A 55620-nucleotide genomic window follows, 5' to 3' on the forward strand; every position below is an offset into this window, starting at 1 on the left:
ACAGCCCGGCCCACAGTCCCGTGACAAGACGCTCCTTCCACTGACGTTCAGTCAGGAAGCAGATACGTTCAGCCTGCCTTGCCACTTTCGCCTTCAGGTAATCAAGCTCTTCCTGTTGTTGCGTGCACGTCCGGCTCAGCTCGCTGACGGCCAGGTCCAGGCGAACGGCAGCCAGCGAAGAGCGCCGGCCTCTGGGGAACCGGAGATCACGGATACGCAAAGAAAAGGACTCATCACTGTTCTCTGCAAACCGGAAACCCAGCCCGCGCCAGAAGTTCTCACGCCGCAGGTAATTTTCTTCATCAGCATCGTCCCGGACTGAAAGACTGATACGGCGAACACGCATATCCGCGGGCAGGGTTCTGGCCCAGCAGACAAGCTGCTGCATGATCCAGGATCCCAAACCGCGCCCCCTCAGTCTGCTGTCAATAACGAAATCCCCGCCGGTCAGATCCAGAAATGAATACTCACTGTCGTCCGGACGGATGTAGGTTCTCAGCACAGCCGCAAAAGTCTGGTCCAGGGTATTGCCTTCATACTGGCAACTGAGAAAAAGCGTGCATGAAAGCCCATCCTCATAGCGATCGCCACCTACAGTCCGGACAGCGACTATCTTGCAGGCCGGTATAAGATGTCCTTCCGTCTGTATTTCCGGCAGAGTCAGCAGCCACGCATTTTCATTTTCCCTGAACCGCATCTCTTCCAATGCGCTGGCGCCCTCCGGCCGCCCGTGAGTAATACGGTCCATTCATCCTCCTTTTCCTTAAAGACGATCCGCCCTCACGCGGTGCCCGCACTGAGCAGCAGCATGGTTCTGTCCTGAGGACTGTCAGAAACCGGAGCTGAGCATCAGGCAGCGATACAGGACGCTGAAGTAATAACAGATCCCGCCACTGCCTTCTGCTCATCAAAACCGGTAACGCCCTGAACAGTTACGCAGCAAACATATCCGTACAGATATTGTCACTGACGCTTCACTGATTCATTCATAAAAGTTCGACACAAGATTATCAGACCCCATTTATTTTCCTGAGTAACTGACACCCACATGACGGTCACGCCCGAACAAATAACCTATTTTATAATCACCCATATGACGGATAACCTGCTTATATTCCCGCACTGCAATTACCGGAAGCCGTTCTTCAACGGATCCGACTTTTTCCGATTATGGCAGTAACCGGAAGGGTAGCACGGCGGCGGGGCGGGCGGAAGCGGGGTTTTCCGGGCGGGTTTCCGCTGACGCATCCCCTATGTTGTGTCGTGTTCAGATGGGTGAGCCACAACATGTGGTGTGCTGCGCAGAAAACCGCCGCTCAGGAGGAAAGATCCGGTTCAGGCTTTTTTCGGATCTCAGCTGAAAATGCGAGAAGAAAGACTATACCTGACATATCCATATGCCTGACATCTGCATATGTAAAACATATACAAATACACCTGACAGGCATATACTACACATATGTGATAAAGCGTCATGCATGATCACCAGGAGGAAAACCATGCGAACAGTTTCGATTTTTAAAAACGGCAGCAACCGTGCCATCCGTCTGCCCCGTGACCTGGATTTTGACGGGGTGAGCGAGCTGGAGATCGTCCGGGAAGGGGACAGCATCATTCTGCGTCCCGTCCGGCCGACCTGGGGCTCATTCTCGGAGCTCGAAAAAGCCGACCCGGACTTCATGGCGGAGCGCGGGGACGTCGTCAGCGACGAAGGACGGTTTGACCTGTGAACAGGATTTATATGCTCGACACGAACATCTGCTCGTTCATCATGCGCGAGCAGCCGGAAGCGGTGCTGAAGCGCCTTGAGCAGGCGGTGCTCCGCGGCCACCGTATCGTGGTCTCAGCCATCACCTATGCCGAAATGCGCTTTGGCGCCACCGGTCCGAAGGCCTCGCCGCGCCACGCGCAGCTGGTTGAGGCGTTCTGCGCCCGCCTCGACGCCATCCTTCCGTGGGACCGTCCCGCAGTGGACGCCACCACTGATATCAAAGTGGCACTGAGGCTGGCCGGCACGCCGATCGGCCCGAACGACACGGCCATCGCCGGGCACGCCATCGCCGCCGGTGCCATTCTGGTGACGAATAATACGCGGGAGTTTGAGCGGGTGCCGGGCCTGACCCTGGAAGACTGGGTATAACAGGCGGCGCACCCGTCTTTCACCGTTCCGGCCCGGTTCCCCTGTCCGCACGGACTTTCACTGGCGGAGGGTTCCGCCCCCTGACCGTCGCTCACCCAGAGCAAGTCTGACAAGCCGCACTGCCTCGTTCTGCGCCGTGACGACACGCTTTTTCAGGTACTGCCTGACTGCGCCGACGGTCATGACTGACGCCGGCCTGCTTACATTCTCCGGCCTGTTCATGAGGCCTCACGTTCTGACTGACAGCCCGGGGCATTTCACCTCAGGGCTGCTTTCTGAGTTTACGGGACGGGGACCATCCGGCGATCAGACCGTCACTGATGTTCCGCCATCAAGTAAACATCGCCGGGAGGCTGCGGACAGATCTGCGGGCATGATGAATGGCGCATCGTCATTGCGGGGCAGGGCGGTACTGCTCATTGAGCGCCTGTGCAATGGCCAGGGTTTCTGCATCGGGTGTGCCGTCGGTGTTTTCCGGCCTGAAATGCATCTGAAACGCACGGACGGTTTTCCGGGTCTCATCATCCAGGACGCCGCTGAGCGGGATCCGGTCATAACCGTAACGCCTGAGCGCCGTCTGAAGAGTCAGGACATCGGCAGGCGCATCCGGTGCCCGTCCGGCCAGGTACTTCTGCACCCGCAGCGGTTCAGGCCACGCCCCCACGCCCTGCGCGGCCAGCGCTTTCCACGGAAACAGTTTACCGGGATCCTGTTTACGCAGCGGCGCGATGTCGCTGTGGCCGAGCACGTTATCCGGCGTGATGCCATAGCGCCGGATGATCTCTTTAGCCAGCGCAGCCAGCGCACTGATCTGCTGCGGTCTGAAGGGATACCATGTCTTGTGTCCCAGCATGTCTTCCGTGAAACCCGGATTCACTATTTCAATTCCTACCGAGGAGTCATTCAGGTTGACCCGCCCGTTCCAGTTGCTTACACCGGCGTGCCAGGCACGTCTGTTTTCACTGACCAGCCGGTAGACGACAGGTTTGTCTGTGCGGCTGTCTGTCTGATCTGAAATCAGATAGTGTGCGCTGACGCTCTCGCCGGTAAGCAGTTTCAGCGAGGTGGCCTCGTCGACTGCCGTGTAATGAAAGACCAGGAAACGTATCCGTTCGTTTTGTGCTGCTGAGGATTGGGTCTTGTCCAGCAAATAATCCTTCATGCTGACGCGTTGGGATGTTTGCGTACTGCAGCCTGTAAGCACGCTGAAACAGAGCCAGAAGGAGAGGATTAATTTAATTCCTTTACCGTAAACTGACATGCGAAGTCCTTTATCCGTTAATTCCGGGAGGCGGGGGTTCTGCGACGCAGAATACCGGATTCCGCGCGGCCCCCTTGGTAATTCTTTCTGTTTTCTAAAAACCAGATAATAAATTCATTGTTGTTTTCTGCCCCAATTTTTTTCATTACCCTCCTTTTGTAATAGCTGACTGATTTTTCGGGTATCCCGGACCATTCGGCAATCTCCTTCATGGTCATGCCGGTCATAAAGAACCAGGTCACTGCAACTTCCTTCTCGGTGAATGACAGACAGCGCTGAGCGTTATCCATAAACGTCACGGTTCCTCCATTTTTAAATTAATTAAACAATCATATGAGCCCCGTCGCCAGAGCAGGTTGACTACCAGAAAACAGACATTTATTTTTAAATTTTAATTAAGCACCTTCATAAAACTGGCATTTTTCCCGACATCATCTACGAGGGTGTATTCAACAGACGTCATTTTACTGTTTACAGCTTCTGATAATTTAAATCGCTTATGACTGAAAGGTGCAATCAACCTATTCATGCCAAGTGTTACTGACTGCCCGGCGTCAGGCGACTTTATCTTTACCGAAACAGGCGTAATGTAATACGGTGTAGGATTAGTTATTTCCAGTGATTTTCCACCGTCCGTTAAACGTAACCCTATGGATTCACCCGTAGTGTTAATATTCATGGCTTCTTTGAATGGCCGGTAAATAATCTTCAGCTGCGAGTTTAATCCGACCTCTATTTTATTTATATGGTGCGATTGCTTAGTTTGCTTGACGCCCGGTATTTCATAGAGGTTGATCCAGAAGACGGACTCACGGTCTCTTGGTAATTCACTGATTTTTTCCGTGGGCAGTATCTTCAGGTTTAAAATCGTACCCGGTGCCATCCGGGCCACCGCCGGAATGACCACAAAAGGATAGTTTTTTTCTTTGTTTATATCACCTGTAGCACCGTCATCAATCCAGCTCTGAAGAAGCACCGGCGCTTGTCCGTCATTGTTGACGATGAGCAGGCGCCTGTCGCTGTCGGTACTGCTGAACAGCACCCTGTCCTGCAAAGGAACAACCGTTGCGTGGACCCCGAGTGAAATAAGCATGAAGACTACGCTGAAAAGGTGAACCATGTGTCTCATTACCAGTACCTCACATTAATATAGGCTGTCGCGTCAACCTGACCGGGTATGACTGGTTTAGACGGGTCAATGATGCCGTAAAATGCGAAATACTGTGACGTAATATCCACCTGATTATTGCCGTTGTTTGAACGGGAGACGACCCCGTCGAGTGGAGAAAACCATCCAACTCCCTGATCCGTATTTACGTTGGTTAAAAACCCGACTTCCTTACCCGCAACAGATATGCCGATACCTACATTTGAAGCATAGCCATCCTGACCGTCATTATCCGATAATGTATAACGCGACCACATAACCCCATTCCCCGGTACGGGGTGGTTAGTACTGAATGCAACCGATATTTTATTGGGTCCCACTCCCGCAAACCTGTCAATAAGCTGAGCAATGGCTGTTCCTCCACACCTGTAAGTGACATTAAAGTTAGCGCCTCTTTCTACGCCAGCCTTCAGTTCACTGAGAGTGACCGGAGGAAGAGTTACAGGATTGGTGTAGTTGAAAACACGGCATCCCCATTGTGTCTGTGTGAAGGAATTATCCGCAGCGTAGTGCATCCCAAAGCCAATCCAGTTACTGGCGCTGAAGCCACCCCAGTGGGTATTGCTGTCGCTGCCGGGCTTGATATCTCGGGCGTCATTCCAGCCGGGGCCGACAAAAACCGTATAGCCATTGGGCTGCGTACACGTGTAGGTAATGCCGCGGGAATCATCGGCCGCAGGACCGCCGCATTTTGACCAGTCCGCAGAGGACTTGCCCCGCATTGTGGCGGGTAAGCGGTATATCTCTGCCGTGACACTGCTGAAATCGCTCGCATAAAAATAAAGCTTGTTCCCGGCTCTGTGTCCCGATATGGGAGACTGCTGCCAGTATCTTGAAAACACCTTACCGTCTTTATCGCGGATAAGCTTTATGCCAATAAAGGGAAAAAAAGTCTGGTAGACGCCTTCACTGTTGCCGTTGTATCCCCCCGTGCTTTCATCTCCGTTGGTGGCAAAGTTTTCAAAGGTTTTACCCTGATCGGCAGCGTCGCAGATATACAACAACGTATCCGGGCCCTGTCTTGTCTGAAATGCCTGGGCCTGCCCCACGCTCACATTTGTGACGCCTATCAGCCCGACTGGCATGAACTCTTCCGGGGTAAGTTTTATGGTCCCGTAGCTGAGGGGCACACCTCCCTGAGCATCGCCTCCAGGGGAGCCGTGCGGGACAGATTCACATCTTGCCAGAGCTGACGATGTAAAGAACGTCGCCATCAGCAGGGGAAAAATAGTTGCATGTTTTTTCATGTTTATGACCTTATTCGCAGGCTGCAGTGACATAATTGAGTGCCTTTGCGGACTTTATATTCACCGGCGCGTAGTGGATGCCACACTGTTCATCCGGTGCACTGCCCCAACGGGCGCTCAGCGACTCATCGTTTTCCAGGCGCAGGTACGTGTTCCCGGCCTGGCTGACCGTCGCAACACTATTGCCACTGGAATCGAAGATATCTGATCCCAGAGGAACGTAGCTGCCATCCCGTCGTTTCAGCTGCATCATGACCGGTATTCCCTCGCGTGTTCTGAAGACCACCCGGTTGACTGAGCCCGCATAGGGAGTAACTACACGATGACTGTCGATGATATCGACTTCAGCGGACTCACCTTCCGGTGCATCAAGGTTGATGTTGTTACGTCGGTACGGCATCAGTGAGGGAACGATGGCGTAACCTGAACTGTCGATTTTGATATTCTGGCCGTTCAGCACCGTGGCACCCTCAGCCCCTTTGGCTTCCACGATGGCAAAGGTATCGCTTACGGTATGGCCCAGGGTTATCCCGCCACTGTGAACTGCGACCGCGCCGCTCACGGAACCCGATGCCTGCCAGCTGCCGGGAGATTTTGAAACCGTTCCGCTCACATTGGCTTTGGGCAGAACGGTGGCCAGATTAAGACCCGTACCGCTGCCCGTACTGTCACGGCTGTAGTTGACGCCCCACTGGGTATTATTGTCCGTGCCTGCGCTGCCAGACAGTGATGTCTGGTAGCTGCGTTGATTGTTACTGCTGAGGTAGGTCGAGGACAGCGTCGTATTACGGGTATCGCGCCCGAGCGGCACGGAAAAATTAAGAGCAAACTGAGTATCTTTGTAATATTCCTTGTGTGAATTATCGTTAGCCTCACCCCATCTCTGCGCGTCAGATAACCGGGTGCGGTACTGTCTGGAAATGCTGAAATCCATGTGAATACCGTAAGGCAGGGCCGTGTTGTACCCGAGCTGATAAGAGGTGTCTTTGTTTCGTCCGTCATAGTAATTCTGTGATGAACCTGTAATATAAATGCTTCCAAGTCCGCCCAAAGGCTGGCTTATGTTGACCTGCAGACGATTTTTTTGCATGAACGTTCCCCCCTCTACCGACGACAGCGGTGTGTCAGAATTATTCAGCGCGACAATGTCCTGAAGGTCCCTGTAACCCTTTGTGGAATACCGGTAACCGGCAAAACTGATCGTGGTTCCGGTCGGCCCCAGTGTTTTACTGTACTGGGTATTAACCATCCATCCCTGCGTGGCACTGCCATTTCTCAGCCTGGCATTTGACCAGGTTGCGGAACCCCCGAAGGCTCCGAGCGATGATGAGTAAACGGCCCCACCGTTGACAGCCTGGTAACCGCGACCAATACGTAATCCACTGTTGGCCGTCGTCGTATTGGAAGCACCGTAATTAACAGATAGTTCAGAAAACTGGTTGTCGCGGGAAAAGTCGCGAATTTCCCCGGCAGAAAATGCATAGTCCAGTCGATCCGGGCGGACAGAACCCGGCAGCGTAGAATAAGGTACTGAATATTCGGTTGTACTGCCGTCACTTTCCGTTACCCTGACACTCAGGTCACCGCCGTAGAATGCAGGTGCAAGGTCATCAATGCTGAAGGCGCCCGGTGGTACAGTCGTCTCATAAATCTTGTTTTTCTTCTGAAAAACCTCGACTTTCGCGTTAGTTCGCGCCGTCCCTTTTACAATGGGGGCGTAACCAACAAGCGAGGGGGGTAACATGCGGTTGTCCGTCTTCAGGCTTAATCCCGTGAAACTGAGCCCGCTGAAAGTCTCTGATCCCGAGCTGAGCTGTCCGAGCGACAGTTCACTTCTGAGTGCGGGTAAGCCGCGTCTCACATACAACCGCGATGAATTCCACCACGAACCGTAGCGGTTACGGCTGAAATTGCCCTGCTGCCGGAACTGCCAGTTGCCTACATTAAAGCCGCTGTTGAGTCCCAGGTATGTTGAGCTCAGCACGCCTCCATAGGCGCTGTGCGACTCATACTGGTTTACTGTATAGTTTGAGAATAAAACGATGCTGCCCGCCTCAAACTCACTCGCCGGAATGTAGTCATCCGGTCGAGTTTCCAGCAGAGACTGTGGAACGGCAATATTGACCCTCAGAGAAGAGAGTTCAGGCACAACCTTTGACTGGGGCATGACTGATTCCAGAAAATATTTTTTATCCCCGTCAAGAGCCACTGCTTTTTTTTTCAGGGGCATACCGTTAATAAAGTCACCTGTAAATAACGGAGATAAGTTTCCACCTTTCATTTTAAAAAAGAGCGTTCTTTTAGAATACAGCTTATTATTCAGATAAACAGAAACCTCATACTCTCCAGGTTTATAAAAAGCATCCCCATCTGATAGAGCAGCAACGCCAGTCAGGCCACTTGCCTTCAGCATAGCGGGGCTGAATTCATATTCTTCAGCATGTGAAAAAAAAACGCAGAAAGAAAAAACAAAAGGTAAAATCTTGATATTCATGTCACTGGAATCATCAATTTATCTATCGGTGATCAGGAAGTTTACTGGTGTACCGTAATCATTAATCATTACTGCATGAAGCGGACCGCTGACAGGATTACCCTTAATATCTTTAGAAAAAGAATCACCAGGTTTAAGGGTTAGATTTTCCGCGATCATCAGTTTCCCATTACTGATACCTCTGATGGAAAGAACATTCGGGCTCTGGTTGTTGATGGATAACTTTCCGTTCTGAATATGGTACGACACTTTACCTTCATCTTTTGCGGAGAACGCATTAACTGCTTCAGGTCTGTAGATGATTTTCAGGCGACTTTTAATGATAACGTTTAAAAGGTTATCATCACTTTCACTTTTTTTTACACCGGGGATCTGAGTGAAATTAAGAAAAAAAAGCGACTCTTTATCCTCTGGAAGAGATGAAGACAACAATCTTATTTTTACTGTCTGACCTCCTTTTTCTTTAATTTTGAATACAGGTGGTATGGCTACAAAATCTGGCTCCCCGCTGTTATCAGATTCAACCTGAACAATGAAAGGGTTGTCACTGGTATTATCGAATGTAACGGTTTTCTCCGTTCTGCCTTCCATGACGATCCTCGAGGCATTCATTACAACGGCAGCCTGTGACAAACCACTGATAAAGAATAATGAAAGCAACATCGCCTTCATAAATGGCATAATTTTCATGATACGTTCCGGCCCCGCGAATACTCGCGGGGCAATTTAATTAAAGGTAATTGATGGCGTACTGGACTGATGCCTCGACATTACCGGCTGTAGCTGCACCGGTGGCAATATACTGCGCGGTAAACTGCGCTTCTGCACTGTCAGCGCCTGATTGCAGTGAAAACGCTTTTGATGTAGCCTGGCCGGACGATAAATTGATGACCTGACTGTCTGGATCCAGTAACTGAATAGCCACGTTAGTCGCAGGAGAGGTGGTGGCAATATTTTTCAGGTTGCCCGAAGCATCAACATTATTGGATACAAAGTTAATTTTGATATCCTTCCCAGCGGTTCCCGGATCAGCACATCCTGTCAGCTTCATGCTGAAAGTTGTGGGGGTTGATGTATTACCCGCCGCCGTAAGGTCACTGACTTTTGCGGCCTGAAGAAGGATAACAGGCGCTGCAGAAGTTGAGTCGTTGACGCTGATATTACATGTCTGAGCCGACACACTCCCTTTGAAACGAATACTGTTTTGCTGTGCTGCAAATACACTGCTTGCGGATAGTGCAGACAAGGCAACGATCCCAGCAACTAGAGTTTTCTTAAACACTTACTTCTCCTTAAAGATCATAAAAAAACTGTTTACAATAAACAGTCAGCTTATTTACCCGGATTACTTTTAATACTTAAGCATCACGTTCATACAGGCAAAAAAATTTCAAGCAGCATGTTAGAGATGTAGAGATAAAAAAGCATCTTTGGAAATCTCTGAAAATGTTTTATTTTATATTTTTTTATTCTATTAATTTATTTTGATAAAAATCAATAAGTTATTTAAATCTCTCTTCTTTCTATCAAACGCAAAACGAGAAGAATGTAACATCGAAAAAAATTTGAGTAAGATCATTTAAATTGATTCATACAGTTTTAAGCTTTATGCTTTATGCTCATTTTTTAACAGTAACATCTGAAATCAATTAATCCTTACACTTATCATGGTTTTATAACCAACCTTCGCACCACTGGAGAATATCTTGAGCAGAAAAATCACTATTAACGAGTTTCTGATTTTCGAACCGGATAAAAAAATAATAACCGGCAGGGGAAGGCCTGTGATTATCAGTGCATCGGCTTCAATGTGCCTGGAGCTGCTGATTGAGAACGCGGGTCAGCTGGTCACACATCAAAAATTTTATAACTTTGTATGGCGTCGTTTCGGAACAGAGCCTGCCTCAACGGCCCTCTATCAGAATTTATCAGCCCTTAGGCGTGCACTGAATAAAGCCGGTCTTCAGGAAGATATTATCCGGACTATGCCCCGCAAAGGGTTTATTCTGTCACCGCAAACAACGATATCCAGAGACATTATTTCTGCTCCGGTTTCCGTTACCGTGCAGGCAGAGGGCATTCACGCTGTCAGGCCCGATGAGAACAGCAACCTTCTGAATAATGAAAATCTCTTAAAGAAGACAATTTCTGAAGAAAAGCAGAATGTAATACACTCCGCAAAGAAGCGACTCACACAGCCTTTTTTTTCCAGAAGCAGTCCATTCTGGTCAGCCTTATCCTTTAGAGAACTTATGACGACAATGTCATTCACGCTCTTTTTTTTTATTATTGTTTGTTTTTTCTCCTTCAGGGCAGGGATGGATGATGAAAATGCATTATTCAGTTACAGTACAGATTACAAAGGCTGTAAAATTTACAGTAAGTCGGACGCGTTACTGAGCACTGAAAATGTTTTAAAAAAAATAGATCAGCTTAAAATAGATTGCAGAACTGCACCTTATGTTTATCTTACCGCTTATAAAAATTCTGACAGACTGTCATATTTTAGCTGCCAGCATCTCCTTGACACCAGTGTGCGAGCAAACTGCAGTTCCTTCTACTACGTGAAAAATTTTAACGATGAATAAGATAATTTATCCCGTTTCGCTGTGTTTTTTGTTCTATCTTTTTTGTCCTGTAAAACGTCAGGGGGGGGACGTCATCTCGTGTAAAGCCAGCGTCTCTTATTTCTGGAATGAAGAGCGGCTTGACCTGCTCATCTCGCAAGATCTCGATGGCGGAAAAGGGTTTCTCTCAGTGTCAGGTATTTTTTATAAAAATGATAAAACAAAATCTTACCTGAACAAGACAATCTCATTTTCATACGGACAGAATAAAGAGTTTTATCATTTTCGGTCTGAGATGATCATGAACTCGCCACAAATGACGATGAGCCTCAGCGAGCAGAAGATGTGGTTACCTGAATTTTTTATCAACCGTGACAGGACAATGTTGCTGAAGATAAAACCCTATGGTAAGAAAGACTGGTTATTTTATTCTGCAACCAGTCCGCTTTTTGTTTGCGAAAGCATTCGCTGACTGCCTTCACATCCTCGATCCCATCTGTGCGGCACGATTCTGGAACTGGCAGCGTCATGAAAATCCTGGTTCAGGGTGTCTGAACTGTTACTCAAGAGATCATCACCCTGTTCCGGCCTTCATGCTTAGCCCTGTAAAGAAGTTGATCGGCTACAGACAGGGATTTTTCCATATCTGTGTCATTTGTGGCCGGCCATGGAGAACCGGATGCGGGCTATGGATTGACGAATTCGCTCAACGACAGACGCAACTTCAGTCAGGGTTGTTATTGACAGAACCTTTCCTGTGCTGGCGTTTTATGTTTTCCTTCGCTTAACCATCTGAACGAGAACTCCGCCATGAAAATCTACTGGACCTATAAAAGTATCCCCGAACTCAAAGACTTATCTATGCGGGAGCGTGGAAGGCGTTGGCGGAGCGCGTATAAATCAGCTTTCCGGCACTGGCAGACCTGGTGTGGTCTCGTTTTCTGCGGAGTCCTCGCTGGCGCGGGAGCGTACTTTGGCGGCATAGTCGGCACCGTAATATTAGCTGGGCTGGGCGGATTTATTTACAGTCAGATCGTGACACTCGTTGTCCTGAAACATTATCGTCACCGGCTGAAGGACTAAGCCAACTAATCTTTCAAGACTTTAAGGCTGCCAGACTCAGCAAGTTACACATGGCGGGTCTTCGTTCATGCGTCTCAGTATATGCCTCGTGGTAGCAAATCATAGTCATCCAACTGCGCCGCACTGGTCCCCCACAGCGATGGGGGCAAAAGGTCTGCGGCACGCCAATAAGGCTGGTACTGCTCAGTCGCAATGATTTGTAACCTTCTGGTTGGCCCAGACAGGTAAACAATACTGAAAAAGGCGTAAAAAAACCGCCTTGTCTGGCGGTTTTTCATAGATTTCAACCGTTAAAACGGAACGCTACTGCAAATTTTTGTTTATTCAGGAAGCATCATCAGTGGTGTCATCATGCGGACACGGGCTGCCGTCATCATCACATGCGGGGTTGATGCGCAGCCCTTTAGACAGTGCCAGCGTTTCCTGAGTGTTTTTATTCCCGGATGCCATTTTTTCAATCACTGAAGGACCAGACACAGCACCGGCACCTGAGGACATCAGGGTTTCATGAGCTGTTGCTGCCGAGGCCGTTCCCTGAAATCCGGTAAAGGCCACGAGGGCCAGAGCTGACGCTTTTAGTGCCAATGCTAACGATTTAAATTTCATGGTGTTTCCTTTAGAACGGGTTGGTTTAAAGGGCATCATCATTTTCCAAAAGCACTGCTTTAACTGTAAATGCAGCGCTCTGAGATTAAAGCGCCGGAATCTTTATTAAAAGATGGCCTTAATAAATCAGATTTTTCTTATCATATCGCTGGATGCCATCTTCATTGAGTCTGGCGCGCTGGCGTCATTATGACCTGCTCCCCGCTAATTAACTTTGCTTGAAGTCTGGAATGTCCGCTTCTGGCACAAAGCGGACGATTGCATCAGATAACGCCAGCTAAGCGTAAAAAGATAACGGATCAGTTAGCTCATACTTCGCGGAGGTATAACTCAATTCGCACCGAAATTAATTAACGGAGAGCCGTGTCAGCCGTTCATGTTATATATGAAATTATCAGGAACAGAAATCAGACATTCCTGTCAGGCGGGCATGACCGGCCAATGATTTCAGCAAGGAAATCCATCACCACGACAGCAGCGTGATCACGTTTCAGCTCAGGATAGGCGACCAGCCAGATGTTCCTAACGGGGGAAGGCAGATGCTCCTGCAGCCTGACCAGTTCGCCGTCGTTGTCACCCATAAAGCAGGGTAAAGTAACGATGCCCAGTCCTTTACGGGCAGCCTGCTGCTGCGCCATCAGATCGCTTGCCCGGAAGATAACACGCCGTCCGTTTAGCAGCGATTCCAGCCACTGCTGCTGCGTGATATGTGCAAGCGTGCTGTCATATGCAATAAACACCCACTCTTCCTCAGGAATGTCTTGCCAGAACGGGGAAGCATAAAGACCAAAGCGCATGGTACCTATACGCCTTGTCATAAGGTCTGGATCGTCAGGCCTTTCAAGACGAACCGCAATGTCAGCCTCACTTTTGTTCAGAAGAACATGGTGCGAAACGCCGGATAATGACAGGGTGATGCCCGGATGTTTACGTGTGAAGCCTGCTACAGCAGGCGCAATAAGGTGTGCTGCAACGGCAGGTGACGCGCTGATATTGACAGGCGCGGCCGGTTCGGCAACCAGTGACCTCGCCTGGATTCGGATACGATCTGTAATGCGGTACATTTCGTCAGCACCGGAGGCAATAATCCGGCCGTGCCCGGTCAGCGTGGTACGGCGTGGCTGGCGCTCTGTGAGCCTGAGACCCAGCGAATTTTCGAGCGCAGTAATCCGGCGGCTCACAGTGGCGTGGTCAACGCCCAGCTCCCTGGCGGCGGCAGACAGAGAGCCATGCCGGGCAAGGGCGAAAAAATAGTGTAAATCCTGCCAGTCCATACCTCACCTCTTATGCATTTCTACACATGCATGGTGCTTTTATACCTGTATTCTTCCCTTAATAAACGCATTTATAGTTTTCTCACTTAATCAGTGAGGAAAAAAGAATGTCGTTAGCAATGATTATCAGCCAGCCGGGTGGACCTGAGGTTCTTAAAGCAGTGGAAACACAATCGGTCAGCCCCGGTCCCGATGAAGTCCGCATCAGACACGAGATAATCGGCGTGAACTTTGTCGACATCTATTTTCGTTCAGGACTTTACCCGCAGCCATATCCCCGGGCTGTGCCCGGTTATGAAGGGGCCGGCGTGGTAACAGCAACCGGCAGTAACGTCAGCACCTTCGCTCCGGGAGACCGCGTTGCCTATACGGGCAGTCCGATGGGCGCTTATGCTGAATTCCGCAATATACCCGCCAGCCGCCTCATACTGATTCCGGAGGGTGTGGATACCCGTACAGCCGGCAGTTCGATGCTTCGGGGTCTGACCGCACATATGTTGCTCAACAAAGTAAGGGACGTCAGGGCTGGCGACTGGATCCTGGTTCACTCTGCTGCCGGTGGGCTGGGTCAGATAGTGACCCGCTGGGCAGCGATGAAAGGTGCCAGAGTTATCGGTACAACGGGCTCGCCTGAAAAAGTGGCAACGGCCCGCCGAGCTGGCGCGAGTGAGGTTTTGCTTCACACGGACGCTGAATGGCCAGAGAAAGTCCGCGACATTACGGAAGGATATGGCGTGCATCTGGCCATCGACGGGATCGGCGGAACGATGCTGTCCAGAACACTCAGCGTCGTCCGCCCCTTTGGCACCGCCGCCAGTCTTGGACAGCCTGCCGGCCCCATACCGCCGGTTCGGGTTGAAGAGCTGGGATTTACCCGCTCGATTGCGCTGATGCGACCCAGGTCACTCGCCTATGCCGATGATGCTGCACTTTACAGGAAGGGAGCAGATGACCTTATGTCAGCACTGGCTGCGGGGCTTGAAAACCCCATTGGCGCTGAATTTCCCCTTACCGACGCAGCAGAAGCACACCGGATTCTGGAGGCAGGCCATACAACAGGAAGCGTCATTCTCACAGTTCAGACCTGAGATGCTGACGGGAATGAAAAGAGCGGCAGAGGCGCCTTTAAGGGGATGACGAAGCAGTGACACTAAGGCCGGGCTATTTCATGAAGGAAAGCCATCACATTGTCGTCTCTTTAAGGTTCCGCTATAAAGTCGTTCGGAAAGGGAGGCAACAAAAAGCAGTTGATCTTCAGGTAAATTTCGTGGACTGTTTTTGGCGCGGGGCTGACTCACGAAGCGATCAATGTCCGCTATGAGCGAGGAGCGGCCGTTTGGGGTGTTCACAGCAGGTGGAAATTTTACTTACACAGCCGTGTTGGGGTTAACGGGAACCGATCAAGACATAAAATTGCCCGTTCGTTCCTTACACTAACTGAACAGGTAATCGGTAAGCAGGCCGAAAGCGGTGTCGATTTTAGAGAGAAAAGGCATTGGCTAATTTTTCAGCAAGCAGATACCAGAAGCTGACCGGCATTTTTCCAGCTGATTCTGAATACCGGGGCATGATCTGATGAAGGCATATCGGATAATGTTCTCTCCACAATGGTGCCCCCGAGGCGCTGATAAAAAGCTGTTGCCTGGGTGTTATCTTCAAACACCCATAAATAGAGCGGTGACTCATCATCCCTGCTCTTGACCCATTCGGCTGCGCGACAGAGAAGTTGTTTTCCTACACCGTGACCACGTAGTGAAGAGCTTACATGCAGGCTGTCTATATAACAGCCCCACTGCGCGTCATAGTGGAGCTTAATACATATGAAGCCTTCAACCTTTCCATCATATTCAGCTACAAACACTGTTTCGCTTTCATTGCTCTGATTCAGTGCTGAGCGCCAGTGTGAAAGTCGATCTTTCTGCGCCTGATTTTCAAGGAAATCCGCAGACATCACTTTCGTGTAGGTATCTCTCCATCCGGCGGTGTGTAGATGTGCTATTGCATCGGCATCACTGTGCTGAGCCTGTCTTAAGTGAATCACTGTTACCTCTCACAAACGCAATGGCGTTTCATGTTAGCAAAATCACATTCAGTCGAAAATCAGCTTACCAGGTTCAAACCATACATCACATCTTGCGCAAGGATGAAAATGAATCTGGAAAACTCATGGTGACAGAATGCTTACCTCATACGTAAATGTCCGCTTCTGGCACAGGGCTGCTGTTGCAGCCCTGACAAACTTAGACTTCAATCGATTCAGAAATCTCTAACGCATCATCGACTTCAATACCCAGATAACGGACCGTGCTTTCCAGTTTCTTATGACCTAACAGGAGTTGAATCACACGAAGATTCTTAGTTTTCTTGTAGATCAGGTAAGGTTTTGTTCTTCTCATGGAATGTGTACTGTAAAGAGAATCTTCGAGACCAATTTTTGCTACCCACCCATGAAAAATTCGGTTGTATTGCCGGGGTGATATGTGTTGGTTAATACCGACCCGAGATCGGAACAGGTAGTCTTTACTGCGTAAATTGCCAAGCTTTATCAATGCAGAAACAGCCTCTCTTGTCCCTTTGGTTATCTCAAATTGGACAGGGCTGCCGGTTTTCTGTTGTAGCACCGTAGCTCTGCTTGAAACAGAGCTACCATATGCAACATCAGATACTTTGAGTTTTACCAGATCACAGCCTCGAAGCTTACTATCCAGGGCCATATTGAACAGAGCCAAATCGCGCGTTTTACCTTCCAGTTCAAGCCTGATTCGGATCCCCCAGATATGAGATATCTGAAGTGGTCTTTTTTGGCCGATGATACGGTCTTTGTTCCACGGTGATGTGTTCATACTCAAATCTCCTGAAATGTGGGTGATCTGAGTATGGCTGTCCCTCATGAGCGAGAAACGGTCATTCAGGCTATCCGATCAACGGCCAGAGTTTAGAGCCCATTGCCAAAAATGAGACTTCTCTCTGCAGGTGATCCATTTACGGAAACGCAGGACTTGCACCAATAAAATGAGAGTTGGATCTGAGCTGCCTGTATTATTCTTTCTGAAGTTTCCTTCTTGAGAAGGCTTCTGTTGGAGTGCACAACCCCGTGCTTGCCCTTCGCAATGAGTGGATTGCTTCCTTGATGTACTCATCTGACCTCCACCTTGCCTCATGAACCTTTTCTGAAAATTGCCGATAAAACATTCACCGCAATCAAATCATGCGGCTCTGTACACATTACTTATCTTTCCTTTAAGGGAAGTATATTTCGTCAGCACCATGCATGAATGCTGACGCCTACACCAGGAATAAATATGAACAACATTAGAATCGGAGTGCGTCTCGGTATCACCTTCGGGTTTATGGCGCTCCTTGTTATGTTTATGGTGCTCATCGGCATCGTAAAAATTAATGCTCTCGGTAATGCCAATGATGACATATCAGGAAGTCTTTACACCAAAGCCTCCACTTCTCTGTCGATCCGTTACTACACATCAGATATGAGCCGGCTTGCGCGTAATGCGATTCTCCTTAAAGACGTTGCAAAAAGGGAAAAAGCCATCAGCGATTATCGCGGCGAAAGACATGAAGTTGACAGTCTTCTCAGTCTTATTGGTAAGCAGGTGAATACGCCCCAGGGAAGCGAAATTTTCACCCGCCTCAAGGCCCGTGCAGAACTTTTTCTGCCTTTCATTGATGAGGTGGTGGCACTTGCCCAACAGGGAAAAAGCGATGATGCCACCCAACTCCTGTTTGGCCCCCGTTACCAGACTCAGGGAGACTTTATGGCGTCGCTGAAAGAGATGCAGACCTTCCAGGAGGCCCGAATGAGCTCTGCCGCTGCGCAGGCTCGCGCCGACCGTTCGGGTGCGCTGATGATGTTAGTTGTTGCCGGCGTGGTTGCGCTGTTGCTGGCCGCGGTATCTGCCTGGGTTATCACCCGGAGTATCACGCGGCCACTTAATGTGGCCGTTGAGGCCGCCCGCTTGGTGGCGCGCGGCGACCTTACTGGTACCGTCACTGCAGATCGTAAAGACGAAACAGGCATACTGCTGTCTGCCATCAGTGACATGCAGGCTTCGCTGATTAACACGGTCAGCCTCGTGAGAAGCAATGCAGAAAGCGTGGCATCCGCCAGTACCCAGATTGCCCAGGGCAACACAGACCTGTCGCAGCGTACCGAGGAGCAGGCCAGTGCCCTTGAACAAACATCAGCGACCATGACGCAGCTCGGCGTGACGGTAAAAAACAACGCAGACAATGCCCGTCAGGCCGGCCAGCTTGCTGTAAGCGTTCGGGACGTGGCAAATAAAGGCAACGAGGCCACCACGGCCATTACCGGCACAATGAAATCTATCAGCGAAAGCTCCGGCCGTATCGCTGAAATCACCGCCGTCATTGACGGCATAGCTTTTCAGACCAACATTCTGGCGCTGAACGCCGCAGTGGAAGCGGCCCGTGCCGGCGAGCACGGCCGGGGATTTGCGGTGGTGGCAAGCGAGGTCAGGTCACTGGCACAGAGAAGCGCTTCGGCTGCGGGTGAGATTCGGCAGCTGATTGCAGCCAATGCTGATACTGTGGGACAGGGTAATGCACTGGTGATTCACGCGTCTGAAACGATGTCAGGAATTCTCTCCGCCGTAGGAAAGCTCACAGACACTGTTGAAGAAATCAACTCCGCCAGTGCCGAGCAGGCTCGTGGGATTGAGCAGGTAGGCATTGCCGTTACGGAGATGGACACGACGACACAGCAGAATGCTGCACTGGTTGAAGAGTCGGCCTCCGCTGCTTCAAGCCTCAGGGAGCAGGCGGAACGGCTTCTACAGGCTGTGTCTGTGTTCAGTCTGAGTGGCCCTTCTGCGCTTTCCGTTGCTCATGTGCCCGCCACGGTTGTAAAGCCGGGTTTTAAAACCGCAGCTGTAAAAACCCGCGCGGAAGACGAAGACGGAAGCTGGACGCATTTCTGATCGGTGTACAACGCCTGCTGCTGACGTGATGCAGTTAAGACTGAATGCTTTCGATAAAATGGTTAAATTTCTCCGGCTCGCCGGAGAAATATCAGAGGCATAAAGATGTTAACCGGACAAAATTACACGTCATTAATGCATTCAGATCCCAGCTAAGTCCGCTTCTGGCACAAAGCGGACAGGCTGACTGAGATGAAGGTCCGCTCTGAGCGAAAAGCGGACCAAGCGAGTTTCGCTTATGAGTTGAATAACAGCGTTAGAGAAATTAAAAGTATGTACTTCATATAAAAGCCTTTAACTCATCAGCCTTTATGTTCGCCAGCATTGATGCTTTCAAATGTGGGGATGAAGCGAGATACCTGGATATCAGATTGAACCCTGCGGTATAACCCAGCCACCTTGGTAAATCTCCTGTTCCGAAAAACCAGGTATTATGGTCGTAATCAGTGTGATTCCAGATTTCAAACATGAGTGGATGGTAGGGCTTAACAATATCGGACTTGAGGCTTTCCCAGGGCTCAGCTTCACCACCCAAAAGCTCAAGAGAAAAATGGCCGGCAAGTCCTTCAGAGACCAGTGCTTCCCCCAGCGTTGAGCCGTATCCCGGTCCTGCCCACCTTGCCGCATGGTGAAGTTCATGAGCGAACATACGTTCAATAGAATGCGCAACGTTTTTGCAAAATGCAGGGTTTTCAGGATCGACGGTTATATAGATAACACCAGATTCAGGACAAAAACCGGCATGCCCTTTTTCGGGGATAACAGACTTCCCAGCCTTAACTATGACATCAACTGAAGGGGTCGCCATCAGCCTTGTGACTTTTACATAGGTATCGGTCAGGGTAGTTCGCAGCCATTCACAGTGAACAGTGAGTTTTTCCTGAGCATTCAGAATATGGATGGTTATTTGAGGCATGTCAGTCTTACCCAGAATCATTAGTAATGTGCGTATATTAACAGACATACAGGGCATGTAATGTTGCTGCTCAGCAGTGGCCGACCAATGATCACTAATGTCAGCATCTGGCACAGAGCTGCCGGTCACGCAATGCCATGACTACCCCCTCAGTATCAGTGGCGATTTTTGTTGGCGATGGTCAAGTAAAATGCAGACGGGTAGTCAAGTGAATGCAAATACCCAATCAGCTCCGGCTGCTGAGAAAGAACCGCCCCATGAGAAGGAGCGCTGTTACATGGATGAGGACGTAAACAAGACCCGTAACCGAGGCCGGATTTTAGAATTTTTCTGATACCACCTGTGCAGGTTTTACCTGACGCTGTGAATAACCTGAGCATGAAAAATAAACAGAACAAAAGGAAGTGTTATGCCATCTGTAAGCTGTTATATGCTTCTTAACCGGCGTGAGTTCACTTCACTGAACTGCCCGGGCGTGGGGAATTTTCCGGCATTCTCGGGTCAGAAAGAGGGCAGAAATAACCCGGACAAAACGAACGTGCCCGACATCGGCCCGATCGTGAGGGGGCGTTACTTTATCGTGGAAAGACCGTCCGGCGGCACGCTGGGGCCCCTGCGCGAGCGCTTTCTGAAGGAAGTTTACGGTACTGACCGCTCGACATGGTTTGGCCTGTATCGTGATGACGGCAAAATTGATGATTACACCTTCATACAGGGTGTGAAACGGGGTAATTTCAGGCTTCACCCCATAGGCCCGCTGGGGCTGAGTGAGGGCTGTATCACGCTGGTCCATCCCATCCAGTTCAGCTACCTGCGTGATATGCTGCTGAAATACGGCCCCACACTCAATATTCCCGGCAGCCAGTTGAAAGCTTACGGAACGGTACAGGTATTCTGATGAAGCGGATAATTTTCCTCACTATTGTATTTATCTTCTGTTGCGTCGCGCTTTTTAAGGCCGTCGCCGTTCTGGTGCCTTTTTCAGTGTTCAGCTGGCTGGCTGGCCAGTTCCACATTTACGGTGATGAAGCTGTGACTGACTTTATGGTCATGGCCAACATTGTCATCTCTGTCATTCTGTCTCTGCTCCTGGTGTTTACTCTGCCCAAAAGCAGCAGAAAACTTCGCTGACAGGCATCCCCGGACGTGTTTCGAATGTCAGCGTGCCGGAAAAGCCGGCATGTCTGACTTCTCTGCAGCGTTCCAGTACCACCAGTTGCCTGGTCCGTATTCCCTGTCGTAGTGGGCGATCTTCTCCTGCTTTCGCAGCAGATACTCAGGCGTGTTCATGCCGAAGACCTCCATCGGCAGCGCATCCACGGCGGGAACGTCCTTCAGCACAAAGTCAGGGAATACGTCTTCCTCGCCGTCGTAGCACAGCGGCTTGATGAAGGCGCGTTTTTCCTGCCACAGCCTGTCTTCGACCGTTCCCTCATACCCGGAATCCAGCGGAATAAAGCGGGGGCTGACCGTCATCAGCGCCACGTCGATGACGGTGCTGCAACTGGACGGCCGGTTGCGCCCGTCTGTGAGCCTGAATGTCGTTTCGGGCGGTTCCGTTTCCGCGATGACCACGACCTTCATGCCCCGGCGCCAGTCGCCCAGCTCGCGGCCAAAGCTCCGTTCAAGGCGCAGGCGCACGTCCTCCGGCAGCACCAGGTCAGGGAAACCGAAAAACAGCCCCAGCGACAGCGTGGTCTGCAGCCGTGCTTCAGCAGCCGCATTCCAGCTGGCCAGAACGGACACCACGATGAGCCGCCGTTTGTTCTTTTCGGCCGCTCTCAGGTGTTCCCAGTTTGAAATGACCTGTGGCGTGCCCTTCATGGCCATGAGCAGCAGCGACTCCTCAAGTGGCACGCGGCCGACGCGAATGCGGCCCGCCGTCTGCTGCAGGTGCCAGCTCACCCAGCCGGGCGTGCGTTTCTTTTTATCGAAAGCGGGATGCCAGACGTTGATGCCGGACTGTTCCCACAGCAGGTGAAGCAGCCCCAGCAGGCGCATCGAGGGCCGGCGCTTACGCTTCACCGGTTCATCACCGGACACGTCTTCAGCCGGTTTTGACTCTGACGGTGCCTTTTACTGCAGACCGGTGGGCAGTCTGACCACGATGGTGCCGTCCGCAGCGGCGCGGACCGCATCCCCCTGATAAATCTCCGCCTGCCGTTCGTCTGACCATACCGAATAGAAACGGCAGTCCGGCTTGTGTTCGTTACCTGTAAAGGCATATGAAGAGAGCCAGCATCGTTCAGTCTCCTGAGAGTAATGCACTTTCAGGCGCCGTCTGACGGGGTCAGTCTCTGCCGGCAGGCAGCTGCAGGTCACCACCGTGGTCTTTTTGTTGTCGCGGGCGTGCTTCAGCCAGCGCTGCCAGACAGGCGTTTCGTTCTGCTGGAAAGCTTCTGACGCCTCGTTCTGGCCACGCTGGCCAGTGAAGTAAACCGGATACACTTTTTTCTTAGTCATACACAGCCCACCTTACCGGCAATATTAATTATTTTTTTAACGGCTGCACTTTACGGGTGATGATTCCGCCCAGAGCCGGTTAAATTCATCCTGATACTGCTTACTCACTGGCAAACTGTCTCTGACAACCAGCGCATTTTCGGCATTACGCTTTTCCGCCGACGAGGTGTAATTAAAAGATCCTGTCTGGACACCATTATTTCCTGTCACAATAAATTTGTTATGCATAATACTGTACTGCGCATCTGTTCTGACCTGGATACCTGAACAGGCCAGATCATTAGTCAGTGACCAGCGGTCGTGGCTTTTCTTTTCGTCAGCCACTAATCTTACAGGTACGCCGCGATGCGAGAGCTGCACAAGCGCCTCAGCGACCGGCTTGCTGGTGAACTCATATGCAGCCACGTCCGCTGAACCCTCGGCCGAGCGTATGAAGTTTATGATGAGTGTCTGAGCACTTCCTTCGGGCGAAAAACCCGTCTGCAGGTCAGAGTCGGAATATGTGAAAAAAGGAACTGTAAATAAAAAAAGACAGTAAACCCTCAGGTTTCTCATTCTTTATAACCCCTGTTTCATTGCAGTTTAATAACTCATTAAACCCGATCAATAAATAATCAAAAATTTTTCAGTATTAACGTTTTTTAATAACTCATAACAACTGTCCCCTTAAGAAATCAGTTTACCCTCCGATAATTTTTTTATAAAGGACGGAGGAAAAATAATGAATCAGTTTCATGAAATTAATTTACTGACATCACGTGGTGATATTAATGGTGCGCTGTCGCTGATAAATGGCTGGAGCGAAAGTGTGGCGCGCAAGATCATGAAAAAGGCCGGGTATCCGGTGCCTTCAGAAAAAGGGCGTTCTTTCTGGTTGTGGGTCCAGCAGGCGCTGATGCAGGCCGCCCGAGAAAAACGCTGTGGCTACCAGCACCGGTTCTCATATACCTTCAGCCGAATCCGGACAGAGGCAGAAAATCATTATGATGATTATGCGAGGATGATGGCTGAACTGAGCAGAAAAAGTGAACCTGAATCTCCCTCAGAAAGTCAGATTCCCGCGAAGGGAAGTGTAGTGTCCGTCGATACAGCTTCGGAAACAGGCATCCGGGTCTCTGGCCCTGCAGAAGGTGTGTTAAACTCTGACCGGAACGCTCAGCCAGCGGCGACTGCTTCCGTTAATGTACTCCAGCTCGAGAAGGCCACTGGTTGCATCGTAACGCACAAGACTGAAAATCGAAGAATCAACAGTATGCGGTTTCATATTGCGGCGAATCCCCTCCTGTTAGTTCCGGGATCAGCCAAGCGCTTAAAGAACTTCAAAACACAGGCCTGTTCTCGTTTGTCTACGTTAGAAATCATTTTAAACTTTGCAGTTATTCCCCTCAGCAAAAATTTTTTGGTTTACGGCCCATCCCATGCTGTGAGAAACCACTTATTTAAGGCAAGGTATGACAAAAACAGACTGGTTAATGAGATTCAGACGCTGTCGTTCGATGGACACGCTGGAGACCGTTTACGAACACCTGAAGTACGAAGGCGATCCAAAAGAAGAATATGCGATGACGTCAGCATACGATCACCGTAAAGCTGAACTGACAGTGGGTAAGCTGTTTGACCGTGTACCGGTTCATGTCTGGAAATTAGTAAACTGATAATACTAAACGGTTATGGGCAGGCCTTTACTGGTAACGGAAATCGCATTCGCAAATTTTTTGCGTGTGCGATTTCCGTTGAACAAGCCGAAGGCGCGTTAGTAGAGATGATCGTTTATCCACATGTGCACAGGCTCGATCCAATAAATATTCCAGTAAGATCCTTATAGCTCCAAACAGATCCCATTATCTCTCAGGCCTTGTCGTGACTGCCTTCAAGCCAGTTACAGATGTGTGCTGGTGGGATAAACATGTGTGCTGGTGGGATAAACATGTGTGCTGGTGGGCTGGTAATGTGTGCTGGTGGGATGTAATGTGTGTGCTGGTGGGATAAAGGTGATCTTTAATCACAGTAAGATTCTGTGACGACTAAGTGAGATAATTATATGAAAGATGAGTCATTTATAGGTGATGCACTTTACAGTGACATGGTCAGTAAAGACAAACAACTCACAGTTAATTCCAATAATACCGTTCAGCCTGTAGCACTTATGCGCCTCGGCGTTTTTGTACCCAAACCCACAAAATCCCAGGGCGAAAATAATGTTGTGGATGCATCCGAGTTATTCTCACAGTTAGAGATAGCCCGGGCTGAAGGCTATGATCACATCAACATTTCTGGGCCAAGACTCAATATGGACAGTGATTTCAAGGTCTGGATTGGGGTTATTTATGCCTTCAGCAAGTATGGTCTGGTATCAAACAAAATCGAACTGAAGTTTACTGAGTTTGCCAAAGGGTGTGGATTTTCTGCTAAACGAATTGACGCCCGTCTCCGGCTCACCATCCACGAGTCTTTGGGGAAATTACGCAATAAATCAATCTCTTTCAAGCGGGGGAGTGATGCGAGAGGGAGTTATCAAACTGGCCTGCTGAAGACCGGTTATTTTGATGCTGAAAGGGATATTGTTCAGCTGGAAGCGGATGAAAAACTGTGGGAGCTGTTTCAGTTAGACTACAGAGTCCTTCTACAACACCACGCTATCAAAGCGCTTCCAAAGAAGGAAGCCGCCCAAGCGATTTACACTTTCATTGAAAGTCTTCCTGCCAACCCGATTCCTGTCAGCTTCTCACGCCTGCGTGAGCGCCTTTCACTCAGTAGTTCTGTCAGTGAACAAAACCGTACGATCAAAAAGGCGCTTGAGCAGTTACAGAACATCGGTTATCTGGAATTTTCGCTTGTTCGTAAAGCCCGCGAAAACTTTGTTATCATACATAAACGTAACCCCAAGCTGAAACCTTCTGACATTTAAGTGTGTGCTGTTGGGACAAGTGCGTCTTCGTCAAAGTTGTGTCCGGTTCTGGAGCGACGTCACTACCGAGGAACCCGCCAGCACACATACTCAGCGTCTATTGTGAAGACGCACCCGTCACCACACATGTTCAATCATTCAGCTGGGAGATCCCCCGCCAACACACATTCGTGCGCCTTGAACACAGAATTGTTACCCGCCATCACACACATTGGGCCGGTTGCTTCATCGTTATCTTTTACCTGGATAACTTGCAGTTATCTGCGGCCCGCCAGCACACATATACTCCTGTCTATAACTCATGAGGGATACCCGCCAGCACACATAATTGCATCTCAGGACGTTACTTAAACCCGCCAGCACACACATTTGTATGTTCTAAACCCGTCAGCACACACCGAGCATTGGTTTACTTCATCTATGCCCGTCAGCGCACATACTTTCAGGTTCATATCCGTTGAATCCGCAGCAGCGTATTTCAGCGCAGAGAGAGGAACCATCCCGCCAGCACACATATCCAGGTGTTTGGTTGAGAAATTGTTTGTCCGGCCGTAGATTTGTCGCGCTGGCCTGGTCACGTCTGGCTGTATCGATGCCCGATGAAGAAAGGATTCTGGTCATTCTGCTTGCTCATGTACACGGAATGGTTTCCCCGCCAGTACACACATGTGTTCATTACTTATACATCGCCCCTCCGGCGCACATGTTTCCGGAAGAGTATTCAGTATCCCGTCAGCACACATCTTTATCTCAGAGATTAAAGAAAGCAGTCAATAGGCATCAGAAGACAACTCTGGTTTTGAAGCAGATTTACGGCCGTATGGTATTTCCTGAACAAATTCATCAGACCTGAGCCGTGTGGTGACTGACAATTTTATCTGAAACAGGCATTTGGCGTTTATTACAGGTGGTGTAATGAACGTGACTTCAATCCTGTGAATCCTGGGCTGATAAGTGAGCAGCATACCGCTCACCTGAGCGTTGAAGGGAAGATATATGGGAATTTCAATCTGAAATATAACTATAATTATCAATTAAATCAGTGAGATAGTTGATTATTAACTGAGGGTAGGTGCTTGTCAGTTTGCATTTGACTGATGAAGGCTGTTTTAAAATTCTGCATTACATGGATAACTTTTGAATGACAGACTAAAGAAAACTGTCAGTTAGCATATTCTGTGTTTGTACAACTTTTTTATGATTTAACGAAATAAGTTGATCTGACCTTTTTCAGATGTACAATCAGTTTCAAAATTGACAACGGAACGGTTAAATGAAAAGTCATTACGGTGGCGTGGATGAGACAGCCCGCAGAGCGAGCGCGATGCTGCGCAGCATGAGCGACGATATTTCAGTCAGAAGAAATGAGTTTGGTCTTGATCAGTACTATCAGACGTTCACGCGCAATTCCGTGGCTAACCTTCCCAAACTAAGCCGCCGTGCCGTTGAGCAAGCTATTGAAGAAATGGAATCGAAGGGACATGTTTTTGGTAAAAAAGATGCCGGTAACACCCGGCATTACGCCCTGACCATCCAGGATGTTGTCGATATCTATGCTCACCGTAAAGTGCCTAAATATCGTGATGTGCACGCGGGGGATGGGCCTTTTGTTATTTTTGTTGTGAACCTGAAAGGCGGGGTATCGAAAACCGTCAGTACGGTGACTCTGGCACATGGCCTGCGGGTTCATCAGGATCTTCTTCAGCACGATCTTCGTATACTGGTTGTTGATCTCGATCCCCAGGCCTCGAGTACCATGTTTCTCAGCCAGGAAAACAGCATTGGTTCCATAATGGAAACAGCTGCACAGGCCATGCTTAATGATCTGGATGCTGGCCAGCTCAGAGAGGACATCATTAAACCCACCATTATCCCCGGTGTTGATGTTATTCCTGCTTCTATTGACGATGGTTTTATTGCAAGTCAGTGGAATGATCTTGTCAGAGAGCATTTACCTGACAGGCTTCCCTCTGAAGTGTTGCGCCGGACGATTATTGATCGTGTCGGTTCTGATTACGATTTCATCTTTATTGATACTGGTCCTCATCTCGATGCCTTTATGTTGAATGCTCTCGCCGCGAGTGACCTGCTGCTGACGCCCACACCGCCCGCACAGGTCGATTTCCACTCCACCCTTAAGTACCTCACGCGGCTGCCTGAAATGATTGAGCAGCTTGAGGAAGAGGGCATCACGCCGCGGATAAAGGGAAATATTGGCTTTATGTCGAAAATGACCTCGAAGCGGGATCATGAAATGACACACGGCCTCGCCCGTGATGTTTTTACCTCTTACATTCTTGACGCGACATTGCCCAGGCTTGACGGATTTGAACGCTGCGGAGAAAGCTTCGACACCATTGTGAGTGCCGATCCCTGTTCCTATCCGGGAAGCGCTGAGGCGCTCAAGAAAGCGAAGCGTGAGGCGGAGCGTTTCACTCAGGCCGTATTTAAAAGGATTGAATTCATCAGAGGTGTGAAATGAAAAAGGAAATGGTCAAGCTGGGCCGGCAGCTGGGTAATTCCAGTTTTTCAAAAATGATGAACGAGTCAGACAGCGAGCGGGTGTTTACTCTCAAGTCCGGTGCTCAGGCCCGGTTTGTCCTGACCAAGATACTGCATGATGACATCGAAACGCAGACGTTCGTTGATGCCACGGTAAACGGCCGTGACCAGGCATTTCTGACGCGCGATTCGGTCAGTGATATTTCCCGGACCATCCGGCTCCAGCAGTTCTTTCCTGCCATCGGACGTGAGGTTAATGGTCGGACTGAGATACTGGATGGTTCACGACGTCGTGCCGCTTGCATTTACAACGGAACCGCATTTGAGGTTCTGGTGACGCGTGATGCCTTGTCTCTCTCTGATGCCAGACAACTGGCCGTGGACATCCAGACAGCAAAAGAGCATACGCTGCGTGAACTCGGAAAACGCCTCAGACTCATGTATCCGGAAGACATGAATCAGTCAGAGATAGCCGCTGCAGAAGGGCTGTCTGCCGCCAAGGTAACCCGGGCTTTTCAGGCTGCCGCGGTGCCAGATGAAATCATCGCGGTTTTCCCCTCTGTTAGCGAGCTTTCAATTAGTGACTACCGGGCCCTGCTGGAGGTGACGGATAAAGCACGGGCAAGACAGATCACCACTGACGCCTTAGTCGGTTGCGTCCGCAGCCGGATTGAAGAGGATGCATCTCATGATATGGCCGAGCCCGCTTATAAGAACCGGATAATCAGCTATTTTCGTGCTGAAAGCGAAGGACCCCGCAAAGCTGCGGGCAGCAAAAAAATCGTGACAGAGAAGCTGGCGGAGTTTATTGATAAAAAGCAGTTCGCCCGAAAAAAAACCGATGCTGACAAACGTCTTGTCACTTACGAATTCTCCCGTCTTTCTGCGGCCTGTCAGGCTGAGCTTGATGCCGCCGTCCGGAGCGTCATTGATCGCATGATGACTAAGTCTGTAAATGACCAGTGATCAGACCCTGCTGACGATGCCTCTGTGAGAAAGTATCAGGAATTAAGAATAAGGTTTTACCCAGAGCGAATTTTAATTAAATTATTGATTTTATTAAAAAAATTAAAATTATTTCAGCCTGAAATTCCCACCGCTTTTAATTAAATAATGCCGACGTTAAGTCGGCTTTCTGTCAGTGACCAGAGCGCCGGGATTATCATCAGGCATAAGTAAATCAGGATGTGGATACTATTCCAGCTCGCCTGAGTTTCTGAAGAAGCGGGTATTATCACTGATTTAAGGCATACAGGCTGGAGAATACCTCGCGTCAGCACAAAACCCTTTTTCATGAAGAGCAGCTGTCCGTCATTAATAAGGGTCTCGAAACCTGCCAGTTCGGCATCCGTTCGGGCCCGCATTCGCGTCCCGAAGCCAGTCCTGATATTACGGAAGACGGCATTTGTGTTCACAATCGCGGTAAAGGCAGGCGGTGCTTCATGAAAATGGAGTTTGCCCTGCGTTGGCCTGAACAGTACTGAGAGCCTGATGTCCTTTTGTTAGAAGAACCGGAGGATCACCTCAGTCATGTGAACCTGAAAAAGCTCATAAACACGCTGGCACCCGAACGGCAGAGGCAGGTTTTGTGTCCAGACACAGCAGCTATATCTCATCGCGCCCCGATCTTCGGAGTGCAATTCTACCGGGAGAGAGCCGGCCAGTGGCTCTGCGGGAGCTCCCCCGAAGATATGGCACGTTTTTTATCAAGGCCCGGATATTAATATGCCTGAATTCGGGCTGGCGCGGCGGGTCATTCTGGTTGACGGGGAAGCCGGATTCATTCTGACCGACGCGTTTTACCACAATCATACGGGCAGAGCGTCAGAAGAGGCCGGGGGGCACATCGTCGCTATCGGCGGTACACGTTTCCGCTGCTACCTTGAGCTGGCGCGTATTCCGGGCAACCGCGTTGCTGCGCCGAGAGACAATGATGGCGACAGTCAACGGAACAGTGTTGAGCGCTTTGCCGACATGACCTGTCCGGAGAGGAAGGTGTACGGGGATGAAGATGCTTCGCGCTCCACCTTTGGGATCTGTGTGTACAGCGATAATACTGAACGGTGCGAACGGTTTTTCGACGGCACCCGTCGTCGGATTAGCGTCCAGGAATACATGCTCGCCGGTAAAGCCCGGGACGCTTTACGGCTGCTGGAGAAGGAAGCACGGATGACTGTGCCTGCATATATACCAGAAGCGGTTGCGTGGATAAACGCGTAGCCTTCGCGGTTGAGGGGTTGGGTAAAACCACGCTCCTCAGATACAGTCTGCGTGAAGACAGTCGGGCCCTGCTCCTGACGCACACACGAAATAACGCATTGCACCTGCGTGCCAGAGTCATTCAGCGTTTTGGTTTCATCCCGGGCGGGACACGTGTGATGACGTGGTTCGGGTTTCTTCATGGTTTCTGCTGCCGGTCCCTGTTGCAGCATCAGATGCAAATTCGAAGTCTGAGCTTTGCCGCTCCTTTACTCAGGCCGCGTTCGCACCGGCTAGATTTTCAGGAGACTGCCGGACGAGTCTGTCACCGGCATCTGTCCCTGCAGCTGATGCGCAGGAAAATGATGGCTGACATCTGCGCACGCCCTGAACGGAATGTTGACGTGCTGTTGATCGATGAAGTACAGGGCTTCGCCGGTCACGATGTTAATTTTTTACCTGAATTATGCAGCGCCGGTATTTCTGTATTGCTGGCCGGGGATGACTGTCAGCAGACATTCGACACCAGCCGGGACGGGAATACCAACGTCACATTGGACGATAACATCACCTGCCAGGAAACCTGTTTTACAGAGGCGGGTATGTTGCCAGACAGGAAAACCCTCATCAAAACGTGGCGCTGTTCACAGACAGTAGGTGAGTTTATCTCATCAGATCTGCATATACCTGTCGTAGCACACATATTCCTTCACAGCCGGATTGAAACCGTGAATGATCATGAGCAGGTGACGGCGCTATGCGCCGATGACGGCATTATCAAACTTTTCTACCGGGAGCATCATCGCTACGGCTGCTACTCACTGAACTGGGGTGTCAGCAAAGGACTCGATCATTTCAATGACATCTGTATCGTGATGGGTTCCACGCACTGGAAGCTGCTGACTGATAATCATTTGAAAACCATGAAACCGGTAACTCGCAATAAACTCTATGTTGCCTGCTCACGCGCCCGGGGCAATATCCGGTTTGTGCCGGAAAAGCTTCTGCGGTCATTCAGGTAGCAGGAATCGCCCGCTACGGATCATAACCGCATTAACAGCCGACCGGCCTCATCGGCATCCATGGTGAACCGCACGCCGAGCTGGCGCGTCACGTCCAGCGCAAAGACCCGCGTATACCATTCGGTCGACTTCGCATCCTTATGTCCCATAAGGGTCTGAATGACCTTCTGCGGTACCTGATGCTGAACAAGGTGCATCGCAAACGAATCCCGGAACGTCTTGGGCGTGACCGGCCGGATGGTGAACGTGACGCCGTCACGCTTTGCGGCCTCCACCGCCTGACTTATCCAGCTGCGGGCGGTGTCTTCGCTCCGGATATCCCAGAGCCGTGCGCCGGCGGCGGGCTGCGCGGTCGCAAACCATTCCCTGAGCCGCCGGACGAAGGCCGGATCGGTGAGCGGCACGGCCCGCGGCGGGTTATCGCGTATCTCCGCCTGCGTCTCCTGCTCAGCCTGCTGTTCTTCTTTTGTCGGGCGCCCGCGGCGACGGGACCGGCTGCCGGCAGATTCCTCCAGCCTGCGCTGCTTGAGCGTGCGGAGCACCACAAACGGTGAAACGAGTGGCGCACCGCTCAGCGGATCGTCAAGCACAAAATCCCCTTTAGTCAGCGGCAGTATTTCATTGAGCCGGCCACCGGTGTTCCACAGCGTATCAATAAACAGGCGTTTGCGGAGATCGGTCACCTTTGACAGCAGCACGGCCACCTCGGGGGCGAGCAGGTAGCGCGGCATGTCGGTGCCGTAGGCGGCCGCCAGGTTTCGCAGCGCGACCGCACTTTCATAGTCAAAATAGCGTGCGGCACCTGAACTGTTCACATTGTGACCACTGGCGTCGCTGTGTGAAATCTGCGTCATTTCGCGGGGCAAAGTACCCAAACTTTTACTCTCCGTTGTCTGCGGGTGTGGAACGTATTTTCGCGCATCTGTAAAGGGTTTTCGATGAGAATAAATCGATCCGCGGCGGATCCTCTGTGGATCGGTTTTCCGGCTTTTCTCCCGTATACGGAGAATAACCTGGTCAGCCGGAAATAAAAAGCCGGCACTCCGCGCCGTTTCGCGCACCGTCAGCGAGGCTAACCCTCTGCCGGTAAAGGAGAAACTGAAAAAGGCGGGCAGGGCGGGGGCGTCCAGGCACTCTAGTATGAATACCTGGACCTGTACTACATTCTGAAAAAGTTACTAAGTGGCCATCAAGGAGATGCTTGTTGCTCTGCACATGGCACCTGAATCATTAATCTAAAGATCACATTAAATGAGATTAATTACCAAGTAAGCACTTAACCATTTCAGAGTGTCATTACCATACAAAAAACTATTTTTCTGTAATTTCACAGCTAACGTTCGGGGCTGGAATATAGGTTGTTTGTTTGTCCGCGCTAATGAAACCACGCATGAAACTCAAAATAGTTCTGCCATCAGATGTATGACCGATATAAATATTTCGGGCAACCTGATAATCTGAAGTATCGTTCCTTGGAAAAACCCCCCAGATGACTTTTTTTCCTTCACTGCATATTATCTTAAAATCGTTTCTATCTGAGTTTTGCACAAGTAGCCACCCATCATCACTGGCTTTGGCAACTGCAGAATAACAGACGCCTGTTATTAACATTGCTGAAAATAATGCTCTTAAAAACATAAGACCTCCTTTTTTGAAAGTTCATTTATTCATCGGCAATGTGGTGAGTTTTTTTAGTCAAAAAATGCCATCTGAGTCGCTTAAACGTGTCATAGAGATTGAAGGTGTATTAGGTCACATATACTCAGCAACGCTGAGTCCGAGGTCAGATCGTGGTGGCCGGGCGCGACGTTAACCTGAATACAGCTTTCGAAAGCGACTATTACAACAAAGAAGAAACCAAAAGCGCCCTTCTTCAACAGACAGCACGGCACCAATCAGAGAAAAGCGCATTCATTTAGCGGATAAATCTGTACACAATTGTTCCACACGAACTATACTATCAGTTGCCCACTTCAAATCGTGGCACTCCGTGTCTTTCAGCCGAGCAACTCAGTGAGGCTTTTTTAAAATTTAAGGGGACACAAATTTGTCCCTGTAAAGTATGTTACGAGGTCCCTCTATGTCACAAATCATGTCCCAGAAACTTGCCCGAGACAGTCTCGGGAATGCAGGTACGTTCGAAGGTGGCGTATACGTTACCAAAAATGGTGTGGCTGAACTTTTCATCCAGACCGCATCTGAAAGACATGCTGAATTAAAGGAGCTGGAGCAGGAAAGAAACATCAACGCGCTATTTAAGCTTGCCATGCAGGCGAAAAAAGAAATTACTGACGGTAAGGGCATGACTCCGGAAGAAGTGCTGGGGAGATTACGTGCGGCCAGAAACTGAATGCGAGGTGTTGAGTGTCTCAGAAGTATCAGGTCTTAATTTCGCCTCTGGCAGAGCAGTGCCTTAAAGACATTGAGTCGTATAAAAGTGGGACAGTAGGGGCGCAACAGGCGGCCACCATCATCGATAACCTGCTGATGGCATCCGTAGCAAAAATTGTTCAGGACCCGGAAAGATACCGCTACAACGTTTACCTTGCTGACAGAGGGCTGTTGTTGCGGGAGAGACTGGATGTGGATGGTGAGTACCGCGTACTTTATGATTTTGACGGCAGCGCAATTCATATACTGCTTGTCATCAGTATGAAGCAGGATTTTGGCAAGATGCTTTACCGGTATAATATTCTAAAGTGATACTTAATGCTCGGATATCCGGTATATTTATTATGCTAAGTCATTGGTTTATAAGCATGTTAACTTCTGAGGAACACAGAATTTAGCACTCGCACAGCGAGTTCTGTGCTTGCCAGGCAGTGTGCAGGCCGGACTACGATCCTCGAACCGCATGATATCATGAGTCTCATCCTTTGAAATCAGCGAACGCTGTGGTGAGACTTTAGCGCGGACATTTCAATTTAGCTACTACAAGTTATGTCAAAGCTTACTAGAATTGTCTAATCACTGACTCGTTAGAAATATCCATATGTTGAAAAGGCCGCTGCGAAAATATCTCCCTCAGCGGCCTCTTTAGCATAATGTCATTGTGCAAACCAATTTATATTGAGACGAAAAACTCCTCTTCGTTTCTTTTCTTATAATTGTCATCCCAGATGAGTTTTAATCTGTATTTACTTTTACTTTCAAAACTCATGCAGGCAATGATTTCGATTCCATGTTGTGGGTGCAACACTTCATATGGGAATTTATCTGCTACATCACGCATGACAAGATATTCATCACCATCATTGTCTGGAAATCGAATTTCTATGCTTCTGGCCTCAATTTTCCCTCTATTGAATATCTTAAGCCTGTAGTTATTTTTTGATATCTTAACAAGACGAGCACCAAGCTCAGCCTTCATTTCATTTATTGCCGAATTTGTTTCTTTCTGAAGAAGCAGCTTACGTAGTCTATCTTGCTCATCCTTTATAACCCTCTGTTCAGAATCGCTTTTTTTTGACTTTAGCTCGGAGCGCACTTGGCAGGCAATTGTTACCAGAAGGGCTAATGATGCAATGATATCGCTTGTTGTCATCATTTGATCCTTATGCTTTTATTCCCTTTAAATGCCTTTTTAAGCATGTCGTTAAACTGCCTTTGTATATCTTTAGTTAATTCTTTTTTTATTTCATCCACATGCGCTTCGATTGCAGCACCATTTTCTTGAGTTAATTCGTCTTTAGTCAATTCCTTTCCGCAACCTATGCATTTTACAATTTCAGACTCATCAGAGTATTCCATTTCTGTATTACCGCAGACAGGGCATAACAAGGCGATATTTCTGTTGTATTTTTCAGGGTTTAGTTTCATTACGTTTTCCTTATATAAAATGTATTGATTGCCAATATTATGAATTTCTTCTGTGCCACCAATAAAGCGGCTCATATCCCACAATAAGAATCCCGAAGAACATCAGATATATTCCCCAACCGGTTCCATACCACGAAACCATATCATCGAAAACCAATCCGCCAACGTCACGAACTCCAGCAGCTTCTTTAAGGATGTTTTCTTTGTATATAATATCATTGAAATTATTTTCCTTTCCCAAAAATTTTCTCAGGACGTGACTCCAATGGCCGCATCACATTGCACATATCGCCGATGTGCCGTGGGGTCTGGTTTTTTCTGATTTGCATCAAGTTCAGCTTTTACCAAAGATGGCCTCAGAGCGCCCTTGGAGCTTTATCATAGCCTCAAGTAGGTCATCTTCATTCAGTGAACGTTGGGATTTATTGATGCTGGGAGCATGCCGTCTTCGGTAAGGCTCATTGCCAGCAAGTATCGATTGTGATCAATTATTGTCCCGTTTATTCTGCACCTGGCGTGCAACGTCCAATACATGGCCCAGGCTTTTGTTATCAACAATCGTGACAGGATCGACTTCAGATAATCGGTCTTAAGTGGAGTAGGGCAGTAGCACGCCATTCAACCCACGCCGTACGTCGGTAAGACCGGCTGCGCCAGACTAGCGATAACGCGCAAACAGACGCCGCCAGTGCCGGTCTGTTATGCCAAGTCGTTGTGATGCAAGCGAGGTTGTAAGCCGGCCATCAATGACGTCCTGAAGGATCTTGAGGCGGTAAAGATCTTTATCTATCATGGTCACCAACATTCGAATGTCCTTGTCGCAGCATAAGATTCATTTCTTATGCCGCAAAAGGTGACATTTCTAAATGGCTAAAAAGTGACATTATCAAATTGGACTCTCAATATAGGTACGCATAACGTAAATTATGTTAAATTAGGTGTCTGGTGTAGCGTGACGGCCGGAACTACCGCGCGTTTTCGCATTTTGCGCGCGGCATCACTGCTGGGGCCGCTCGTTCTCACGATACTCTCTTAGTTCTGTCCACGATATTGATGAGCAGGAATAAAAACGACCATCTGTTTTGAGTGTTCGAACTTCAGCAGTATTGCTGTACTTAGTCAGGTTTTCAATGACAGCTTCGGCCGCGGTGACTGTCTTAAAAAGGGTTGCTATGGTTGGATTTTTCGACCATTTATTTGTATCTGTATTGTAAGACAATGGCTGCGTCATACCCCGCATAATAATAAAACCTAAAAAGGTTTTCTTGGTATGCTCATGTCTGTTATTAGCCTGAAAATTTCTAGCGACTTCGGCTTTCCTGGCCGATTCAGCAATCTTTGCCGCATGTCTTTTTCTTGGATCGCCGGATTTGTTTTTCATGGCTGTGCGGCCTGTATATTCACATTGCGGTAGCTACGATAGTTCACTTAAAGGCTGGAATAAGACATCCTGTTACGAACTTACTTTGGTCCGTTTCCATCCTTTCCTGCCTCACTTCTCCCTGAAGTCCATCTCTGACACTGCCCTTATCCATTTAGCATAGGAATAAGGGCGCTGGCACAGAGCGGTTATAAGCCCGGAGAAACGCTCATTCCTTTCTTGATTGTCAGCCCTGACAATATGTCAAAGAACTGCTGGAAAGTGCCGGAAAGTAAGTACAGATGCTGGGAATCCTCATCACCTGCGATGTCAAAATCCTGTTTTGCATCATCGACGTGCAGGCATGACCGGTCCCAGTAATAAACCCCGGATTGCTCACCTTCCGTAATCAGCACATAACCGTTATCACCCGGATCAATACCGATAATGACAGCATTCTCGACGAAAGAAAGCTCATCAAGGAGCTCATCATTCATAACGGAAATATCATAATTTTCGTTGCTGACATCGTGACCGAATAAAGCATCAAATGATACGTAACCGTTATCAACCTTATCAAAAGGTAAGTCACAGTAGTCGGGTGACTCGACTCTCAGTCCGTTATAATTCGCCAGAAAATCCCTGTAATCATCAGGGAAAGTAACCGCAAAGTTTTTGGCAAGCAGATCGATATCTGACTGACCAAGCCCTGCACCCGTTAAAATAGACACCCGCGCCTCCTAAGCTCTGTTAACAGTTAGCTTTGATATGAGACACACCACCCCTGTGTGTGAACCGGCGGTGTATTTTCTTTGGAACTTCCTGCATTGTGACGCCATTTTCATGATGATGCCAGGTATTCACGTCATAGTTCGCCATGCCTTTGCTTGCCTGAGCATCCGCTTTGCCAAAGTCACCCCCCGGAGACTTACTGTGATCGCCCTTCAAATCCGGAACGTCCACGCTCTGTCTTTCGTAAGGGGTAAAGTCCGGGTAACCGTCAGGGTAACGGACGACGTTCCCTTCCCAGTCCTGATAAACCCACGCTCTGCCGTCTGTTTCCTGCCAAATCGTGCCACCTTTATCCAGCCATTTAGACATATCTGGTGAGTTCAGCGGTTTTCCGGTAAGACCCAGGGGGTCAATCCAGCCCTGCGGATTCGGGGCATACTGATAAAGGTTCCATCCTCCCTTCAGCCCTATCGGATCCTGTACAGTAAACCGGCCGGTCTGCGGGTCGTAGTAGCGGAACAGGTTGTAGTGCAGGCCTGTTTCCTTGTCAGAGTACTGACCCGCGTAGCGCAGTGGCTGGTGTGGAAGCGTTGCGCTTTTCACCTGACGCAAAAACCCTTCCGTCTGGTAATTAACCTCACCTAAGCTGCCGTAATGTCCGCTCCACCGCAAATCTCCGCGTTCGTCAGTCACCTCCAGTGGAGCACCGTTAATGTCGGTGCTGAACCAGTATATCTGGCCATAACCCTCGTACTGATGGTGGTCTACACGGGCCAGCGGACTCCAGGTTTCAACCGGATCGTAAATGTAGGTGCTGCACTGGCCGCTTTCGTCAATCTCCTGAAGCAGACGGTATCCCTGCCACAGGAAACGGAGAGTCGTTGTTCCGTGGCTGGTCGTAACCGTTTTGCGGGTTCGCCTGCCCAGCGCATCATAGTGATAGTTCGCCTCAAAGCGGTCTTCGGGCCCCAGTCCCCGCGCAGATATCAGACGGTTTTCTGCATCATAAACGTAATGCTGCTCATAAAGACCTGAGCGGCGGCTGACCAGGTTGCCCCAGTAATCGTATTTCATGAACAGATTCTGCCAGTGCTCCAGGCGGTTGCTGGTCACCGGCAGGACGCTTTCATCTTCCGTGAGATTGTCTGCGGCGTCGTACATGAAGTGTGTACTGCTGTGACCCTGACGCGACTCGTAGTGCTTCTGCAGACGGCCCTCGGCATCATGGCCGTAGTGAACCTCCCCTCTCAGCGTGTCGCTGACCCCGGCAAGGTCGCCACGTGCGGTATAACGGTACTGTCGCGTCAGGACAGCCTTCTCAGGCAGGGTAATGTCCGTTATCAGTTCGCTGCGCTGCAGCGTCCGCCTGCCAAGGCTGTCGTACTGCCGGATCTGTTCACGGACTCCCTGCGTCCGCGCCGTTTCACGGTGCAGCCGGTCGCGTGTAAACTCCGAAACCAGTTGCTGGCCGAAACGGACGGCACTCACATGGCCAGAGCCGTAATGCAGCCAGGTGAGGCGCTGCCCGCCGGGAAGCGTCAGTGCCGTCAGATTATTCAGGTCATCCCATTCGAAGCCGATCGTACCGTTAACGCCTGATTCACTCAGTACGCGCCCGGCAGCATTGTGCGTGAACGCAATTTCATCCCTTTCAATGCCCAACGCGGTACCTTCTTCGGTAGGAATGCGCATTACGCGGCTGAGCTGGCCATTCACGTCACGTAAATAACGGTACTCCGCATGACGGTGAGCGCGCCCGGTCAGCAGGCCGCCGGCGTCATAGCTGTAACTCTGCAGTCGCCGCGCGATGCCTCCGTCTGCAGCCGGTCTTCCGTTTTCCTCGACCGCGGCAAGAAACCCCCGCGCATCCCACTCCATCCGGAAGACGGTTTCGTCAGGCCGTGTTTCAGTAAGCGGGCGCCCCACGGCGTCGTAGGTGAACCGGTATTCCCCACCGTTGCCGTTATCCAGTCTCAGCAGGTCACCGCGGGGACTCCATTGCCAGCGGCGGGTACGGCCGATCCTGTCAGTCAGGCTGACCGGAAGACCCAGCGCGTTGTACTGCCAGCGCGTCTCGCTTTCAAGCGGGTCCCGCCAGGCTGACAGCTGCCCGCGTTCGTTCCAGCGCAGCGACTCCTGAGTGCCGTCGGGGTGGATGACCGCAGTCAGCTGCCCGCACGCATTCCATTCACGGCGCGTGATGTGGCCTTCTGCATCTTCACTGCTGATGAGCTGCCCGAAACGGTCATAGCTGAAGCGGGTGATGCTTCCGGAGCAGTCCGTCCGCTCTGTCAGAAGCCCCTGGCGGTTCCATTTCAGACGGACCACGCCGCCGGCTGCATCGGTAATGGCCGAGGGCAGCGTTTCCTCATCGTCCGGATACGCATACGTCGTGGTGCTTCCGGCGACATCCGTTTCGGATAACAGCCGGTTTTTCAGGTCATAAATGCCCTGAGACGACGTCTGATCCGGATAAACAATCCGGGCTATTCTGTCTGTCAGGCGATACCAGTGGTATCCGGTCCGCCGGCCGGCCGGATCGGTCTGCTCTTCAAGCCGGCCATACCTGTCCCATTTACTGCGGCGGATAGCGCCTCCGGGCAGAATGACGTCACAGAGCTCGCCATCACGGTAAACGAAAGCCGTCTGGCGCCCGTCATAGTCCGTAAAGGATGCAACGTTATCATCGTCATCAATCAGCCAGCAGGCTTCTGCGCCGTCGTCCCGGACCGCGCGGCGCCTGCCGTTTTCAAAATCGTACTCCAGTGTCAGCTGCTCGCCACCGCTGTGGCGAAACGCCACCACCCTCGGCAGGCCGTCAATTTCCCGCCAGCGATACTCGCTGAGAAGGCCGTTGCGGTCTTCATGGGCAATCATGAGACCGTCCTGCCAGCGGAAGCGGCGGCGCACGTTGCCGCCCCGCCCTGTTACCGCGCTTAACTGACTTTCTTCGTCGTAAGCGTAACTGACCAGGCAGATCTCATCATCCAGCCAGGCGCCGGCCAGACGGCTGCCGTCATAGCGGCAAACAATACGCTGCCCCGCGCAGTCGGTCAGGGAATGAAGCGTATGGTTATCGTTCCATTCAAAAAGAATATCGTTGCCACAGGGTTCACTTATCCGCTCTAACAGCGACGGTTCGTTTTCGTTCAGCGCGGCGTAGCACCAGCGTTCACCGCTGAGGCCGTACACTGACCAGGTGTCATCGTCGTGGTGTTCCAGCCAGCGTTTTTCTTCCCCGCAGAACGTCCGGAAGCCTTTCGGTATCAGGGGAAAGGAAACACAGTCTCCGGTGGGCGCGCGCCAGACCAGCCCGTCTTCATAACGCTGAAGACTGGACTCCCAGAACAGACTCCAGCCGCGACCCAGTACACTGTCTGAGGGATTACCGCTGCGCCAGTAGCGCTGCCAGCGAACGGGTAAACGGGACGGCAGTGTAAAGTCGAGCTCGTCCTCACCATTCAGGAATTTCTGCCCACTGATGATGTCTACCGGCCGGGCGATAATTCCGGCCGCTTCGGTAACAACAAGTGCCTGTTCTGCCCGGCAAAGCGCCTTCTCAAACTTCAGAAGACGCGGGAGCTTGCTGAAAAGTTTTGCGAGGGCCCCGGCTTTGCCGGCAATGCCGCCTGCGCCACCCACGAACCCGGCGAAAAACAGGGTGAGGTCAGAGGCTTTATACAGCCATTCCGGCACTTCAGGCTGGATCGGGAGTGTCTGTTCCGCTTCTCCACCGATAATCACGTTATCCGAGCCCGTCATGACACTGGCATCACAGGTGGTGTGGGCGCCGGTTCGCGCTGCAGGCAGGCCGTTGATATAGACACGGGATGAGCCCTCAGCCATTTGCTGTGAGCCGTCGTCAGAACACATCACCATGCTGTCTGTAGCCAAGGCGGCAGGTCTGCCATTAATAAAGACGTTGGCCGAGCCGGTCGTGATGGTGCCTTTCTTTGTCATGCTGGCCGCACCGTCTTCAGCAAACTTATCGCGGGCGGCGGTGGCAAGTTCCCCGGTAAGGTACCCGACTGCGAGGCTGGCGCCAATCAGCAGGACCCCCACGCCAAGGGTTGCGGCGCCCAGACCTGCAATAAAAAGCGCACCGGCTGCAATCCCTCCTGCAGCAGCAATCAGCCCCCCGACAATGGTTCCGGCAATCATGCCGGCCAGAGCACCTGAGTGGCCAATGTCATCACCGACGCGGGCAGCCTCAAACATAACAATATTCCTTATCGTTAATTATGAAAACGGAAACTCCTGAGCAGTTCGCTGAAGAGGTGGTTGTCGCCGTCCTTCAGCTCCTCCAACGAGGACATCGTGAAGACCAGGATGTAGGAATCCCGGGTATTGAAGACGGCCTGCTGCTGCCAGACAGACTTACCCTCCCGCCTGTAACTGGCGTTCACCTGTTCACCCTGCAAAAGGTCCTCTCCGAGCATCACGGTGCGGCGACCGCTCTGATTCCACCCTGAAAGGTGTTTTTGCATCAATGCGAGCTGACGGTCGACGTAAGCAGGAAGGGTTTCACCGGTGTCCATGGTGTCGCGCGAAATATTAAAGGCGGGCGTGCCGGCTGACGGCCCCGTGAATACATTGACGGTGCGGTCCTGATATCCGTCAGGCAGGCTGACAACGCCTTCCGCAAACAGACTGAGCGAAGATTTTTCTGACATTAAGAGGGTCCCACCACATTTTCAGAAGCGGAAAGTTTCTCACATGACACAGTCAGTGACTACCGCATCAACTCTTAAAGGCAGCAGGTCCCTTATTGCGAATGTTCATTGCACTTTCCTCTATTCTGCCTGCGGGAGCATACAGGCCCATTGCTTTGACAACCTTTTCGCGCTCGTCATCTGAGATGCACGGCCCCAGTGTGATTACGAGTTCGCTAAAGATATTTTCGCGCAGGGGCAAATCAATAAACTCCACCTCTGACACAGGGTTGGACTGGCATTGAGCGTCGCAGGCTTCGTATAAATCACTGAATGCATTCCCGTATTCCTCAGGGCTGACTTCCCCACTGAGCTTGGGGCCTTTACAAGCCATGAGTACGAATCTGAACTCATGCTGATCGCACCAGAACTCTGACTTTATCCGCCCGAGACGGCCTGGCTTCTTGAGCAGGGTTTCTTTACCCGATGTTCTGTAGAGAGCCTCCGCGCAGGCTGAAGGATCTTTGACATATTCAACATCCCCGGCGAAGTCTGAACGCATTTCTGCAGAATAAGGCATTAAAACGTAGCCATTACCCAGCATGGTAGCCAGCGAAAACGGTGCTTCAATGTTCGTTAATCGGATGCCATGGGATCTACCCTCGGGAAAAGTGCCGTCGAGAAGATTAAATGAAAAAGGAGATGATGGGAGACTGATCCGGATGCCACGGTCCAGATCTCCGTAACGATACCACTGGCCGGACTGTTCTTTGTCCGCATGCGTCCATGAACTTATAAAGTAGTGCTGTGGAGTAAGATGCGCAGTCTCGAATGGCATTTCGCTGGCGTCATCAAGCAGGTCTGCACGAGTAAAACGTATTTTGCCGCTAGCGAGAATAAGCGGCAGTGTAGCTGCTCTGGTATAATGATGAATGAACATGTCAACTCTCATCGCGTGTATGTATGTTAAATATTTAAGCCTGTAACTGAAAAGGCCGCTAAACCAGAGAAGCTATAATTCCGATCACAAGGGCAGCGATTAAAAGCACCACGGCCAGAGCCATCAGCATCATAATGTAATACCGGATTTTTACGAGTAACCAGCCAGCGAAAACTGCCGGTATGGTGGTAACAAAAAAACGTATCGCCTGATGCCAGTGCGGATTAACCAGGTAGGTATGTACGAGCCATCCTGTGATGACTGCACCTGCAAGGAAAAAACCACACACCCATTTCCATTCCATTTCAGTATCGTATTCGACCTGAGAAAGATACCTGTTCCCTATCCTGTAGCGTGCCATTTATACGTCCAGTGATTATTTAAAAATCCGACAGGTTCTGCCAGTCCCCAACCCTTCCTTGTATCTAACCATATGTGGTGATTAGCTACCACCACCGAAGTTAAGTGAGCCGGTCCCTTCCTTGAAAACGGATTAAATACCGATCCTGCGGCCCTCCGCTTTATTACACGGCGTAAGCCGGGAGGCCTTTGAACAGGCCTCATCGTAAGGATCGAATTTGTCTAGGGTCGTGAGTACAGTCCAAAATGCTCATGATGGCTCAAGGCTTGGGCTACTATGAACAAAGAATGAATCGCCATAGGTGTTAGTAGCAATGCCGTGTGACATTAAACTGAGAGCTAGTCACTGAGTTTGTAGTTACTAAATTAGTAGCTATCATCCCATTCAGGAAAGGCGTTGAAGTAGTTATCATCTGAACGTTCATAATTATTAACTAGTTCATTCAAGTGAGTGCGTTCTTTCACTGGCCTGAATTTAATCATTTCACGCAATGTAATTAATGCAGGTTTTATATTTGTATATTTCAATGTAAACTCCTCCAATAAAATAGAGAATTCACAGCATTGGGCATAAAGGCATAGGGCACCACGCCACCAATCATTTTTTAAATAATGAATAATTTCTATTGACCGATTCTGTATTAATTCTAATGAAGCTAGGTGTTCCTGATACCTCAGGTGACCAAAAGAAAATGTTTCAGATATTGGATCGAAAATAAGTATGTTACAAGGGTCGATTAACTCAGTAACTGCTAAAGAGCAAGTTGATTCCTCAAAATTAAAACTAGGGTCTCGTACTAAGAAAGAAACGAGCTCCTGCTTGGTTGCTGCTCTTAAAGTCCTTGAATGCATTGCGAAAGCAATTTTATGGGACGCTTTGATTAAAATACTTTGAGATAATTTTGTACGTTTAATATCTTTAAAAGTATCATAAGAGCCGCACAATAATTCTAATCTTTTTGTGAAGATTTCACTTTCACTCGAAGGGATATCTATTCCTTTTTCAGCTAAATCACAAAGTAACGTGGCTAATAATGGTGTTCTGACTATGTCAGATATTTTTCTTGCCTTAATGGTTTCAATTATAACATCACTTAACTCTTGATTTTTATCTTTAAACCATGCTTGAATGAACCTGTATAACTGAACTTCACTAAAAGGCATGAGTGTAATACCTAAAAAGTTTATTTCAGACAAATAGCTAACACAATCCCTACTCGATATTAGTAACTGAATGTCATCAAATTTACTTTTAAAAAAATTAATTGCCTCAATTATACCAGGGAATTTTACATAAGCCTCATCCAAACCATCAAAAATAATTTTCATCCTTTTTTTACTGCGCAAATGAATTTCAAGTTTTTCTATATTTTCTCGAATAGGCTCAAGTGATTTTGAGATCAAAATCATATTCATTAGAATATCATAGTTTTTTGATTTTGATTCAATATTCATATCAACTTTAGTTAAAAAACGATTTAAGGGTAAGTATATAACCCCTCTATTCCCTTCCTGTTCAAGTTTTCTGGCATACATTTGAAGTGTTGTTGTTTTTCCAGCTCCAGCGCTACCATAAACAGCTATGTCATGCTGACAATTGAAAAGTCTGAATGGGGATGTCGAAAGACCATCTATAGTGCCCACACTATCCATAAGTATCTCTTTAGATAATACTTTCTCACTATCCTCCAATTTATTTACAAGTATATCAAGAACATTTAATGTGGTTTGCGTGTCATCAAGAAATCGAAATATATCGACATTATTATCACCCGAATTTATAGCTTGTATATCAAGTTTATATTTATTGCATCTCTCACTTAGCCATGAATTGATCAGCACACTATTGAATGCATACTCAATTTTCGGTTCTTCTTTATATTCATTTTCCAAATTATGAATTTCTACACTTTGCAACTGTGAGGTTTTAGCCTTCTTAAAACACTCAAATATTTTTGGCAAAAGACTTCTCGCATTATCTTTTGCAAGCTTCTGAAGCTTAGTTGCATTTACATAATTAGTAAACTCATCGATGACATTTTGTTGAAAGTTTGTTTCTAAACATCTTTTCAAGTAAGACACACTATCAATCATTGTATTAAGGTTAGCGTTCTCTATGTTATGTTTAGTTATATTATAAATACTTGATTCTAGTTCTGAAATCACCTCTTTTATAAAAAAGATATTGCCAGCTAACAGTTGATTTGCTTGATCTATACTAACCTTAATGCCCATATTCTCTTTTGATGAAAAAACACTCAATTCATTATTGTACTTACTTAATATTGAATTGGCATCTTCAATTAAAGGTTCGATCTTAGTTAAAGACTTTAAGGGAGTATATACTGTTCTTTCAAACCATTCCCATTTACTTTTAGTGACATGAAATTTATCTAATTTTATACTAAATCTACTATTTAATAATACGTTACTATCTATTGTTCCCATAAAAAATGCTAGATCACTATAGCAATCAAGTTCGTGTATTGAATTTTTTTGATTCAGAGCATACATCAGTTCTATATTGCATAACTGACTAGCATCTTGTGTGCTGAATATATCGTCTACAGTAAGTAGTTTCTCAAGCAACGTTGGTTTATGTTTTTTCAACAACTTAATAACTAACGGACCATCCAATACTTCAATTTTTTTTCCATCTATTTTTAGCATCCCATGAATTTCATCAATTAAACGAATGCTTATTTGATATGGGCTTGCTAAATATACTTGATCAGGGATTACTTCCTCTCCATTATGCAACTTAATAGGATTTGTGAAGCATTGTCTTAGTTGGAAAATAAGATCTCCAAGAATTACTTTCTCTGATGTGTTAGATTCTTCACCAATTTTTTTAGATTGGATGGCGTAACTCAATGTTTTATTCACCGGCACTTCAACAAATGCTATCAAGTCTTTACCTGATTCATAAGGCCCGCCATAAAAGTCAACACGGTAAAAACCCATAGATTCAAACAGCGGTTTAATAAGATATTTCGAAAAATCGTCTTCCTTCATTTTTTGCATAGCTTTTAGGTAAAGCTGCTGGCTAGTATCTTCCATATTCATTACTCTGAATTTTTCAATGTTAACAATTTTTATCATACTAATCATAAAGTATGCTAATGATCTATCTATTTATGTTAGATTCATTGAAATTTCTTTAGAATTTATACGGATTAAAATTTCCGTTTGAAAAGTAGATTTCTGCAGTACACTCCAACGGTATCATTTAACCCGATTTTTTTAGCAGCTTGCCGTTCGGTTTCTGGCAGTACGGAGCCCTAGATTGCACTGATGCCGTTGATTATCCTGAGCTGATAATGTCGCCGGCGTTCATTCTGTTCAACGAGAATTCCCTAAAGGCACTGACCAAAAGTGAAAATTTGTCAGTACCTCCTCTGGCTTTCCTGCTGTTACTTCGATTACTCCAGTAGTAGGTAGAACATGGGCTCTTTCCTTAATATCGTTGCCGTCATTCTCGGCGCCCATTCCTGGAGTCCTGCAGCCTCGCCATCACGTGATGACCGTGACCATGTTGGTGCGCGGCACTGGACGTGACCTGCTCCCCGTTGATTAATACACCGTGATGTTAGTAATGTCTTCATAAGCCACATGAGGACATCCCCATGAAGAAGCGATTTTCCGACGAACAGATCATCAGTATTCTCCGCGAGGCAGAAGACGGGGTTTCGGCCCGGGAACTCTGTCGCAAGCATGCCATTTCAGATGCCACCTTTTACTCCTGGCGCAAGAAGTTCGGCGGCATGGAAGTTCCCGAAGTGAAGCGGCTCAAGTCGCTTGAAGAGGAGAACGCCCGCCTCAAGAAGCTCCTTGCCGAAGCCATGCTGGATAAGGAGGCACTTCAGGTGGCTCTGGGGCGAAAGTACTGACGACAGACCAGAAGCGGGAAGCCGTGGAGGTCATGTGTGAGGCAATGGGTCTGTCGCAACGCCGTGCCTGCAGTCTGGCTGGTCTGTCACTTTCAACCTGCCGTTATTCGGCCCAGCGTCCTGCTGCTGACGCGCAACTGTCTCTACGGATCACAGAGCTGGCACTTGAACGCCGGCGATTTGGTTACCGGCGGATCTGGCAGTTATTGCGCCGGGAGGGCCTTCACGTCAACCATAAGCGGGTTTACCGCATCTATCACCTTAACGGTCTGTGTGTAAAACGCAGGTGCCGCCGTAAGGGTCTGGCGACTGAACGGCTTCCGCTTCTCCGCCCGGATGCGCCGAACATGACATGGTCAATGGATTTTGTCATGGATGCACTTGCCAGCGGCCGCCGGATTAAGTGCCTGACCTGTGTGGATGATTTCACGAAAGAGTGTCTGACGATCACAGCCGCTTTCGGGATTTCAGGTGTTCAGGTCACGCGGATTCTGGACAGCATTGCGCTGTTTCGTGGATATCCTGCGACAATAAGAACCGATCATGGTCCGGAATTTACCTGCCGCGCGCTGGATCAATGGGCCTTTGAACATAGTGTTGAGCTGCGCTTAATCCAGCCAGGCAAGCCAACTCAAAACGGATTTATTGAGAGTTTTAACGGTCGCTTTCGGGATGAATGCCTGAATGAGCACTGGTTCAGCGATGTTCTTCATGCCCGGAAAATCATTAATGACTGGCGGCAGGACTATAACGAGTCCAGACCTCATTCATCGCTGAATTATCAGACGCCATCTGAATTTGCAGCAGGCTGGCGAAACGGGAAACATGAAGAAAAACCCACCGACATTACTAACTGAAGGTTGTATCTAATACTGGGGGCTGGTCAGACGTTCTAACGCCAAATCCTATCTTTCGACGCTGAAAAACGTAGTGATACTTTGTAAATATCCCGTTTAACCGGATCATTGAACTCTCAATATTGGTATCGGCATCAATTAAACTCGCAGCATAAAGCGGACGTTTATACTTGAATTAACTCCTGCAGTGAGAGCCGTATTCAGAATGCCGCTTCAGCGGCATGAAGGCGCCAGATGACGTAAAAGATGGCGCAGAGGCTGAACGGCGCCGTACGGCCGGCGTAGCCGGTTACAGACGTATAAATCGTGCCATACCCTACCTTTCCCTGAACAGCCCTGCGGGCTTTCAGTAGTGAAGAAACTCAGGTAACCCCTTTTAACCCCGGTGAGCGGGCTTCACGGCGTCTTCGACGTGAAGGGCGTGATTTCCGGGGCCTTGGCGTCGGCAGCTTGCTGCTGACGCTTAGGGGGGTGTTCATCAGAACTTTCAGCGATTGATGCGGAACTTAACACGGTAGCTGTTTTGTATCTAACCATATGTGGTGATTAGCTACCACCACTGAAGTAGAGTGAGCCGGTCTTCGCCCTTAAGGTCAGATATTAGACGATCGCTGAACCTTCTTTTGCAGCACATGGCCCTCCGCTTCACCTTTCACGCCAGCACATCAGGTTGAACGGTTACCGGGAGCACGACTCCGTATGTACAAGGCGAACAGGCATGACGGTCTATGTGAGAGGAGTGAAACCATGTTTCCAGTCGGTATTGATGTCAGTAAAGATACTCTCGATCTCTGCATGCTTTACGACGGCATGAAAGGTCGAGTCAAAACACGAAATATCCGCAACGGCCGCAGCGCGGTTGTGCACATACTTCGCTGGCTCAGGCTTCAGCACTGCGGTCCGGAGGATGTTCATGTGGTGATGGAGGCCACCGGCGTGTATCACGAACGGCTGGCCACGTCCCTGTACGACGCCGGTTTCTGTGTGTCTCTGGCCAACCCTCACCGCAGTCGGGAGTTTGCCCGTGGCATGGGGATAATGACCAAAACGGACAAGGTGGATGCGTATATGCTTGCCTGTTACGCACTGCTGAAAAAACCGCACCGGTGGGAGCCGCCCGCAGCTGATATCAGATTTCTCAGCGCACTTCTGCGCCGGCGGGATGTCCTGCTCGCTGACGCCGTGCGTGAGGAAAACCGGCTCGAAAAATATCAGTCCACAGACACGCCTGAAGACGTCGTCAATTCATGCATCAGGATGGCGCAGCTGCTCCGTGAAGAAGTGAGAAGTATTGAACGGCAGGTTAAAGCGCACATTCAGGCCAGCTCAGACCTGAAAAGGGATTATGCGCTGCTGACGTCGATTAAATCTGTGGGGCCTCAGCTGGGTATGCATATGCTGGTTGTGCTCCGCAGCCATAACTTTGAATCAGCAGACCAGGCGGCGGCTTTTCTGGGCGTGGTGCCTGTCGAGAAACGTTCGGGAACTTCGGTTCGGGGACGGCCCCGCATGTCTAAAATCGGCCCGCCTCAGCTGAGGGCAAAGCTTTACATGTCGGCTCTGTGCGGGAAAATTCATAACAAACGTATGCGTAATATCTATGAGGAGATGTGCTTGCGGGGCAAACCTAAAATGGTGGTCATCGGTGCACTGATGCGAAAACTGGTTCACTGGTGTTATGGCGTCCTGAAGACGGGAACGGCTTTTGTGACGGAGGCGCGCGTGCTGCGTTGAATACCTGACTCAGGTTTAGTTGACACTTTACCGACTGAAGCGCTCACGAGGGTATCCGGGCGTAGTCCGCTATGAGCGAAAAGCGGACGTTAAAGATTCATATAGTAATGTCTTTATACGGAGAACATACTTTTATGAGAATTTCGCAAAGCAGGTTCAACGTTCTGAAGTGGCTACCGCATAACTTAAATAAGCAGCAATGCTTCAGAAATGCACAGTGTAGGGGGCTCTCGCGTATGCTGAGGGCCGTCAAAACAGCCATCAGCAGCCATAATTCTGCTAGTTGCCGCCAATGATAATTGTCAGCGACAACCAGCACATCTGAACGTTTTAATAATTGATAGAATGCATGATGCTAATCAGACTAATACCGTTTTGTAGCGTTCAGTCTGTGCTTCAATTTCTTCGTCGGTGATCGTCGCACTTCCGCCTGTAATGAAAGGCTTGATATAGTGCATCCCCAGATATCCGGAGATGGTTTCAAAGGACAGCAGGTATTCGCTTACCGTATGACCGGCTGCGCCATCAGGCTGATAGGCAGACTCAGCACCACCGAGCGAAACGGCCAGCATAAGTTGCTTGTCACGCAGTGCCTGTGTTTCGCCACCATGTGACCAGCCGTAGGTCAGTACGTCATCAAGCCACTGTTTGAGAAGCGGCGGCGTGCTGTACCACTGCATCGGGAACTGCAGCACAATACGGTCGGTATTTTCCAGAACAGCCTGTTCAGCAGCCACGTCAATTTTGCCATCCGGATACAGGTTATACAGATAACGCACTTCGACATCGGGCAGTGATGCTGCACTTTTTGCCAGCGCCGAGTTAACACGGGACAGATGAATGTTGGGATGGATAACAAATACAGTTGTTTTCATTTTTTTATCTCTTGTCTTTAAAAGAATGTGTCGTCAATTTCAAGCCGGGATAAAGCGTCATTGATGTCATGTAATTCAGCGTCACTGAGCTGAATATTTGCAGCATGAAAATTCTCTTCCAGCCGGTGTAATTTCGTTGTACCCGGAATCGGCACGATATAAGGCTTCTGAGCCAGTTCCCACGCGAGGACAACCTGTGCCGACGTTGCGTTGTTTCTTCCGGCAATGTCGGCGATGAGATTAAGAAGCGCCTGATTATTTTCCATTACCTCGGGTTTAAAGCGCCCCATCATGCCCCGGTAATCGCCTTCCCCGTAGGTTGTATCAGCTTTCACCTGACCACTCAGGAAACCATTACCCAGCGGGCTGTAAGCCATAAAGCCGATATCGAGTTCGTCGCAGACTGTAAACAGATCCTGCTCAGGCTTACGCCACATCATCGAATACTGATCTTCAACGGCGGTGACCGGGCACACTGCATGGGCCCGCCGGATATAAGACGCGGGCGCATTGGATAATCCCCAGTACTTTATTTTCCCTTCGGCGATTAACTCTTTCATCAATCCTGCGACCACTTCCGGCTCAACCGCAGGATCAACGCGATGCTGGTAAAACAAGTCAATATAATCGGTTTTAAGACGGTCAAGAGAACCTTCCAGCTGCTTTCGGACAGACGCCGGGCTACTGTCCAGAACCGGTACCAGCTGACCATCGATATTTTCCATTCCGGTCACGCCAAACTTGGTCGCAATGATGACACTCTCCCTGTGTTTACTAAGAGCAGTACCCAGCAGTTCTTCGTTTTCAAATCCGTAAATAGGGGCCGTGTCGAAAAGGTTGCATCCCAGCTCAACAGCCTTGTCTATCAGCTTTATCCTTTCCTTGATTTCAACTGAATGACCATAGCCATGATCCATGCCCATGCACCCCAGCCCCATCTCTGAGACATGAAGCCCCTGGCTACCTAACCTTCTCAATTTCATGATTATTTCACCCTTATTTAAGACGCTGATGATTTTGAGTGGTTAAGTATACGGCTGGATTTATTGCCGAAAAATTGCTAATTTCGAAAGCCAGAATTGCTGAAAACACAATAATCATGAATAAACTTGATGCTCTGCGATTTTTTGTTGCCGCTGCGGAAACGATGAATTTTCGCGAAGCTGCGGTCAGGCTGGCCATTTCTCCCTCCGTGGTAACGCGAACCATTGCTGAGCTGGAAAATCAGCTCGGCGAACCACTGTTCAAGCGGAATACCCGATCGATTGTGCTGACCAGCTTTGGCGAACTTTTCCTGCCAAAGGCTGTGCGCCTTCTTGAAGACTCACAAGCGCTGTTTCAGACGGCCAGAGATGACAATGAGATGAAGGGGATTGTGAGGATCACACTGTTCCGTTTTCCCGGACACGAACAGGTGCTGTTTGAGCTTTTGACTGCGCTTCGACCCTATCCTGAGCTGTTTATAGACTGGCGGCTGGACATGATGAAGCTGAATTCGATACAGAACCGCATTGATATGGGGATCCGCATCGAACGCGAGCCAAATCCGAACTTTATTATCAGGCCCATCACGCTCGTTCATCACGCGCTGATGACATCGCCTGAACTCATTGAGAAGCTGGGGGCGCCGGAAAACTTCGAAGATCTGCGCCAGCGCTATCCTTTCAGTGGGTTGCTGAATCCTGAAACCGGCAAAGTATTCGAATATATGCTCGATGGCGTCGATACGTTTGTACCGCGCCATCTTGAGTTTTTTACCACCGACTCCCAGTCTGAGATTCAGGCTGCTTTAGCCGGGAAAGCCGTGATCCAGTCAAGTAATCTGGCCTGCAGGGAATACCTCGAAGACGGCAGGCTGGTGAATGTCCTGCCGGAACTGAAACTGGAAACCTGGCAGCTTTATCTTTACCGGCCCTATCAGACCCTTGTACCGCAGCGCATCAGGACCGTTTTTCGCATTCTGGAAGATATTTTACTCCGGCACTTCAGCTGAGTGCGTGCCCGGATGCGGCTGGCACCTTCAGACGGCGGCACCACTTACCCAGAGAGTTGAATGTCCGGGTACAACCCTTTCCCCGATAAGTCGCTGCTCCGGGATGCGCGCATCCGCCAGACACAGACTTTCGTCTACACCGGCCTAGAGGTATCAGTTAACGATTTCATCTATCCAGTCTGCAAATGCGCGAACGGCGGGTGACAGAAAACGCTGATGGGGGTAAAGCAATGTGACAGGAACAGACGACGGCTGCCATTCGGCCAGGACTTCAACCAGCGTTCCTTTCTGCAGGTGTTCTGCGACCACGTTCTCAGCAAGCTGCGCCAGTCCGAACCCTTCAAGGCACATTTTTATATAGAGTCCCGTCTCGTTGACGGCGGCCTGCCCGCTAACGGAGACAGACAGCGTTTCCGTTCCCTGCACAAAACATAGTTCGTCCGTGCGCCGGCTTTGGCCGGAAAAATAGTGAATGGCCCGGTGATGAGATAACTCTTCAGGTGACTGCGGAATACCATACGCCCTGAGATAGCCGGGAGAGGCACAGGTGATCCAGCGAAACTGCCCGAGCGGGCGGGCAACCAGCGTTGAGCTAAGCAACTCTCCGGTTCTGATTACACAATCCACCCCCTCCTGAACCAGATCGACCTGACGATCGCTGACACCAATCATCAGGTAAATATCAGGATACCGGCTGTAGAACGTTTTCAGATTGGGCATAACGATGAAATGAGCTATACCGCCAGGCATATCAACGCGTAAACGGCCCCGGGGGCGCCTGTTCGAATCAGCCAGACTGGCTTCAGTATGTTCAATTAAGGCCAGAATTTCCCGGCACTGCGCCAGATACTGCAGACCTTCGGGAGTCAGACTGACCCGTCTCGTGGTCCGGTTTAGCAGACGCACCTGCAGATATTTCTCCAGATTTTTGATGGTGCTGGTAACCGTCGAGGCAGGCAGGGAGAGTGTTTCCGCTGCCCGCACAAAGCTTCCGGCCTCAGCCACCCTTAAAAAAATCTGCATAGCCTGAATGCGATCCATCTGGCTGCTCTCCTGGATATCCTATGAGGGTGATAAGTATCATTATTCGTTAATTATGAATTATGAAAACGCGTTAGTCATCTTTTTCACCTTAATCGGAGGGCGTATCGTTTTCCTGTTCACACATAAAGAGACGATGACAATGACAGATTACAACAGAGATATTGTTAATAATCAGCACGAAAACCCGCCGGTAACGCTGATTCGCGGGGCCACCATACTGAGTATGGACGACAATGTAGGAAACCTTGAGCGTGGCGATATTCTTGTCACTGGATCAACGATTACCGCCGTGGGACAGAACCTTGATGCGCCGGGTACTCACGTCATTGATGCCACAAATATGATCGCCATGCCGGGGATGGTCGACTCTCACCGTCACGCCTGGGAAGGTCAGCTGCGACGTATCAACCCCAACGCCACCTGTCTGGACGACTACAGCAACGCCACGCACTTTTCGTTCGCTAAATATTACCGTCCGGAAGATATCTATGTGGGTAACCTGCTGACGGCGCTGGGCGCGATTGACGCGGGCATCACCACAATGATTGATAACTCGCACAACAGCCGGACCGCAGCACATTCCGATGCCGCCGTTGAGGCCCTGCTTGATGCCGGTATTCGCGCGATCCATGCTTCCGGCGCACCGGTGGCCGGTGAATGGGATAAGGCGCACTGGCCTGGCAACTGGCAGCGCCTGCAGGAAAAATATTTCACGGACAATCCTGAGAGTCTTGTGACGCTGGGCGTCATGGCTCAGCTGGAGCCAGAATTATGGGCCGAAGCGCGCAGGCTGGGGTTGCCGATCGTGACCGAATTCTTTGGTGCTGAGATGGCCTCCGAGCTTGAATCGCTGCATCGGCAGGGTCTGCTTGGCCCGGATAATATATTCAACCACTGCACGGCACTGCCTGATGAAGGCTGGGAAATCCTGCGAGAAGCCGGTGTCCGGGTGAACGTATGCCCGCGCTCAGATTCGCATTACGGCATCGAAAGCGGGATGTTCGCTATTGAAGCCGCGCAACGTCATGGTATCCATCCTGGCCTGAGTGTTGACAATGAAACGTCTTACAGCACCGACATGTTTATGGAAATGCGCGTGGCGTTCTATCTGCAGCGTGTGATGGGTATGCACAAGCAGCACTGTTGTGATTCAGCGCATTCGCTGACGACGCTTCCGGCTGCGCAGCTGCTTAAATCGGCCACCGTCGATGGTGCTTACTGTGCAGGAATGCAGGACAAAGTGGGCAGCCTGACGCCAGGCAAGCAGGCTGATCTGGTGCTGATTAACGCGGCTGATATCAACCTCTATCCCAACGGAAATGCGTTTGGTACCGTGGTACATGCAACCGAGCGCAGTAACATCGACACCGTGATGATCGGCGGGCGCATCGTCAAGCAGAACGGCAAAGTGCTGGGTGTGGACAGTGAGCGCCTCCGCGCAGCCATTGATGAATCACGCGAGCACCTTTTTGCGGCGGCAGGGTATGAGCCAGACATCTTTGCGGAAAAATTCCTGCCGCTGGTTCAGGCTAACTGACAGAGACGAACAGCATGAGCGCGATTTATTACGTGATAGCTTTTGCAGCAGGTCTGGGGATTACCCTGCAGACGACCCTGAACAGTCAGCTTGCAAAAGGACTCGGAGGCGACTCTGTCACCGCCGCGTTGTTTTCCTTTACGGCCGGGGCGTTCAGCCTCGGGATTTACTCGCTGCTGCGTGGAGGGTTATTCACCTCCCTTTCAGCCATTCCTTCTCAGCCTGTCTGGAGTCTGGCGGGCGGACTGATCGGTGCCTGCGCGCTGTTCAGCTACGTGGTACTTGCACCGAAAATCGGTTTTTCAGCTCTGCTCGGACTGGCAATTGTCGGGCAGTTGCTCTCATCTCAGATGATCGACCATTTTGGTCTGCTGGGCGCGATCAAGCGTCCGGTTTCTTTAATTAAGTTGGCTGGAATGCTTGTAATGCTGGCCGGTCTCGCCGTCATGCTTTTCGGCGATCGACTTTCCGCACGTTTTCTGCAGTAACGGCTTTCCCCCGTTTGCTACCACGCAGGCGGGGATAAGTCTGGTCTGGCGCAAAGTACGACCTTTATTTATCGAGAGGATTCACATGTTTTCAATCGCAGCTGATATAAGGAATACGCTGGGGGAGTGTCCCCTGTGGTGTGAAAGGACCCGCAGGCTTTACTGGACTGACATTGAAGCCTGTGAACTGCTCGCATTAGAAGAAGGTAACGACGCTGTCATGCGCTGGTCGCTGCCTGAACGCCTTGGTTCCTTTGCTCTGACTGACCGAAGTCATATTCTGCTGATGGGGCTTGCATCCAGGCTGGCTTTGTATGATCTCAACACCGGTTTTCTTACCACGCTGGCCGCCTCACCGGGAGGCACGGGTACCCGCATTGGGGATGGCAGATGTGACCGTAGCGGTAATTTTGTCTTTGGAACAATGGATGACGGTTTTCCCGTGAACGTTATCGGTAAGTTTCACCGGCTTAATGCGGCAACGCTGACAGTTGAGACGCTTGCACTGCCCGATGTCGCCATTCCAAACAGCAT

At 49.7% G+C, this 55620-nt stretch carries 51 protein-coding genes and 2 pseudogenes (1 of these 53 cut by a window edge); 22 read left to right on the plus strand and 31 right to left on the minus strand.

Translation table 11 applies throughout. The features are described 5' to 3' along the window. On the minus strand, positions 1-748 hold the 5' portion of the coding sequence (locus NXS97_RS00355; protein WP_259231512.1) for a GNAT family N-acetyltransferase. 113 nt of this gene lie to the left of the window's left edge; the window shows 748 of its 861 coding nt (coding positions 1-748); its start codon is at positions 746-748; its stop codon lies off the left edge, out of view. A 751-nt stretch (positions 749-1499) separates the two neighbouring features. Between NXS97_RS00355 and vapB the strand changes: the two genes are divergently transcribed. After that, positions 1500-1730 (plus strand): type II toxin-antitoxin system VapB family antitoxin, encoded by a 231-nt coding sequence (vapB, locus tag NXS97_RS00360; protein WP_259231513.1) that lies wholly within the window; start codon positions 1500-1502, stop codon positions 1728-1730. After that, positions 1727-2140 carry a type II toxin-antitoxin system VapC family toxin gene (locus NXS97_RS00365; protein WP_259231514.1) on the plus strand — a complete coding sequence of 138 codons (414 nt, stop codon included), beginning with the start codon at positions 1727-1729 and terminating at the stop codon, positions 2138-2140. The genes vapB and NXS97_RS00365 overlap by 4 nt, the downstream gene beginning before the upstream one ends. Positions 2141-2531: 391 nt before the next feature. On the opposite strand, the gene NXS97_RS00370 is transcribed toward NXS97_RS00365, so the two are convergent. The 7 genes from NXS97_RS00370 to NXS97_RS00400 all read right to left on the minus strand — a co-directional run bounded on the left by NXS97_RS00370 (position 2532) and on the right by NXS97_RS00400 (position 9592). Further along, positions 2532-3401, minus strand: a complete 870-nt coding sequence (locus NXS97_RS00370) for an N-acetylmuramoyl-L-alanine amidase (RefSeq protein WP_310504045.1) — start codon at positions 3399-3401, stop codon at positions 2532-2534. A 17-nt stretch (positions 3402-3418) separates the two neighbouring features. Continuing rightward, positions 3419-3691: a helix-turn-helix transcriptional regulator gene (locus tag NXS97_RS00375; protein WP_259231516.1), complete on the minus strand. Its 273-nt coding sequence runs from the start codon at positions 3689-3691 to the stop codon at positions 3419-3421. 101 nt (positions 3692-3792) lie between these two features. After that, positions 3793-4530: a molecular chaperone gene (locus NXS97_RS00380; protein WP_259231517.1), complete on the minus strand. Its 738-nt coding sequence runs from the start codon at positions 4528-4530 to the stop codon at positions 3793-3795. Further along, on the minus strand, positions 4530-5816 hold the full coding sequence (locus NXS97_RS00385) for a fimbrial protein (protein ID WP_259231519.1): 1287 nt from the start codon (positions 5814-5816) through the stop codon (positions 4530-4532). Before NXS97_RS00385 ends, NXS97_RS00380 begins: the two co-directional genes overlap by 1 nt. A gap of 10 nt (positions 5817-5826) precedes the next feature. After that, positions 5827-8310, minus strand: coding sequence for a fimbria/pilus outer membrane usher protein (locus NXS97_RS00390; RefSeq protein WP_259231521.1), 2484 nt, complete (start codon positions 8308-8310; stop codon positions 5827-5829). Positions 8311-8328: 18 nt separating this feature from the next. Next, entirely contained in the window at positions 8329-9000 is a 672-nt protein-coding gene (locus NXS97_RS00395) for a molecular chaperone (protein ID WP_259231523.1), read from the minus strand. A 40-nt stretch (positions 9001-9040) separates the two neighbouring features. Beyond that, the gene (locus NXS97_RS00400; RefSeq protein ID WP_259231524.1) at positions 9041-9592 is read right to left on the minus strand and encodes a fimbrial protein; all 552 of its coding nucleotides are present in this window, start codon (positions 9590-9592) and stop codon (positions 9041-9043) included. A 424-nt stretch (positions 9593-10016) separates the two neighbouring features. Between NXS97_RS00400 and NXS97_RS00405 the strand changes: the two genes are divergently transcribed. After that, positions 10017-10898 (plus strand): winged helix-turn-helix domain-containing protein, encoded by an 882-nt coding sequence (locus NXS97_RS00405; protein WP_259231525.1) that lies wholly within the window; start codon positions 10017-10019, stop codon positions 10896-10898. Then, entirely contained in the window at positions 10891-11349 is a 459-nt protein-coding gene (locus tag NXS97_RS00410) for a hypothetical protein (protein WP_259231526.1), read from the plus strand. The genes NXS97_RS00405 and NXS97_RS00410 overlap by 8 nt, the downstream gene beginning before the upstream one ends. A gap of 935 nt (positions 11350-12284) precedes the next feature. Here the strand turns inward: NXS97_RS00410 and NXS97_RS00415 are convergent. Next, positions 12285-12608, minus strand: a complete 324-nt coding sequence (locus NXS97_RS00415) for a hypothetical protein (protein WP_259231528.1) — start codon at positions 12606-12608, stop codon at positions 12285-12287. A 365-nt stretch (positions 12609-12973) separates the two neighbouring features. Next, complete coding sequence (locus NXS97_RS00420; RefSeq protein ID WP_259231529.1) at positions 12974-13840, minus strand: LysR family transcriptional regulator; 867 nt, start codon at positions 13838-13840, stop codon at positions 12974-12976. A gap of 107 nt (positions 13841-13947) precedes the next feature. Between NXS97_RS00420 and NXS97_RS00425 the strand changes: the two genes are divergently transcribed. After that, positions 13948-14928, plus strand: coding sequence for a quinone oxidoreductase (locus tag NXS97_RS00425; RefSeq protein WP_259231530.1), 981 nt, complete (start codon positions 13948-13950; stop codon positions 14926-14928). A 419-nt stretch (positions 14929-15347) separates the two neighbouring features. Here the strand turns inward: NXS97_RS00425 and NXS97_RS00430 are convergent, their stop codons facing one another. Next, the gene (locus tag NXS97_RS00430; protein WP_013025476.1) at positions 15348-15881 is read right to left on the minus strand and encodes a GNAT family N-acetyltransferase; all 534 of its coding nucleotides are present in this window, start codon (positions 15879-15881) and stop codon (positions 15348-15350) included. 199 nt (positions 15882-16080) lie between these two features. After that, positions 16081-16683, minus strand: a complete 603-nt coding sequence (locus NXS97_RS00435; protein ID WP_015701127.1) for a site-specific integrase — start codon at positions 16681-16683, stop codon at positions 16081-16083. Positions 16684-17142: 459 nt separating this feature from the next. On the opposite strand from NXS97_RS00435, the gene NXS97_RS00440 reads away from it, so the two are divergent. Then, entirely contained in the window at positions 17143-18795 is a 1653-nt protein-coding gene (locus NXS97_RS00440) for a methyl-accepting chemotaxis protein (protein ID WP_259231531.1), read from the plus strand. Between the two features lie 280 nt (positions 18796-19075). Here the strand turns inward: NXS97_RS00440 and NXS97_RS00445 are convergent, their stop codons facing one another. Continuing rightward, positions 19076-19825 (minus strand): DUF2268 domain-containing protein, encoded by a 750-nt coding sequence (locus NXS97_RS00445; protein ID WP_259231532.1) that lies wholly within the window; start codon positions 19823-19825, stop codon positions 19076-19078. Positions 19826-20120: 295 nt separating this feature from the next. On the opposite strand from NXS97_RS00445, the gene NXS97_RS00450 reads away from it, so the two are divergent. Both NXS97_RS00450 and NXS97_RS00455 read left to right on the plus strand, forming a co-directional pair. Further along, positions 20121-20609 (plus strand): DUF2778 domain-containing protein, encoded by a 489-nt coding sequence (locus tag NXS97_RS00450; RefSeq protein ID WP_259231533.1) that lies wholly within the window; start codon positions 20121-20123, stop codon positions 20607-20609. Further along, positions 20609-20842, plus strand: a complete 234-nt coding sequence (locus NXS97_RS00455) for a hypothetical protein (RefSeq protein ID WP_259231535.1) — start codon at positions 20609-20611, stop codon at positions 20840-20842. Before NXS97_RS00450 ends, NXS97_RS00455 begins: the two co-directional genes overlap by 1 nt. A 27-nt stretch (positions 20843-20869) precedes the next feature. On the opposite strand, the pseudogene NXS97_RS00460 reads toward NXS97_RS00455, so the two are convergent. The 3 genes and pseudogenes from NXS97_RS00460 to NXS97_RS00465 form a co-directional block, all read right to left on the minus strand. Further along, positions 20870-21757: pseudogene (locus NXS97_RS00460) on the minus strand (DUF1173 family protein); the annotation flags it as partial. A 30-nt stretch (positions 21758-21787) separates the two neighbouring features. Continuing rightward, positions 21788-22174 carry a hypothetical protein gene (locus NXS97_RS23265; RefSeq protein ID WP_405035967.1) on the minus strand — a complete coding sequence of 129 codons (387 nt, stop codon included), beginning with the start codon at positions 22172-22174 and terminating at the stop codon, positions 21788-21790. A 36-nt stretch (positions 22175-22210) separates the two neighbouring features. Next, the gene (locus tag NXS97_RS00465; protein ID WP_259231538.1) at positions 22211-22729 is read right to left on the minus strand and encodes a phospholipase D family protein; all 519 of its coding nucleotides are present in this window, start codon (positions 22727-22729) and stop codon (positions 22211-22213) included. Positions 22730-23625: 896 nt separating this feature from the next. Here NXS97_RS00465 and NXS97_RS00470 point away from each other — a divergent pair. From NXS97_RS00470 to NXS97_RS00495, 6 genes are all read left to right on the plus strand, one after another. Then, the gene (locus NXS97_RS00470; RefSeq protein WP_259231539.1) at positions 23626-23829 is read left to right on the plus strand and encodes an Hha/YmoA family nucleoid-associated regulatory protein; all 204 of its coding nucleotides are present in this window, start codon (positions 23626-23628) and stop codon (positions 23827-23829) included. Between the two features lie 386 nt (positions 23830-24215). Then, positions 24216-25082 carry a RepB family plasmid replication initiator protein gene (locus tag NXS97_RS00475; protein WP_259231540.1) on the plus strand — a complete coding sequence of 289 codons (867 nt, stop codon included), beginning with the start codon at positions 24216-24218 and terminating at the stop codon, positions 25080-25082. Between the two features lie 1273 nt (positions 25083-26355). Then, positions 26356-27564, plus strand: a complete 1209-nt coding sequence (locus NXS97_RS00480) for an AAA family ATPase (protein ID WP_259231541.1) — start codon at positions 26356-26358, stop codon at positions 27562-27564. Beyond that, positions 27561-28550, plus strand: coding sequence for a ParB/RepB/Spo0J family partition protein (locus tag NXS97_RS00485; protein ID WP_259231542.1), 990 nt, complete (start codon positions 27561-27563; stop codon positions 28548-28550). Before NXS97_RS00480 ends, NXS97_RS00485 begins: the two co-directional genes overlap by 4 nt. A gap of 759 nt (positions 28551-29309) precedes the next feature. Further along, a complete protein-coding gene (locus tag NXS97_RS00490; RefSeq protein WP_259231544.1) occupies positions 29310-29804 on the plus strand; it encodes a TOPRIM nucleotidyl transferase/hydrolase domain-containing protein in 495 nt (164 codons plus the stop codon). A gap of 344 nt (positions 29805-30148) precedes the next feature. Further along, entirely contained in the window at positions 30149-30805 is a 657-nt protein-coding gene (locus tag NXS97_RS00495) for a DNA helicase UvrD (protein ID WP_259231546.1), read from the plus strand. A 20-nt stretch (positions 30806-30825) separates the two neighbouring features. On the opposite strand, the gene NXS97_RS00500 is transcribed toward NXS97_RS00495, so the two are convergent. Next, positions 30826-31680, minus strand: coding sequence for a site-specific integrase (locus NXS97_RS00500; RefSeq protein ID WP_259231547.1), 855 nt, complete (start codon positions 31678-31680; stop codon positions 30826-30828). A 436-nt stretch (positions 31681-32116) separates the two neighbouring features. Next, positions 32117-32443, minus strand: coding sequence for a hypothetical protein (locus tag NXS97_RS00505; RefSeq protein ID WP_259231548.1), 327 nt, complete (start codon positions 32441-32443; stop codon positions 32117-32119). Positions 32444-32885: 442 nt separating this feature from the next. Here NXS97_RS00505 and NXS97_RS00510 point away from each other — a divergent pair, with 442 nt between their 5' ends. Continuing rightward, positions 32886-33155, plus strand: coding sequence for a hypothetical protein (locus NXS97_RS00510; RefSeq protein WP_259231549.1), 270 nt, complete (start codon positions 32886-32888; stop codon positions 33153-33155). Positions 33156-33169: 14 nt separating this feature from the next. After that, positions 33170-33508 (plus strand): type II toxin-antitoxin system RelE/ParE family toxin, encoded by a 339-nt coding sequence (locus tag NXS97_RS00515; RefSeq protein ID WP_259231550.1) that lies wholly within the window; start codon positions 33170-33172, stop codon positions 33506-33508. Positions 33509-33869: 361 nt separating this feature from the next. Here the strand turns inward: NXS97_RS00515 and NXS97_RS00520 are convergent, their stop codons facing one another. The 10 genes and pseudogenes from NXS97_RS00520 to NXS97_RS00565 all read right to left on the minus strand — a co-directional run bounded on the left by NXS97_RS00520 (position 33870) and on the right by NXS97_RS00565 (position 45728). Next, entirely contained in the window at positions 33870-34352 is a 483-nt protein-coding gene (locus tag NXS97_RS00520) for a hypothetical protein (RefSeq protein ID WP_259231552.1), read from the minus strand. Then, a complete protein-coding gene (locus tag NXS97_RS00525; RefSeq protein WP_259231553.1) occupies positions 34349-34699 on the minus strand; it encodes a hypothetical protein in 351 nt (116 codons plus the stop codon). Before NXS97_RS00525 ends, NXS97_RS00520 begins: the two co-directional genes overlap by 4 nt. A gap of 259 nt (positions 34700-34958) precedes the next feature. Beyond that, positions 34959-35246: pseudogene (locus tag NXS97_RS00530) on the minus strand (ISNCY family transposase); the annotation flags it as partial. 375 nt (positions 35247-35621) lie between these two features. Beyond that, on the minus strand, positions 35622-36005 hold the full coding sequence (locus NXS97_RS00535) for a hypothetical protein (protein ID WP_259231554.1): 384 nt from the start codon (positions 36003-36005) through the stop codon (positions 35622-35624). Between the two features lie 188 nt (positions 36006-36193). Next, positions 36194-36715, minus strand: coding sequence for an SMI1/KNR4 family protein (locus NXS97_RS00540; RefSeq protein ID WP_259231555.1), 522 nt, complete (start codon positions 36713-36715; stop codon positions 36194-36196). A 19-nt stretch (positions 36716-36734) separates the two neighbouring features. Next, the gene (locus NXS97_RS00545; RefSeq protein ID WP_259231557.1) at positions 36735-40934 is read right to left on the minus strand and encodes an RHS repeat-associated core domain-containing protein; all 4200 of its coding nucleotides are present in this window, start codon (positions 40932-40934) and stop codon (positions 36735-36737) included. 17 nt (positions 40935-40951) lie between these two features. After that, on the minus strand, positions 40952-41389 hold the full coding sequence (locus NXS97_RS00550) for a DUF1795 domain-containing protein (RefSeq protein WP_259231559.1): 438 nt from the start codon (positions 41387-41389) through the stop codon (positions 40952-40954). 67 nt (positions 41390-41456) lie between these two features. Continuing rightward, complete coding sequence (locus tag NXS97_RS00555; protein ID WP_259231560.1) at positions 41457-42308, minus strand: hypothetical protein; 852 nt, start codon at positions 42306-42308, stop codon at positions 41457-41459. A 58-nt stretch (positions 42309-42366) separates the two neighbouring features. Further along, entirely contained in the window at positions 42367-42669 is a 303-nt protein-coding gene (locus tag NXS97_RS00560; protein ID WP_259231562.1) for a hypothetical protein, read from the minus strand. Positions 42670-43034: 365 nt separating this feature from the next. Next, positions 43035-45728 (minus strand): NACHT domain-containing NTPase, encoded by a 2694-nt coding sequence (locus NXS97_RS00565; protein ID WP_259231563.1) that lies wholly within the window; start codon positions 45726-45728, stop codon positions 43035-43037. Between the two features lie 566 nt (positions 45729-46294). Between NXS97_RS00565 and NXS97_RS00570 the strand changes: the two genes are divergently transcribed. Both NXS97_RS00570 and NXS97_RS00575 read left to right on the plus strand, forming a co-directional pair. Next, positions 46295-47415 (plus strand): IS3 family transposase gene (locus NXS97_RS00570; protein ID WP_085980269.1). Its coding sequence is split into 2 segments (ribosomal slippage): positions 46295-46553 and positions 46553-47415, totalling 1122 coding nucleotides; the frame shifts between segments, so codons are not numbered across the junction. Between the two features lie 747 nt (positions 47416-48162). Beyond that, on the plus strand, positions 48163-49149 hold the full coding sequence (locus tag NXS97_RS00575) for an IS110 family transposase (protein WP_259231564.1): 987 nt from the start codon (positions 48163-48165) through the stop codon (positions 49147-49149). A gap of 359 nt (positions 49150-49508) precedes the next feature. Here NXS97_RS00575 and NXS97_RS00580 read toward each other — a convergent pair whose 3' ends face one another. Both NXS97_RS00580 and NXS97_RS00585 read right to left on the minus strand, forming a co-directional pair. Then, complete coding sequence (locus tag NXS97_RS00580; RefSeq protein ID WP_028715700.1) at positions 49509-50024, minus strand: NAD(P)H-dependent oxidoreductase; 516 nt, start codon at positions 50022-50024, stop codon at positions 49509-49511. A 17-nt stretch (positions 50025-50041) separates the two neighbouring features. Next, positions 50042-51007 (minus strand): aldo/keto reductase, encoded by a 966-nt coding sequence (locus NXS97_RS00585; RefSeq protein ID WP_028715699.1) that lies wholly within the window; start codon positions 51005-51007, stop codon positions 50042-50044. A gap of 116 nt (positions 51008-51123) precedes the next feature. Between NXS97_RS00585 and NXS97_RS00590 the strand changes: the two genes are divergently transcribed. Further along, the gene (locus NXS97_RS00590) at positions 51124-52017 is read left to right on the plus strand and encodes a LysR family transcriptional regulator (protein WP_028715698.1); all 894 of its coding nucleotides are present in this window, start codon (positions 51124-51126) and stop codon (positions 52015-52017) included. Positions 52018-52170: 153 nt separating this feature from the next. Here NXS97_RS00590 and NXS97_RS00595 read toward each other — a convergent pair whose 3' ends face one another. After that, complete coding sequence (locus NXS97_RS00595; protein ID WP_028715697.1) at positions 52171-53058, minus strand: LysR family transcriptional regulator; 888 nt, start codon at positions 53056-53058, stop codon at positions 52171-52173. Between the two features lie 142 nt (positions 53059-53200). Between NXS97_RS00595 and NXS97_RS00600 the strand changes: the two genes are divergently transcribed. From NXS97_RS00600 to NXS97_RS00610, 3 genes are all read left to right on the plus strand, one after another. Continuing rightward, a complete protein-coding gene (locus NXS97_RS00600; protein ID WP_105079301.1) occupies positions 53201-54598 on the plus strand; it encodes an amidohydrolase family protein in 1398 nt (465 codons plus the stop codon). 14 nt (positions 54599-54612) lie between these two features. Next, positions 54613-55086 (plus strand): DMT family transporter, encoded by a 474-nt coding sequence (locus NXS97_RS00605; RefSeq protein WP_028715695.1) that lies wholly within the window; start codon positions 54613-54615, stop codon positions 55084-55086. Between the two features lie 85 nt (positions 55087-55171). Beyond that, on the plus strand, positions 55172-55620 hold a 449-nt coding region (locus NXS97_RS00610), incomplete at its 3' end, for an SMP-30/gluconolactonase/LRE family protein (protein WP_259231570.1).

Origin of the sequence: Pantoea sp. B623 (assembly GCF_024814475.1) — a bacterium.
GTDB classification, from domain to species: domain Bacteria; phylum Pseudomonadota; class Gammaproteobacteria; order Enterobacterales; family Enterobacteriaceae; genus Pantoea; species Pantoea ananatis.

Excerpts from the sequence above, each read along its gene's own strand:
- vapB (WP_259231513.1), top strand. The coding sequence starts at position 1,500 with ATGCGAACAGTTTCGATTTTTAAAAACGGCAGCAACCGTGCCATCCGT.
- NXS97_RS00370 (WP_310504045.1), bottom strand. The coding sequence starts at position 3,401 with ATGTCAGTTTACGGTAAAGGAATTAAATTAATCCTCTCCTTCTGGCTC.
- NXS97_RS00375 (WP_259231516.1), bottom strand. The coding sequence starts at position 3,691 with ATGGATAACGCTCAGCGCTGTCTGTCATTCACCGAGAAGGAAGTTGCA.
- NXS97_RS00380 (WP_259231517.1), bottom strand. The coding sequence starts at position 4,530 with ATGAGACACATGGTTCACCTTTTCAGCGTAGTCTTCATGCTTATTTCA.
- NXS97_RS00385 (WP_259231519.1), bottom strand. The coding sequence starts at position 5,816 with ATGAAAAAACATGCAACTATTTTTCCCCTGCTGATGGCGACGTTCTTT.
- NXS97_RS00390 (WP_259231521.1), bottom strand. The coding sequence starts at position 8,310 with ATGAATATCAAGATTTTACCTTTTGTTTTTTCTTTCTGCGTTTTTTTT.
- NXS97_RS00395 (WP_259231523.1), bottom strand. The coding sequence starts at position 9,000 with ATGAAAATTATGCCATTTATGAAGGCGATGTTGCTTTCATTATTCTTT.
- NXS97_RS00410 (WP_259231526.1), top strand. The coding sequence starts at position 10,891 with ATGAATAAGATAATTTATCCCGTTTCGCTGTGTTTTTTGTTCTATCTT.
- NXS97_RS00415 (WP_259231528.1), bottom strand. The coding sequence starts at position 12,608 with ATGATGATGCCCTTTAAACCAACCCGTTCTAAAGGAAACACCATGAAA.
- NXS97_RS00420 (WP_259231529.1), bottom strand. The coding sequence starts at position 13,840 with ATGGACTGGCAGGATTTACACTATTTTTTCGCCCTTGCCCGGCATGGC.
- NXS97_RS00425 (WP_259231530.1), top strand. The coding sequence starts at position 13,948 with ATGTCGTTAGCAATGATTATCAGCCAGCCGGGTGGACCTGAGGTTCTT.
- NXS97_RS00435 (WP_015701127.1), bottom strand. The coding sequence starts at position 16,683 with ATGAACACATCACCGTGGAACAAAGACCGTATCATCGGCCAAAAAAGA.
- NXS97_RS00440 (WP_259231531.1), top strand. The coding sequence starts at position 17,143 with ATGAACAACATTAGAATCGGAGTGCGTCTCGGTATCACCTTCGGGTTT.
- NXS97_RS00450 (WP_259231533.1), top strand. The coding sequence starts at position 20,121 with ATGCCATCTGTAAGCTGTTATATGCTTCTTAACCGGCGTGAGTTCACT.
- NXS97_RS00455 (WP_259231535.1), top strand. The coding sequence starts at position 20,609 with ATGAAGCGGATAATTTTCCTCACTATTGTATTTATCTTCTGTTGCGTC.
- NXS97_RS23265 (WP_405035967.1), bottom strand. The coding sequence starts at position 22,174 with ATGACTAAGAAAAAAGTGTATCCGGTTTACTTCACTGGCCAGCGTGGC.
- NXS97_RS00465 (WP_259231538.1), bottom strand. The coding sequence starts at position 22,729 with ATGAGAAACCTGAGGGTTTACTGTCTTTTTTTATTTACAGTTCCTTTT.
- NXS97_RS00470 (WP_259231539.1), top strand. The coding sequence starts at position 23,626 with ATGACAAAAACAGACTGGTTAATGAGATTCAGACGCTGTCGTTCGATG.
- NXS97_RS00475 (WP_259231540.1), top strand. The coding sequence starts at position 24,216 with ATGAAAGATGAGTCATTTATAGGTGATGCACTTTACAGTGACATGGTC.
- NXS97_RS00480 (WP_259231541.1), top strand. The coding sequence starts at position 26,356 with ATGAAAAGTCATTACGGTGGCGTGGATGAGACAGCCCGCAGAGCGAGC.
- NXS97_RS00485 (WP_259231542.1), top strand. The coding sequence starts at position 27,561 with ATGAAAAAGGAAATGGTCAAGCTGGGCCGGCAGCTGGGTAATTCCAGT.
- NXS97_RS00490 (WP_259231544.1), top strand. The coding sequence starts at position 29,310 with ATGCCTGAATTCGGGCTGGCGCGGCGGGTCATTCTGGTTGACGGGGAA.
- NXS97_RS00495 (WP_259231546.1), top strand. The coding sequence starts at position 30,149 with ATGGCTGACATCTGCGCACGCCCTGAACGGAATGTTGACGTGCTGTTG.
- NXS97_RS00505 (WP_259231548.1), bottom strand. The coding sequence starts at position 32,443 with ATGTTTTTAAGAGCATTATTTTCAGCAATGTTAATAACAGGCGTCTGT.
- NXS97_RS00510 (WP_259231549.1), top strand. The coding sequence starts at position 32,886 with ATGTCACAAATCATGTCCCAGAAACTTGCCCGAGACAGTCTCGGGAAT.
- NXS97_RS00520 (WP_259231552.1), bottom strand. The coding sequence starts at position 34,352 with ATGATGACAACAAGCGATATCATTGCATCATTAGCCCTTCTGGTAACA.
- NXS97_RS00525 (WP_259231553.1), bottom strand. The coding sequence starts at position 34,699 with ATGAGCCGCTTTATTGGTGGCACAGAAGAAATTCATAATATTGGCAAT.
- NXS97_RS00535 (WP_259231554.1), bottom strand. The coding sequence starts at position 36,005 with ATGAAAAACAAATCCGGCGATCCAAGAAAAAGACATGCGGCAAAGATT.
- NXS97_RS00545 (WP_259231557.1), bottom strand. The coding sequence starts at position 40,934 with ATGTTTGAGGCTGCCCGCGTCGGTGATGACATTGGCCACTCAGGTGCT.
- NXS97_RS00550 (WP_259231559.1), bottom strand. The coding sequence starts at position 41,389 with ATGTCAGAAAAATCTTCGCTCAGTCTGTTTGCGGAAGGCGTTGTCAGC.
- NXS97_RS00555 (WP_259231560.1), bottom strand. The coding sequence starts at position 42,308 with ATGTTCATTCATCATTATACCAGAGCAGCTACACTGCCGCTTATTCTC.
- NXS97_RS00560 (WP_259231562.1), bottom strand. The coding sequence starts at position 42,669 with ATGGCACGCTACAGGATAGGGAACAGGTATCTTTCTCAGGTCGAATAC.
- NXS97_RS00565 (WP_259231563.1), bottom strand. The coding sequence starts at position 45,728 with ATGGAAGATACTAGCCAGCAGCTTTACCTAAAAGCTATGCAAAAAATG.
- NXS97_RS00575 (WP_259231564.1), top strand. The coding sequence starts at position 48,163 with ATGTTTCCAGTCGGTATTGATGTCAGTAAAGATACTCTCGATCTCTGC.
- NXS97_RS00580 (WP_028715700.1), bottom strand. The coding sequence starts at position 50,024 with ATGAAAACAACTGTATTTGTTATCCATCCCAACATTCATCTGTCCCGT.
- NXS97_RS00585 (WP_028715699.1), bottom strand. The coding sequence starts at position 51,007 with ATGAAATTGAGAAGGTTAGGTAGCCAGGGGCTTCATGTCTCAGAGATG.
- NXS97_RS00590 (WP_028715698.1), top strand. The coding sequence starts at position 51,124 with ATGAATAAACTTGATGCTCTGCGATTTTTTGTTGCCGCTGCGGAAACG.
- NXS97_RS00595 (WP_028715697.1), bottom strand. The coding sequence starts at position 53,058 with ATGGATCGCATTCAGGCTATGCAGATTTTTTTAAGGGTGGCTGAGGCC.
- NXS97_RS00600 (WP_105079301.1), top strand. The coding sequence starts at position 53,201 with ATGACAGATTACAACAGAGATATTGTTAATAATCAGCACGAAAACCCG.
- NXS97_RS00605 (WP_028715695.1), top strand. The coding sequence starts at position 54,613 with ATGAGCGCGATTTATTACGTGATAGCTTTTGCAGCAGGTCTGGGGATT.